At 42.7% G+C, this 51920-nt stretch carries 44 protein-coding genes; 18 read left to right on the top strand and 26 right to left on the bottom strand.

The window, feature by feature from the left end; translation table 11 throughout:
* Window positions 1-296: 296 nt before the first annotated feature.
* Complete coding sequence (gene yciH / locus L4B77_RS07980) at window positions 297-608, bottom strand: stress response translation initiation inhibitor YciH (protein WP_429749641.1); 312 nt, start codon at window positions 606-608, stop codon at window positions 297-299.
* A gap of 4 nt (window positions 609-612) precedes the next feature.
* On the bottom strand, window positions 613-978 hold the full coding sequence (locus L4B77_RS07975) for a DUF3319 domain-containing protein (RefSeq protein ID WP_429749639.1): 366 nt from the start codon (window positions 976-978) through the stop codon (window positions 613-615).
* A gap of 100 nt (window positions 979-1078) precedes the next feature.
* Here L4B77_RS07975 and L4B77_RS07970 point away from each other — a divergent pair, with 100 nt between their 5' ends.
* Window positions 1079-2047, top strand: coding sequence for a tyrosine-type recombinase/integrase (locus tag L4B77_RS07970; RefSeq protein ID WP_429749637.1), 969 nt, complete (start codon window positions 1079-1081; stop codon window positions 2045-2047).
* Between the two features lie 47 nt (window positions 2048-2094).
* On the opposite strand, the gene L4B77_RS07965 is transcribed toward L4B77_RS07970, so the two are convergent.
* Complete coding sequence (locus tag L4B77_RS07965) at window positions 2095-3090, bottom strand: D-alanine--D-alanine ligase (protein ID WP_429749635.1); 996 nt, start codon at window positions 3088-3090, stop codon at window positions 2095-2097.
* Window positions 3091-3270: 180 nt separating this feature from the next.
* Window positions 3271-3837 (bottom strand): SPOR domain-containing protein, encoded by a 567-nt coding sequence (locus L4B77_RS07960; RefSeq protein ID WP_429749633.1) that lies wholly within the window; start codon window positions 3835-3837, stop codon window positions 3271-3273.
* Between the two features lie 216 nt (window positions 3838-4053).
* Here L4B77_RS07960 and L4B77_RS07955 point away from each other — a divergent pair, with 216 nt between their 5' ends.
* The gene (locus L4B77_RS07955) at window positions 4054-6738 is read left to right on the top strand and encodes a bifunctional acetate--CoA ligase family protein/GNAT family N-acetyltransferase (protein ID WP_429749631.1); all 2685 of its coding nucleotides are present in this window, start codon (window positions 4054-4056) and stop codon (window positions 6736-6738) included.
* Here the strand turns inward: L4B77_RS07955 and L4B77_RS07950 are convergent.
* Window positions 6727-7614: a LysR family transcriptional regulator gene (locus tag L4B77_RS07950; RefSeq protein ID WP_429749629.1), complete on the bottom strand. Its 888-nt coding sequence runs from the start codon at window positions 7612-7614 to the stop codon at window positions 6727-6729. The two genes, L4B77_RS07955 and L4B77_RS07950, sit on opposite strands and share 12 nt — an antisense overlap.
* A 225-nt stretch (window positions 7615-7839) precedes the next feature.
* Here L4B77_RS07950 and L4B77_RS07945 point away from each other — a divergent pair, with 225 nt between their 5' ends.
* Window positions 7840-9987 carry a TonB-dependent hemoglobin/transferrin/lactoferrin family receptor gene (locus L4B77_RS07945; RefSeq protein WP_429749627.1) on the top strand — a complete coding sequence of 716 codons (2148 nt, stop codon included), beginning with the start codon at window positions 7840-7842 and terminating at the stop codon, window positions 9985-9987.
* A 321-nt stretch (window positions 9988-10308) separates the two neighbouring features.
* On the opposite strand, the gene galE is transcribed toward L4B77_RS07945, so the two are convergent.
* Entirely contained in the window at window positions 10309-11322 is a 1014-nt protein-coding gene (galE, locus tag L4B77_RS07940) for a UDP-glucose 4-epimerase GalE (protein ID WP_429749625.1), read from the bottom strand.
* Window positions 11323-11611: 289 nt separating this feature from the next.
* On the opposite strand from galE, the gene L4B77_RS07935 reads away from it, so the two are divergent.
* The 3 genes from L4B77_RS07935 to L4B77_RS07925 all read left to right on the top strand — a co-directional run bounded on the left by L4B77_RS07935 (window position 11612) and on the right by L4B77_RS07925 (window position 14141).
* A complete protein-coding gene (locus L4B77_RS07935) occupies window positions 11612-12355 on the top strand; it encodes a 5-oxoprolinase subunit PxpA (protein WP_429749623.1) in 744 nt (247 codons plus the stop codon).
* A gap of 90 nt (window positions 12356-12445) precedes the next feature.
* A complete protein-coding gene (locus L4B77_RS07930; RefSeq protein ID WP_429749621.1) occupies window positions 12446-13198 on the top strand; it encodes a 5-oxoprolinase subunit B family protein in 753 nt (250 codons plus the stop codon).
* Complete coding sequence (locus L4B77_RS07925; protein WP_429749619.1) at window positions 13191-14141, top strand: 5-oxoprolinase subunit C family protein; 951 nt, start codon at window positions 13191-13193, stop codon at window positions 14139-14141. The genes L4B77_RS07930 and L4B77_RS07925 overlap by 8 nt, the downstream gene beginning before the upstream one ends.
* Before the next feature lie 132 nt (window positions 14142-14273).
* Here L4B77_RS07925 and L4B77_RS07920 read toward each other — a convergent pair whose 3' ends face one another.
* From L4B77_RS07920 to L4B77_RS07910, 3 genes are all read right to left on the bottom strand, one after another.
* On the bottom strand, window positions 14274-15728 hold the full coding sequence (locus L4B77_RS07920) for an FAD-dependent oxidoreductase (protein ID WP_429749617.1): 1455 nt from the start codon (window positions 15726-15728) through the stop codon (window positions 14274-14276).
* Window positions 15729-16247: 519 nt separating this feature from the next.
* Entirely contained in the window at window positions 16248-18686 is a 2439-nt protein-coding gene (locus L4B77_RS07915; protein WP_429749615.1) for an ABC transporter permease, read from the bottom strand.
* Window position 18687: 1 nt separating this feature from the next.
* Complete coding sequence (locus L4B77_RS07910) at window positions 18688-19362, bottom strand: ABC transporter ATP-binding protein (RefSeq protein WP_372092044.1); 675 nt, start codon at window positions 19360-19362, stop codon at window positions 18688-18690.
* On the opposite strand from L4B77_RS07910, the gene L4B77_RS07905 reads away from it, so the two are divergent.
* From L4B77_RS07905 to mrdA, 5 genes are all read left to right on the top strand, one after another.
* Window positions 19361-19984 carry an arylesterase gene (locus L4B77_RS07905; protein ID WP_429749613.1) on the top strand — a complete coding sequence of 208 codons (624 nt, stop codon included), beginning with the start codon at window positions 19361-19363 and terminating at the stop codon, window positions 19982-19984. The two genes, L4B77_RS07910 and L4B77_RS07905, sit on opposite strands and share 2 nt — an antisense overlap.
* An 81-nt stretch (window positions 19985-20065) precedes the next feature.
* Window positions 20066-21265, top strand: coding sequence for an enoyl-ACP reductase FabV (gene fabV, locus L4B77_RS07900; RefSeq protein WP_429749611.1), 1200 nt, complete (start codon window positions 20066-20068; stop codon window positions 21263-21265).
* A 173-nt stretch (window positions 21266-21438) separates the two neighbouring features.
* A complete protein-coding gene (locus L4B77_RS07895; protein ID WP_261839991.1) occupies window positions 21439-23346 on the top strand; it encodes a sensor domain-containing phosphodiesterase in 1908 nt (635 codons plus the stop codon).
* A gap of 119 nt (window positions 23347-23465) precedes the next feature.
* Entirely contained in the window at window positions 23466-25121 is a 1656-nt protein-coding gene (locus tag L4B77_RS07890; RefSeq protein ID WP_429749608.1) for a P-loop domain-containing protein, read from the top strand.
* Between the two features lie 314 nt (window positions 25122-25435).
* The gene (mrdA, locus tag L4B77_RS07885) at window positions 25436-27331 is read left to right on the top strand and encodes a penicillin-binding protein 2 (RefSeq protein WP_429749606.1); all 1896 of its coding nucleotides are present in this window, start codon (window positions 25436-25438) and stop codon (window positions 27329-27331) included.
* A gap of 115 nt (window positions 27332-27446) precedes the next feature.
* Here mrdA and L4B77_RS07880 read toward each other — a convergent pair whose 3' ends face one another.
* The 7 genes from L4B77_RS07880 to L4B77_RS07850 all read right to left on the bottom strand — a co-directional run bounded on the left by L4B77_RS07880 (window position 27447) and on the right by L4B77_RS07850 (window position 33351).
* Complete coding sequence (locus L4B77_RS07880; RefSeq protein ID WP_429749604.1) at window positions 27447-28082, bottom strand: DNA-J related domain-containing protein; 636 nt, start codon at window positions 28080-28082, stop codon at window positions 27447-27449.
* A 169-nt stretch (window positions 28083-28251) separates the two neighbouring features.
* The gene (locus L4B77_RS07875; protein ID WP_261839987.1) at window positions 28252-28503 is read right to left on the bottom strand and encodes a hypothetical protein; all 252 of its coding nucleotides are present in this window, start codon (window positions 28501-28503) and stop codon (window positions 28252-28254) included.
* Window positions 28504-28524: 21 nt separating this feature from the next.
* Window positions 28525-29433: a DMT family transporter gene (locus L4B77_RS07870; protein ID WP_429749602.1), complete on the bottom strand. Its 909-nt coding sequence runs from the start codon at window positions 29431-29433 to the stop codon at window positions 28525-28527.
* 30 nt (window positions 29434-29463) lie between these two features.
* Window positions 29464-31161, bottom strand: a complete 1698-nt coding sequence (locus L4B77_RS07865; protein WP_429749600.1) for an SgrR family transcriptional regulator — start codon at window positions 31159-31161, stop codon at window positions 29464-29466.
* Between the two features lie 91 nt (window positions 31162-31252).
* Complete coding sequence (locus L4B77_RS07860; protein ID WP_261839984.1) at window positions 31253-31486, bottom strand: DUF3389 domain-containing protein; 234 nt, start codon at window positions 31484-31486, stop codon at window positions 31253-31255.
* A gap of 88 nt (window positions 31487-31574) precedes the next feature.
* Window positions 31575-32000 (bottom strand): hotdog fold thioesterase, encoded by a 426-nt coding sequence (locus L4B77_RS07855; protein ID WP_429749597.1) that lies wholly within the window; start codon window positions 31998-32000, stop codon window positions 31575-31577.
* A gap of 268 nt (window positions 32001-32268) precedes the next feature.
* On the bottom strand, window positions 32269-33351 hold the full coding sequence (locus L4B77_RS07850) for a site-2 protease family protein (RefSeq protein WP_429749595.1): 1083 nt from the start codon (window positions 33349-33351) through the stop codon (window positions 32269-32271).
* A gap of 325 nt (window positions 33352-33676) precedes the next feature.
* Here L4B77_RS07850 and L4B77_RS07845 point away from each other — a divergent pair, with 325 nt between their 5' ends.
* Window positions 33677-34234 carry a PhnA domain-containing protein gene (locus tag L4B77_RS07845; protein WP_429749593.1) on the top strand — a complete coding sequence of 186 codons (558 nt, stop codon included), beginning with the start codon at window positions 33677-33679 and terminating at the stop codon, window positions 34232-34234.
* A gap of 72 nt (window positions 34235-34306) precedes the next feature.
* On the opposite strand, the gene L4B77_RS07840 is transcribed toward L4B77_RS07845, so the two are convergent.
* Window positions 34307-35221, bottom strand: a complete 915-nt coding sequence (locus L4B77_RS07840; protein WP_429749591.1) for a LysR family transcriptional regulator — start codon at window positions 35219-35221, stop codon at window positions 34307-34309.
* Between the two features lie 176 nt (window positions 35222-35397).
* On the opposite strand from L4B77_RS07840, the gene L4B77_RS07835 reads away from it, so the two are divergent.
* From L4B77_RS07835 to L4B77_RS07825, 3 genes are read left to right on the top strand one after another with little or no spacing between them, the layout of a single operon-like run.
* Window positions 35398-35610: a DUF1656 domain-containing protein gene (locus L4B77_RS07835; RefSeq protein ID WP_261839979.1), complete on the top strand. Its 213-nt coding sequence runs from the start codon at window positions 35398-35400 to the stop codon at window positions 35608-35610.
* Window positions 35611-35620: 10 nt separating this feature from the next.
* Window positions 35621-36481, top strand: a complete 861-nt coding sequence (locus L4B77_RS07830; protein ID WP_429749589.1) for an HlyD family secretion protein — start codon at window positions 35621-35623, stop codon at window positions 36479-36481.
* Between the two features lie 13 nt (window positions 36482-36494).
* Entirely contained in the window at window positions 36495-37838 is a 1344-nt protein-coding gene (locus tag L4B77_RS07825) for an FUSC family protein (protein ID WP_429749587.1), read from the top strand.
* Between the two features lie 92 nt (window positions 37839-37930).
* Here the strand turns inward: L4B77_RS07825 and L4B77_RS07820 are convergent, their stop codons facing one another.
* The 4 genes from L4B77_RS07820 to L4B77_RS07805 all read right to left on the bottom strand — a co-directional run bounded on the left by L4B77_RS07820 (window position 37931) and on the right by L4B77_RS07805 (window position 43300).
* Window positions 37931-39217 (bottom strand): DEAD/DEAH box helicase, encoded by a 1287-nt coding sequence (locus L4B77_RS07820; RefSeq protein ID WP_429749585.1) that lies wholly within the window; start codon window positions 39215-39217, stop codon window positions 37931-37933.
* 318 nt (window positions 39218-39535) lie between these two features.
* Window positions 39536-39724, bottom strand: a complete 189-nt coding sequence (locus L4B77_RS07815) for a hypothetical protein (RefSeq protein WP_261839975.1) — start codon at window positions 39722-39724, stop codon at window positions 39536-39538.
* Window positions 39725-40025: 301 nt separating this feature from the next.
* Window positions 40026-41039, bottom strand: a complete 1014-nt coding sequence (locus L4B77_RS07810; RefSeq protein WP_429749583.1) for a TerC/Alx family metal homeostasis membrane protein — start codon at window positions 41037-41039, stop codon at window positions 40026-40028.
* A gap of 521 nt (window positions 41040-41560) precedes the next feature.
* Complete coding sequence (locus L4B77_RS07805) at window positions 41561-43300, bottom strand: bifunctional metallophosphatase/5'-nucleotidase (RefSeq protein WP_429749581.1); 1740 nt, start codon at window positions 43298-43300, stop codon at window positions 41561-41563.
* A 238-nt stretch (window positions 43301-43538) separates the two neighbouring features.
* Here L4B77_RS07805 and L4B77_RS07800 point away from each other — a divergent pair, with 238 nt between their 5' ends.
* Window positions 43539-45218, top strand: coding sequence for an ATP-dependent endonuclease (locus L4B77_RS07800; RefSeq protein WP_372041287.1), 1680 nt, complete (start codon window positions 43539-43541; stop codon window positions 45216-45218).
* 211 nt (window positions 45219-45429) lie between these two features.
* Here L4B77_RS07800 and L4B77_RS07795 read toward each other — a convergent pair whose 3' ends face one another.
* On the bottom strand, window positions 45430-45930 hold the full coding sequence (locus L4B77_RS07795) for a DUF1097 domain-containing protein (RefSeq protein WP_261839971.1): 501 nt from the start codon (window positions 45928-45930) through the stop codon (window positions 45430-45432).
* A gap of 204 nt (window positions 45931-46134) precedes the next feature.
* Window positions 46135-47040: a LysR substrate-binding domain-containing protein gene (locus L4B77_RS07790; protein WP_261839970.1), complete on the bottom strand. Its 906-nt coding sequence runs from the start codon at window positions 47038-47040 to the stop codon at window positions 46135-46137.
* Window positions 47041-47298: 258 nt separating this feature from the next.
* On the opposite strand from L4B77_RS07790, the gene focA reads away from it, so the two are divergent.
* Window positions 47299-48750, top strand: coding sequence for a formate transporter FocA (focA, locus tag L4B77_RS07785; RefSeq protein WP_372065780.1), 1452 nt, complete (start codon window positions 47299-47301; stop codon window positions 48748-48750).
* Between the two features lie 375 nt (window positions 48751-49125).
* Here focA and L4B77_RS07780 read toward each other — a convergent pair whose 3' ends face one another.
* From L4B77_RS07780 to L4B77_RS07770, 3 genes are all read right to left on the bottom strand, one after another.
* On the bottom strand, window positions 49126-49695 hold the full coding sequence (locus L4B77_RS07780; protein WP_261839968.1) for a YceI family protein: 570 nt from the start codon (window positions 49693-49695) through the stop codon (window positions 49126-49128).
* On the bottom strand, window positions 49692-50231 hold the full coding sequence (locus L4B77_RS07775) for a cytochrome b (RefSeq protein WP_429749577.1): 540 nt from the start codon (window positions 50229-50231) through the stop codon (window positions 49692-49694). Before L4B77_RS07775 ends, L4B77_RS07780 begins: the two co-directional genes overlap by 4 nt.
* A gap of 168 nt (window positions 50232-50399) precedes the next feature.
* A complete protein-coding gene (locus tag L4B77_RS07770) occupies window positions 50400-50645 on the bottom strand; it encodes a DUF2164 domain-containing protein (RefSeq protein ID WP_261839966.1) in 246 nt (81 codons plus the stop codon).
* Between the two features lie 237 nt (window positions 50646-50882).
* Between L4B77_RS07770 and L4B77_RS07765 the strand changes: the two genes are divergently transcribed.
* Window positions 50883-51515 (top strand): hypothetical protein, encoded by a 633-nt coding sequence (locus tag L4B77_RS07765; protein ID WP_261839965.1) that lies wholly within the window; start codon window positions 50883-50885, stop codon window positions 51513-51515.
* Window positions 51516-51920 lie beyond the last annotated feature (405 nt).

Genomic DNA, 51920 nt, shown 5'->3' with positions numbered 1-51920 from the left:
GAAGAAATTGAGACGTTACAGAGCATGCTTAGCTTTATTCGAATCTACCCACAGATTCAGGCTCAAGAGCAGCTAGACAGCCCTCAGAAAGAACTTACGCCTTAGTGCGTATTATGTACGTTATGTTAAATTGATTTCAATGGTAAATAGGCAGTTCTTTTTTGCATATATGCCCTGCCTTTGAAGTATCGGTATTCTGATACTGTCTATTTAACCATATTAGGTATTTACCATAAAATACCTAATATCCAGTGATCATAATCTTCGATTGTCTCACTGGAATTAGTGAAAGATAATTAACCGCCGGCGAATTTAACTTTGTAGCCTTTCTTTTCAAGATGCGCTTTAATTTTATCGCGAGCATCACCTTGAATTTCAATATGACCATCTTTAACTGAACCGCCACAGCCGCAAACTTTTTTAAGTTCTGCCGCCATTAGTTTCAACGGAGCATCATCTAGGTCTAAGCCCGTAACGACTGAAACCCCTTTGCCTTTACGACCTTTTGTTTCTTTTTGGATTCGAACAATGCCATCACCCTTAGGGCGTTGGGTTTTTTCTTCTTTAGGTGTGATACGACCTGTTTCTGTTGAATATACAAGGCTCATAATATTATTTCTTTTGTTGCTCTGCTTTTTGTTTAGCAAGTAAGTAAGCTTCTATATGACGCTGAATTGCCATTTTTCCACCTTTAATTAGGCGCCCATTAAACATGCAATACCACGCATTCGGCTCACCGGTGTCATTCTTAATTTGATAGCCGTTGAAGATCTCAGTTCCACCCGTTCCTCTAGGCTTACTCAACGCTGTAAACTCTTTAGGATCGATAATAGATGCAGTATCAATCCACCAATCGATGCTTTTTTTTACGGCCGCGAGATTGCCTTGAATGACATTCTTCTTTAACTTAGCTTGCCAGATTGTGTTATTGGCATCTATCGATTGCAAATGGATGTTGCGATAAATTGAATTAGCCATATCTATTAATCATCTTTTTGTTTTCACTACACTAATCATAAGTATACTTTTCATCATATCAAGAATAATATGGTTAAAATAGCTGCTGAGGTACAGTAATTTGAGAAAAAAAGTCCCTATTTTAACCGAAACCGTAATAATTAATGCTTTTGTTGACAAACTGAACAGCCAAGCGAGCGTTGAAATTATTGATGAATTAACAGGGTGCCTGTATTCTCGCAACTCATTGTTAGCTATTTATAATGACTGGAACCGCTATCATGCCTTTTGTGTTAAACATAGTATCAATACGCTTCCAGCCTCTATTACTGCCGTTCGTCGTTTTCTCGAAACTGAATCCCAAATTAGAAAATTTGCATCTATTAAACGTTACACTGCAACACTGAGCTTATTACATACGGTGCTAAACTTTGCCAACCCAATAAAGCATAAGCAAGTCCGCTTTACTCTGCTCCACTTACAGGCTCGAATGGCTGGTGACGCTAAGCAAACCCATGCCATGACATCAGCACACCTTACTCAATTAAATTCGCTGCTTAAACATAAAAACGCAAACTTAAAAGAAATTCGTGACATTGCTATTTACAATGTGATGTTTGAGTGTGCTTTAAAGCGTTCAGAGCTTAAAGCGCTATCGATGCGAGATATTAAAAGTCGCGATCAAGGTTATCAAATCACCATCAAACATGCGGCTTATAAGCTGTCAAAAAGGGCCAATGATTCACTGCTTCAGTGGCTTTCGTTTGCCGGTAATGACGATGACCTCCCATTGTTTCGCGCAATAGACAAGCATGAAAATATTGGACTTCAACCTTTAGATGATTCGTCTATCTATAGGATATTGAGAAATGCGAGTGATCTGCTTAGTCTGCCAGGGAATTATCATTTTTCAGGAAATTCAATTCGTGTCGGTGCTGCGCAAGAGTTATCGAAACAAGGCCTTAAGGTAAGAGAAATTCAGAGTTTTGGACGCTGGCTTAGCGTAGCAATGCCAGCGCAATATGTTGGGCACGTCGCTACAGCCGAAAAAGAAAAAATGAAATTTAAAGCGATAGTGCCTTGGCAATAAACTCAAAAAGGCACTATGTAATCTTAGATACGTTAAGTTTAGACGAACTAAATGAGGCTGGTTCTAACGCAATTTTCTAGGAACTCGCTAAATTTATAACCGTCGTTTTCAACCATTTTCGGGAACATTGAAATTGGTGTCATACCTGGGAAGGTATTGACTTCATTGAGGTAAATCTTATTGTCTTGCGTTAAGAAAAAATCAATACGCGACAAGTGACGAAGCTTCATTTGAGTAAAGACTTTACGCGCGCTATCTGCAATCAACATTCGTTGCTCGTCGGTTAGGTTGCTCGCTTCCACTTCGGTGATAGAGTGACTGTTGGCGCTGTATTTTTCTTCGTAAGAATAGAATGCACCATTTGGGGCAATCACTTCACCCGGCTTACTGATGTGAAGTTCTCCATCCATTTCATAAGCTGCAACTTCTAGCTCTCTCGGTATCACTGATTGTTCAATAAGTACTTGATCCGAGAAGGTAAACGCCTTGTTTATCGCTTCGCTTAAGTCTTCAACTTGATTGACTTGATAACAACCAACAGAAGAACCTTGTCGAGCTGCCTTTACGAAAACTTTTCCCCAAGTATCAAACGCTTGAGTGGCTTGTAAGTGCGTTTGTTCTGTGTTGTCAGATAAGAACAAGTATGGCGTATTTGGAATACCAAGTGCGTCATACCATAGTTTAGATGTGATCTTATTAAAGCTGTTGTTACTTGCTTCAGGTCCACAACCTAGATACGGGATTTTGGCCATTTCAAACAGAGATTGAATGTCACCCGTTTCCCCTGGGAAACCGTGAATGCAAGGCACGATGAAATCGACTTTAGATTTGAGATTGTTACCACATAAAGTTTGGTTATTAATATCAAGATAGACTAACTCTCCCGAATCAAGACACCAACCTTCACTCTTAATCTCAACTCTTAAAACATTAAAATCTGCAACGCTATTGAGTTCAGCATAAAGATAATTGGCTGAAACTACGGACACTTCATGCTCAGAAGATCCACCGCCGCAAAGTAAAAGGATGTTTGTGGTGTTCATGGGTAAATTCGGTCCTTGAAACTAGGAATACTGACTGCAATGATAAACAAAAGTCGAAATAGGTACAGTGTTTTGAACACGAAAATCGCGTTCTTATGATCGAGCGATTAACTATTAAACAGAACTGTTTGTCTTAAAAATAAAAGAAGGAGCATGTGCTCCCTCTATATCGATTTAAACTTAGTTCAACTTGTTAAGCGTCGGGTATTCAGAGTTTTTGATATCATCAATGCTCTTAACGAACGGCTTCAAGTTTTGGAAAGTGGCCGGCAAGGTCGCAATGGCTTTCTTAGCATCTAAGCGTGTAGCGTAGTCACCGTAAAGAACGGTAAACCATTTCGTGCCATTAACCATTTTGTAGTTTTCCCAAACAGGTTGCTGTGTCATCGGGAGCATTTTTACGAAAGAGTCGACTTTATTTTGGGTGCCTACCGCTACCACTTGAACGGTGTAACCGAAGCGCTGGTTCATCTCTTGTTGTTTCTTGGTTGGGCCTACAACAGTGGCAACTGGCTTAACTGCCGTTGTTTGAGTCACTTTTTGTTCAACCGGCGCGGTCTTGACAACAGGTTGTTCAACATTCTCTTCAACAACACTCGTTTGTTCAGATTGAGATACAACGGGTGCTTCAACTTTGGCTGTTTTGTACTCTTCTTGATAACTATCTGAAGTTACATTTGTAACGTAATCGCCAGACACACATGCAGCCAAGAACAGTGGCAAAGTCACAATTGCAAATTTTTTCATAGGAAACTCTATATCCTTAATAATAATTACTATAAATCATGCCGATACGTCGGTTCAGAATCAAGTTAACTTTGAGATTATACATCATTAGTGGGTGACCTATTTCACAAACTTTATGCCATATTTGCTTATTATTCTAAAATCGGTGTATTTGACATCAACCTGCAACTGAAAAGTGGGTTACGATGAACTAACGCGCATTGCCAGGATATGTCTATGAATCATCTTGATCCCCTACTCAAACCCCGCTCAATCGCTGTGGTTGGTGCTTCTCAACAAGAAACGCGAGCGGGATATATCGTTATGAATAATCTGCTGCACGGGGATTTTAAAGGTGCGGTAATGCCAGTTACGCCTAAATATGACTCTGTTGCAGGCGTACTTTCTTACAAGAACATTTTATCACTGCCTATCGTGCCCGATCTTGCTATTTTATGTACCAATGCAACGAGAAATATCGCGATTTTTGATGAGTTAGCGGAGAAAGGTATCGCGTCTGTCATTGTTATGTCATCTGACATGCACCGTATCAGTGACAATGGTGAGACCTTTGAATCCCGATGCCTAGCGATCGCAAAAAAGCGAAACATTCGTGTGCTTGGTCCAAATAGCCTTGGCATTATTATTCCATGGTTAAAGCTCAATGCCTCTTTCTCTCCTGTCACGGCTCTACCTGGTAAAATTGCGTTTGTTTCACAATCTGCAGCCGTGTGTACTACGATTCTCGATTGGGCAAATGATAAAGAGATCGGTTTCTCGGCGTTTATCTCGATAGGTAATGGCGGCGATATCGAATTCTCGGAATTGTTGGATTATCTGAGCACCGACTCCCACACTGAAGCAATCTTGCTTTATCTTGATAGTATTAAAGATGCAAGAAGCTTTATCTCTGCAGCACGTGCCGCCTCGCGTAATCGAAGAATTCTGGTGCTTAAAGGTGGACGAACTGTTAAAGGGCGAGCGGCTGCAATCGCCCATACCGGCGGTGTCGACACATTAGATATTATCTATGATTCAGCCATTCGACGCAGCGGCATGTTGCGAGTTAAAAACTTACATGAACTGTTCGCTGCGGTAGAAACTCTGACTCATTCAGTGCCCTTGAGAGGCGAGCGCTTGGCGATTGTTACCAATGGCGGCGGTCCTGCTATTATGGCGGTCGACACCTTATTTGACCGTGGTGGAAAGCTTGCTGAGCTATCAGAAGAGACAGTCGAAAAATTGAACGAGGTTTTGCCAGAAAGTTGGTCTCATAGCAATCCTATTGACATTGTTGGCGATGCTGGTGATCAACGCTATATCGACACCATAAACATCTTACTCGACGGCGATGAAACGGATGCGATTTTGATCATGCACAGCCCTTCAGCCATTGCACATTCAACTAAAACCGCAGAGCGAATCATTGAAGCCATTAAAAAGCACCCTCGCCATAAGCGATTTAACATCCTGACCAATTGGTCTGGAGAGCTAACAGCAAGGCCAGCACGAAAGCGGTTTACCGAAGCGGGTTTCCCTACCTATCGAACACCTGAAAGCTCAGTGGTCGCATTCATGCACTTAGTCGAGTACCGACGTAACCAACGTCAACTGAAGGAAACGCCGACCACGGCAGAAAAAGTACACATTGAAGACTTAGCGGATGCGAAAAATTGGATAAAACGACAGCTACTGGATAAAAATACAGTTAGTCTTGATACTCATCAAAATAGCCAGTTCTTCAAGAGCTTCAATCTCGATGTATTACCGACTTGGATCGCATCTGATCCGAGTGAAGCGGTACACATTGCCGAAACCATTGGTTATCCCGTTGCAGTGAAATTGCGTTCACCGGATATTGCGCACAAGTCGGACGTACAAGGTGTGATGCTGAATCTACGAAACAGCAATGAAGTCGCAAATGCAGCTCAGGCAATTCTCGATCGCTCTCAATTATCGTTCCCTACTGCCCATATCCACGGTCTGTTAATTCAAGGTATGGCGAAGCTTGCAGGAGGCCAAGAGTTGCGTGTTAAAGTCATTACAGACCAAACTTTTGGCCCCATAATTTTACTCGGCCAAGGCGGTTCAGAGTGGGATGAGTCTATTGATGCCGCCGCTGCGTTCCCACCGCTAAACATGACACTGGCACGCTACTTGATAATTCGGGCGATAAAAAGTGGCAAGATCCGCCTACAAAAACTCCCTAATCCAATCGATATTGCGGGACTTTCTGAATTATTGGTGCGTATATCGCAAATGGTGGTTGATTGTCCGGAGATACATGATTTGGATATCCATCCAGTACTGGCTAATGGAGATAAGTTTACCATTTTAGACGCCGATATTATCTTGAAAGCTTACGAAGGAGACCCTCAAGAGCGACTTGCTATCCGTCCTTACCCGGTTGAGCTTGAAGAACAAATCCAGTTAAAAGATGGGACACAAGTGTTGCTACGCCCTATTTTACCGGAAGATGAACCGCTTCATGCTGACTTCATTAGCCGTGTGTCTAAAGAAGATCTCTATAAACGTTTCTTTAGTGATGTTGGTGAGTTTAATCATGAGGCATTGGCCAATTTCACTCAAATCGATTTCGATCGAGAGATAGCATTTGTGGTTGTTCGTAAGGAACAAGGCGTTCCTGCTATTATCGGGGTATCGAGAGCCTTGATTAATCCAGAAAATACCGACGCAGAGTTTGCGATATTAATACGTTCTGATCTCAAAGGTATCGGTTTAGGTCGAATTCTTCTCACTAAGGTAATCGACTACTGCCGAGCCAAACAGACCAAGCAGATGTCAGGTATGACAATGCCGACAAACAGAGGGATGCTAACACTCGCTCAAAAACTCGGTTTTAAGTTAGAGATCAGTTTTGAAGACGGTACGGCGGACATGGTATTGCCATTACTTAAGTGACCATGTCTTTTTAAGGTGTTGAATACACGATGATTTAGCGTCGCCCATTTTGTTGCGTCGCCAAGCCATAACGATATCGATCGGCTGTGGTTCTGTTCCCGAAATCTGCTGTAGAACGCCCGATTCAATTAAAGGTGTAGCAACGCTAGTCGGTAAAGTACCAATCCCTAATCCACTTATCAGAGCCTCTACTTTTGCAGGGAAGCTTGTCACAGTTAGCCGTGGCTGTTTTTCTAAAATATTAATACTTAATGCTGGTTGATCACGAGCGGTATCCGCAATGGCAATAACCCTGTAACTTTCCCTTGCTTTTTGATTAAATTCACCAGAGCGTTTGTGTACATAATGGTTTGACGCTGCAACCCAAACCATTTCCATTTTACCGATAACGTCACTTTTAAGACCGTTAGGAATGGTGTCAACCTTTGGGCATACGAGTAAGTCGGCACGATCGTCGATAAGCGCCTCCCAACAGCCCGCTAATATTTCTTCTTGTAAACGAACGCGTGTCTTACTGATTTTTCCAAGCTCATCGACCATTGGAAAAAAGTGAGTAATCGGAATAATACCATCAAAGGCAATGGTTAAATCCAACTCCCAACCATTGGCGAGAATGCTCGCCTCATTAACGAGCCGTTCTGTTGCTCCAAGAATTACTCTGCCTTGCTCAAGTATCAATTGGCCTGCTTCTGTAAAATTCGCTCGATGTCCAGAACGGTCAAAAATCATAATATCTAAGTCTTGCTCTAATTTCTGAATTTGGTAACTCAGCGATGATGGTGCTCTATCCATTTCATTTGCCGCAGCGGCGAAACTTCCCCGACGATCGATGGCATCGAGTATGTGTAGTGCTTCAAGTGTTATTGGACTATGCATAGCTTTCCTATTATTAAAATGAGATTTAGTTCACAAAAATACAAGCCTTTAGAAAATCAATACCGTTGTAAAAAGTCATTGGATACAGTTACTTAAGCTCACTCATTATCCATGGATTGATTCAATTCAAAAAACAAGCAAATACAAATAATAGTAATTATCATTTAGATCCAATATTATAAATCACAGACCACGATAATACTATGAAACTAAGGTAACTATTCGATGTATAAGCAATCCCTACTCTCAGCTTCAATCATTTTGGCGCTTTCATCAACATCAGCTTTCGCTGAAGATTATGCCCTATTTGACGAGGTTGTTGTATCGTCAACTCGCACGAATCAAACTCTTATCAATACCGCGGCCTCTGTGACGGTTATCTCTGATAAGCAAATTGAGGAGAACATGGCAAAAGATGTGAACGAAATCTTCGAATACACACCAGGTATCACGATGAACTCGAGTCCTCGCCAAGGGGCGCAGACTATCAATATTCGTGGCATAGAAGGCAAACGCGTTAAGATTTTGGTCGATGGGTCCTCTCAACCAGGCTCATTTGACGGTGGTCCTTACGCATTTATTAACTCTAGCGGTATTTCAATCGATCCTGACATGATCAAAAGTGTCGAAATTATCAAAGGTGCGGCTTCAAGTTTACACGGAAGTGACGCTATTGGTGGTGTGGTTGCCTTTGAAACGAAAGACCCTGCTGATTTCTTGAAAGCGGGCGGAGACTTCGGTGGCCACGCGAAACTGTCTTACTCTTCAGAAGATAACGCTTTCAGTGAGCATGTTGCCTTAGCGAATCGATTTGGTGATTTAGAAACATTGGTTGCCTACACTCGCCGTGACGGTAAAGAGCTGCAAAACTTCCGTGACTCTAATAACTTAGAGAATTACGCAGTAGAAAATCAAGACACATCAGCGGATAACCTATTGGTAAAACTGCAATATCAATTGAATGAAAGCCATCGTATTGAGTTTCTCGCTGAGCTCATCAAAGATGCTTCAGACTCTGATATTTATCACTCAAGCTACGATAGCTACACGGGTGCAGATGATACAGAGCAAAATCGATTTGCGATTAAACACATTTGGTTCGCTGATGGTGCTATCGCTGACACCGTAACAAGTAAGGTGTCATACATATCTAAAGAAGAAAATGGTGTGACGAAGCGTTTTAAACCAGCGGGGCCAGGTATGCCACCTTGGGTGCCAGCGAACAACGATAACTTGCAAACGAAAGACTATGAATACACCGAAGATAAGCTTGAGGTCGAAACGCAGTTAGATAAAGAGATTAACAACCATTACCTCGTTTACGGTGCAACATATACTCATAGTGATATCAGCAATACCAACATGGAGTATAATTCTGATCCTGCGACCCCTGATCAGCTTTATGTGTACACTCCTGATGCGAAAGAGCAAAAATTTGGCCTGTTTGTTCAAGACGAAATTAGCTTAATGAACGACAAACTGGTTGTTACTCCAGGTGTTCGTTTTGACTACTTCTCAACGGACCCTGGTAATAATACCGCAGAATCATTAACTGATTTCTCAGATTCTGCGGTAACTGGACGTTTAGGCTCAACATACAAAATTACTGATACAGGCACACTTTTTGGCCAAATTAGCCAAGGCTTTAGAGCCCCTTCTTTCGATGAACTGTACTACACGTATGACAACCCAGGACATGGTTACGTAAATGACCCCAACCCGGATCTTAAGTCTGAAACCAGTATCTCTTATGAACTAGGTTACCGTCATAATACACAGGCTTCGTCGTCTGAAATTGCTGCTTATTACAGTGATTACGATGACTTCATCGAAAATGTGGTCACGAAAAAAGTGGGCGGAACAACACACTACTCTAACGTTAACTTAGATTCGGCAACAATTAAGGGGGTTGAATTCTCCAACACGTTACTGTGGGATGTTTTGGTCGGTGCACCAAAGGGAATTTCAACTCACTTCGCTGCTTCATATACAGAAGGTGAAGATGGAAACGGTCATGCACTAAATAGTGTAAACCCTTGGAATGCTGTATTAGGTCTTAACTACGATGCGCCAAACCAAAACTGGGGGACTAGCCTTAAGTTAAACTACACGGCTAACAAGTCTGGTTCAGACATTAACTTCGATGACGAAAGCGGTGGCAACGCGGGTCAAACTGGACTCCCGAGTGCTACGGTTGTTGACCTAACGGCTTACTACAAGCCAATGAAGGACCTGACTATTCGTGGTGGTGTATTCAACTTGACTAACGAAGAGTACTATCGTTGGAACGATATTCGTGGCGACGTTCAGCTCTACAAAGAGAACTCGCAAGCAGAAAGAAACTACGGCATTTCAGCTAAATACGAATTCTAATTTATTCAATAAACTACATCGCAGAGACTAAAAAGCCAGCTAAATGCTGGCTTTTATCTATTTCACTAAAAGTGGTATAAAAAAGGTGATAAGTGAAATTATTTCGCTGTCATTTCTTTTTTTACCATTACTGCGGCTGCAATAATGAAAGTGATGATTAGACCGAGTTCCATGATTAACTCCAAAGAAAATTAACATTAAATACACAACTTGAGAGAATGATAGCATACCGAATACAGAATGACACTTTTTACACTGTCATTGACACTTTAAACGATTTAGATCARAAAAGGATGCTTTTAAACATCCTTTAAAATTAAATCAACTTGGAAAACCATTAGGGTTTGTTGATTGCCAACGCCAGGTATCTTCGGTCATTTCACTCAGGGTTCGCGTTGCATTCCACCCCAGCTCTTTTTGAGCTTTTGCTGGATCGGCCCAACATTCCGCGATATCACCAGGGCGACGTTCAACCAGTTTGTAAGGGATTTGTTTACCGCTTGCTTTTTCGAATGCTTTTACCATGTCTAAAACACTTGAACCATTGCCGGTGCCAAGGTTGTAGATATGAAGACCATCTTTACGCCCTACTTTCTCAAGTGCAGCAATATGGCCATCAGATAGATCCAAAACGTGAATGTAATCACGAACGCCAGTACCGTCTTCCGTTGGGTAGTCATTACCAAATACAGATAAGTACTCGCGTCGCCCCACCGCAACTTGAGAGACAAATGGCATCAAGTTATTGGGAATACCTTGTGGGTCTTCTCCCAACTCTCCGCTTGGATGTGAACCGACTGGGTTAAAATAACGCAGCAGTGTAATGCTCCAGTCTGGATTGGCTTTTTGGAAATCAGTTAAACACTCTTCTACCATCAACTTACTACGCCCATAAGGGTTAGTTGCACTTGTTGGGAAGTCTTCTGTAATCGGAACGCTAGCGGGATCGCCGTAAACAGTAGCAGACGAACTAAACACCAACGTTTTCACATCGGCTTCGCGCATTGCATCAACCAGTACTAGCGAACCATTAACATTATTGTCGTAGTACTCAAGTGGTTTTTCGACAGATTCACCGACCGCTTTCAGGCCAGCAAAATGAATTACCGCTTCGATGCTATGTTCTTTCATGGTTTTAATCAAAAGCGCTTTATCACGAACGTCACCTTCAATAAAATTAGGGCGAACGCCAGACACTTTTTCAATACGCTCAAGAACACTTGGTTTGCTGTTGTACAAGTTATCAAACAGTACTGGCGTCATGCCTGCGTTAATCATCTGGATACTTGTATGGCTACCAATGTAACCCATGCCACCTGTAACTAGAACATTCATGTTTGATAACCTTATTTATCTAAATAGATGAATCTATTGCCATGATACCTTAAGTCAAGGCCCAGTCACAAACACCAAATACCAATAATTCTTTTCGACGAACATTGATTGACACTGAAATAGGGTCTGCCAAAGGGCGTTAACAAGTGGCACCTTTGAGGCAAAAACCCTACTTTTACTAATGGTACGTTTGTAGATAACAATATCAAAAACTTGAATTACATCACTGTTAAATTTTTTATTTTGTATCAACGTCTTTAAATACCTCTAACATAAAAGGTCAACCCAAGTGACAACCAAGATAATGCTTAATTGCGACATGGGAGAGAGTTACGGAAAATGGAAAATGGGTGACGATGAGTCAGTCATGGAGTGGGTTGATATGGCAAACATTGCTTGCGGTTTTCACGCGTCGGATCCACATGTGATGTCAAAGACCATCAAACTGGCACAGCATTACCGTACTCAAATTGGTGCTCATCCCGGCTACCAAGATTTGGTTGGGTTTGGACGTCGCTCAATCCCACATACCATAGATCAAATAAGTGAATTAGTGTGTTATCAAGTCGGCGCATTACAAGCCCTTTGCCGCTATCACCATGCCTCTGTTGGGTATGTGAAACCTCATGGTGCCCTTTATAACGATATGATGGCGAACATCGATATTTTTAACGCTGTTGCTCAAGCGGTGGCTGAATTTAATATCCCTCTCATGATTCTTTCTTCATCTGATAACCAACAATATTTAGATATAGCAGACGATCACGACTTACCTCTACTGTTTGAAGCATTCGCTGATCGAGCTTACTTAAATAACGGTCAATTGGCGCCACGCACGCAAAAAGGGGCGGTATACGTAAATCAAGATGATATCTATAACCAAGTCATGCAAATCGTTAATTATGGATCTGTAACGACGATTGAGGGTGAGCGACTGTCTATTGAAGCGGATACCATCTGTGTACATGGTGACAACCCCCAATCTACCGCACTGATTAGAAAAATCAGACAAGATCTAAATGTATTGAATTAGTTGGATCCACTAAATCCTATGTACAACTTAGGACATAGCCGTTAGACCGCTAAATTTGGAAACGAAAATATCATAACGAATGGAAAAAAAATGTCGACGAATCCTATTGAATTCAATATAGCGCCTGTTGCTGAGTGCAGCGTGTTAGTGACTTTAACGATACCCCTCTCAGCCCATCGTCGTCCCACCATTTATGCGCAGTATATTGCGCGCGCTTGTGATGCAATTCGTCAAAACCTAGCCACCGTTTTAATGAATGTAACCCCAGCTTACCACTCGATATTGGTTGACTATTTACCTTATCGAATTTCAGAACAGCAATGTATAACACAACTAAATTTGCTGTTAACCCAGACCCTATCTTCATCCATAAAGACCAATGACACGGGCAATATTATTGAATTACCCGCGTATTATTCACTAGAAACAGCGCTCGATTTACATAGATATCAAGAAAAAGGCTTATCACTTAACGATATCATTCAATACCACACCTCACAGACTTACTGCGTCAGTGCCATTGGGTTTATGCCGGGCTTTGCATTCATGTCAGATGTGGTTAGTGAGCTTATTTTACCGCGCCATTCAACGCCTCGCTTAGCTGTGCCAAAAGGCAGTATCGCAATCGCAGGGTCAAAAACAGCGGTTTACCCATCAGAATCACCTGGTGGTTGGAACATTATTGGTCATTGCCCGTTGCCGTTGTTTGATCACCACCAATTAAAGAGTGCACAGGGTACACAACCGTCACTATCACTGCTAAATGTCGGTGATACGGTCCATTTTACATCAATCTCGAAAAGAGAGTTTATCGAGTTAAGTCGAGGTGTCACCAATGGTTAACTCAGCCGTGACACCCACAATTACGGTGATCAAGCCCGGCCCACTTTCTCTTATCCAAGATTTTGGCCGGTTTGGGGTTGCTCATCTTGGCTTAACACAGGGAGGGCCTGTTGATGACTACTCCTATAGTTGGGCAAACCATCTGCTCGGCAATCCTGTTAACCGAGCTGCGTTGGAGGTGACTCTTGGGCAATGTGTTTTAAGAATCGATTATGACTGTGAGATGGCTTTATGTGGCGGTGATTTACAGGCTAAGCTCGATGGTAAACCTCTTGATAACTGGAGCACCTTCCAAGCTTTTAAAGGACAAATTCTCTCATTTGGTAAAGCGATGAACGGGTTGCGGTCATATATCGCAATTAAAGGGGGCTTCCACGTTCCCATGACGATGCACAGTTGTGCGACCGTGACACGAGAAAAGATCGGTGGACTAAACCAAGATGGGCAAGCCTGCCAGAAGGGACAGACTATCAATTTTATCCAACACGATTTATGCCGACCATTTAAAGCCGTGAGCGTCACCTTCCGATATCAACCTGATTACAATTTACCGGTTAACTTAAGAGTGATTGAAAGCTATCAAAGTGCCCTATTTTCAGAATCAGCAAAGAAGACGTTGTATAACGCGCGTTACCTCGTTGACCAACATTCAAATCGAATGGGTTATCGCCTCAGTGGTGACCCCATCACTTCCCCTGACATAACCTTACTATCGGAAGGGATTGCACTTGGTGCTATTCAAGTCCCACCAGATGGACAACCTATCGTGTTGCTTAATGATAGACAAACCATTGGTGGCTACCCGAAAGTAGGATGTGTTGCAAGAATCGACCTACCGCGCTTAGCACAAGCAAAAACTGGACATGCGATAACATTTAGCAAAGGCGACCGTTTGGGCTTGCAAGAGGTTTGGTGTCAATGGGCGCAATTTTTCGGTTATTAGTGGTTTTATTTTTATGTATTTCAATAAGCAAAATAACGAAAGAAACGTCTCAATTAAAAATCCAGCTGACGGTTAACCATAAGCTGGATTTTTTGCGACTGAATTTAAGCGGTTTGAGGTTTGCTACACTTTTTAAACGCGATTTTGCCCAAAAACTTTGGCGAGAGCATCTGGATAACCCCGCTCTTTTGTCAAACCTATGGCTCTGTTTTCTATATCATTCGAATTTAGTGACATTGTCACTTGGTGGGTATCTTCAATCGATACCGCCTCCGCAATATCAAACCAATGCTCAGCCACTTTTTGGGCTGCCTCTAACGTTGAGGATGCTTTTACGACTTCAAGCCGCGCATAACGGTCACCGCAGAATGAAACGTCTGACGCTCTTAAACTCGGATCGGCTCCAGGGATCTGCTGCGCACCAAACAGAGGCTTACCTCCAACCCGTGCGGAACGAAAGCTGGGTATGAACTGAGACATATGTCTAATAGCGGCTCGAGTTCTGAGCTCTAACTCCTCTTCACTCCAACCAGAAACGATTTTCTTAAGAAGCTTCGATGGCAGTTGAGGCTGTGAAGAGTCGGTAGACGATGAAACCAACCCGCCTTCAAACAGAGTGATCCCTTCAGTCATTCCGTGAAGCTGAAACACTCCGTCTGCGTACGGCGTTAATTGAGCCATACCTTGCGGTGTCCCTCTTGGACCATGAAAGATAACCTCTGGCCACTCTTCCTGACACTTTTGGCCATATGGCCACTCAGTCACGTAGGCGGCTTTAAATTCAACCAGTCGTTGTTGCTTAGAACCCACAAAGTCATCCACAATGCCGGTTTCGAAGCCACTGGCGTTAATTAAATAGTCGGTAGTGAGTTTGCAGCGTTGGTTATCAATATCGGTATAGGTCAAAGACCAACCTTGCCCCGTAGATTCAACCGATTGTAAGCGGCTGTTGGTCAACACAGTACAATTGGGCTGTTGTTCTAAAGAAAGCTGAGCCGTCGCAGAGAGTCGGAACACACTCCAACCGTACTCTTGAACCATAACAACAGGATACTTAAGCGTCTCTAAATCGGTATGTTTTGCAAAAGGAATACACCAATCATCGAGTGATGTCGGTTGCTGAGGTTGCGTTCTCTCTGCTATCGCTAACAAGTCCTCTTTGCTATACAGCTTGTAATAGTCTTGTGGGCGACCAAGCACTTGGTGGTTTTGATCTTGGTTTACAAGCTCTGTATAAGCATGCTTGATTGTTTTCAAGCGAGGAAGTAGATCCAACGGTTCCCCACCATCACTATGTGGGACAGCGATAATGGTCGGACGAATGTTTATCGTATGAGGAAATAAACGCACGGTATCAATGGACTGCCTAAGCAACTGAAGACACTGTTCTACCGAAATATCGCGATATAAATTGCCCCCCGCATGCAGGTGGCAAATGGGTGGCCCATTCACCAAACTCGGTCCTTTTTCCAAGAGAGTGACCTCAAAGCCCAACTCGCTAAAGTGAATCGCACTTGTCGTTCCGGCTATGCCACCACCAACAATAGCAATAGAAGGTTGAATTATATCCATTTTGTTGTGGCTCATTGTGTTCTGTTGGATAGGATTAACTGACGTCATTCTACTTTTGTTCTGCTCTGAATTAAAACACATTTTTATCAAGGTCTTAGCTTAACCGTTATTATTAACGGCACAAAAAACATAAATAACCTCTTGACTTAATAACTCAGGATCGCGTGTTAAAGGTTATTCTAACGGCCATATTTGTCTTAAGTGACGCCACATAAAGGCTGCCTCATTACTCGTAAAACCGTGCGGTCAACTTATCCCTAAAGTTATCCACTGTTTTTGTGGATAACTGTTGATAACGTTCTTGCACAAATGCGCAACCCCTTTGTTTACAGGGACTAACCGTTGTTCATTAAATCTGCGTTATTGAACAATTAGTTTTTAAAAATGCTGAAAGATGCCGATTTTAAAGTGCAAATCTATCACTTTTGCATTGAATTAAGCCAATAAAAAACGGTCTAGATTGAGAACGAAATAATTGGCCCATAACTCAGTACCAATTATTTCGTTTAACACCGTTTCTGACTCATCGAAAAATCAACTGAAATCCTTGCTGACGGGTGCCAATAGACGCTGAATTAAACTGCTTACTACACCTGCAAGTGTTATAAAGGTAACAACGGGTAAAGCAATCCATAGCATAGGGTGAAGTGAAGGTTCCAATTCAAAACCGAAACTCATTACTCCAGCCACACTAAGCTCTGCTGCTAATGAAGCAATGGAGCCAGCAACGAATGCCATCAACCCATATTCACACCAAATGGTGTTTAGGATACGTTTCTTGCTTGCTCCTAATGTGCGGTATAAGCGTATCTCTTGCTGTCTTTGAGACAAACTCAACCTCAGCAGAGTAAAAATGAGCAAGAGTCCAGCGACAACACCTAATGCAGCCAACACCGTGATTGACCAAACAATTTGCTTGAGTAACTCTTGAATCTTGCTGCCCATCTTACGAATATCCATCAAACTTACGGTTGGATGATTTCGGGAGAGTTCGTTTAGCATTTGACTGTGTTGGTCTTCGAGCCTGAAGCTCACCAACCAAGTCGAAGGAATCGATCTCAAAACATCCGGTGTAAAAATGAAATAAAAGTTAGGTTTCATTTCACGCCACTCTACCTTTCGGATGCTGTTGACGTTTGCAGAAACACTTTGGCTATTAATCGTAAACGAGAGTTCGTCACCTATTTTCAACCCAAGCTGTTCTGCGACATCAGATTCAACCGAGACGCCCTGCTCTCTTGTCCAATGCCCTTTTAATACTTCATTATACTCAGGTATTGAATCGCCCCACGTGAAGTTAATTTCACGTCGAAGCGCATCCGTTTCATTTGCGGTATCACTGTATTCGGACGCCTCGACCCCATTGATGGTGGTCAGTCTTCCTCGAATAATTGGAAACGCCTGAGTGCGTTCGACGTCGTTCGCATCAAGGGCCATAAGGTAACTGTCTTTCTCATAGCTCGCAATGTTGAGAGCAAAGGCATTCGGCGCGTTCTCAGGAAGGGTTTGTTGCCAATCTGACAATAAATCACTTCTTACTAACCAAATGATCGATAACAACATTAAAGATAACGCCAAACAACCAATTTGGATGCCCGTTGCTAATGGTGTACGGTTGATTCTGCTTAGCGCTAAGCGCATTGATGTTGACGTTGGCAGTTTGCCTAAAAGACGCAAGACAACGGTACTGACTATCGCAAGAACTAAGAACAAACTCACGATACCTACTAAGACTATCCACACCAGCATGTTATCGCCGTACATCAGTATCATCGGAATCATTGGCACGAGTAACAGGAGATATTTCTTATCGCTTTCATTTGATCGATGACTCGATTGGATGACACTAATTGCAGAGGTGTTGACTAACCCGAGCAACGGAATACCCAGTGCAGGAACCCCAATTAAAATGCTCGACACAATGGCTAACATCGCGGGTTCAATGCCATAGCTAGGAAGTGGTGACGGTAATAACTCTCCTAAAGGTATACGCAGTAAAAATTCTAAACCTATCCCTATCGTGATCCCTAAGGCTGCACCGATAAGCACCAATAACGATACCTGTATCGATAACCATTTGATGATCCAAGGTTTATTCGCCCCGAGGCTTTTTAACATGGCGATGGTTTTTCGACGGCTTGCCACGTAATGTTGGCAAGTTAACACCAAAGTCGTTGCAGCCATGATGACCACGATAGCCACCGTGAGTGATAAATATTGTTTGGTACGTTCAAACATATCGTTGGTGCGACTGGCTGAATCTTTCGTGCGCCAGCGATCGCTCGGAGTGAGTTCAATACTGTTTTGGGCTGCTTTTAATTGTGTTTCATCACCGTTCAAAAACAGCCTATAACTCACACGACTGCCCGGTTGAATCGCGCCAGTGGCTGCGACATCGTGTTTGTGAATCAACACGGCAGGCATCTGTTGGAAAGGATTAAAACTCAAACCAGGCTCTTGCACGATACGCCCTGTTATCGTTAAATTGGCATCGCCTACAGTGACAGCGTCACCTATTTCGACATCCAACTGAGCAAATATACGTTCATCGAGCCAAAGTTCACCCGGCTCAACATGGTGGCGAATAACTTTACCCGCCCCTTCCAATATCATCTCGCCGCGCAGTGGATAATTGCTTTCTAACGCTTTAACAGTAACTAGCTGCATCGAACTATCACTGAATGCCATGGTTGAAAAGCGAGTTAACTGAGCGCTGTCTAACTGTTCAACACGAGTAAGATCCAGTAATGCTTGAGGAATGGGGTTGGCAGAGACAAACACGCTATCGGCCGTTAACGCGTCCTTTCCCTGCTTAACAATCACCTGCTCCATACGCTCGGCCAGCGCTGACAACGCGAACACGCAAGCAATAATCAACGTTAAAGCCATTGATACTGGCCATAGTTGCCCATGACGAATTTCTTCGACGCTCCATGACAGCAAGCGTTTGTTGAGTCCCTTAGATGAGTTCAATTTAAACTTCCTCGATATGACCCACATGCATTTTCAACGTGCGTTGACAACGCTGTGCGAGTTTAGGATCGTGTGTCACCAGAACAAGCGTCGTGCCATGCAATGAATTCAGTTCAAACAGCAGTTCAACGATGGTTGCTGCCGTTTGTTGGTCGAGGTTGCCGGTTGGTTCATCAGCAAACAACACTTTTGGCTTGATCATGAAAGCACGGGCTAAAGCGACCCTTTGCTGCTCACCACCAGAAAGCTGTGATGGCAAATGCCCGAGCCTATCTTGTAAACCAACAGACTCTAATAAAGCCGTTGCGCGCTCAATATCTTCATCCTCACCTTTCAACAAACAAGGTAACGTGACATTTTGCAGTGCAGAAAGGCTTGGAATCAACAGAAAACTTTGGAAAACAAAACCGACAGATTCGCTGCGAATGTTAGCTCTTGCTTCATCATCAAGCTGTGACAAAGGCTGTCCCAATAAACTGATTTCGCCCTTCGTAGGAACATCAAGGCCAGCAAGTAACGTCATTAGAGTCGATTTTCCGGCACCGGAGGTCCCGACAATTGCCACGCTTTCACCTTCACGGATATCAATATTGACGTGTTCTAATATTGTTAAATGTTCTTGATTAGTAGACACTGTCTTGGAAACAGCTTCAGCTTTTATGATGGATGTATGCATGACTCGACTCATTTCCTTTTTATTTATTTTTTTATTTTCAACGGCTTCTTTGGCTCAAAGCTCTGCGTTAGAGAAAAGCGCCACGCTACTGGTACTTGGCGATAGCTTGAGTGCGGGTTACAACATGGATATCAAGCAAAGTTGGCCAAGTTTATTACCGGACGTGTTAGCGAACTATGACAAAGCGGTCACGGTCGTTAACGGGAGCATTTCTGGTGATACAACGGGTAATGGATTAGCACGTTTACCGCAGCTCCTTGAATCACATACGCCCGACATCGTACTCATTGAACTTGGAGCTAATGATGGGCTTCGTGGCTTTCCACCCAAACTAATGTCAGCAAATTTGGAAAAAATCATTGATCAGGTCGTCTCTGCCGGTGCCAAACCGATTATGATGCAAATTAAAATTCCGCCGAATTACGGTAAGCGTTATAACCAGCAATTTGAATACGTTTATACGTCTCTTTCTGATCATAAAAACATACCGATTTTGCCTTTTTTTCTAGAGCATATCATTCTAAAACCCGAATGGATGATGAACGATGGGCTGCATCCAAAACCAGAGGCTCAACCTTGGATCGCTGAATTTGTCGCCAAAGAATTATATCAGTATCTTTAGGTTTTAATGGTCTAGCTCAATAAAGTTTACACAGCTTTACGTTAAACTGAATGCATATCACTGTTAACTGTAAGGTTATTTATGCTGATCGAACCAATTATAAAGGGTGTGGTTGCCAAAAGTGCTCACCCTCTTGGCTGTCAAGAAGCTGTAAAGCAACAAATCAAGTTTGTTAAGAGCGCGCCGCAAATCAAAGATGGCCCTAAACGAGTACTGATTATCGGCGCTTCCTCAGGCTTTGGCCTTGCCGCTCGTATTGCGCTTACCTTTGGCGGCGCCAAAGCTGACACGATCGGTGTCTCATTCGAGCGTGGGCCTAATGAAAAATCATTAGGCAGTGCTGGTTGGTACAACAATATCTACTTCAAAAAAAAAGCCGAACTTGAACAACGTACCGCGATTAACATTGTTGGCGATGCCTTTTCTACCGAGACTCGAGAGCAGGTAATTGAAGCTATAGAAACCTACTTTGAAGGTGAAGTCGACCTGGTGATTTATAGCTTAGCCGCAGGAGTAAGGCCTAAGCCAAACTCTGAAGAATTCTGGCGGTCTGCGATCAAACCGATTGGTGAAAGCGTTACTGGCGCCACCATTTCTCTGGAACACGACAACTGGGTGACCAATACCCTTGATTCCGCGACGGAAGAAGAAGCCGAAAGCACACTTAAGGTGATGGGTGGCGAAGATTGGGAACAATGGATAGATGAGCTCATCAACGCTGAATCTATTGCTCCGGGTTGTAAGACAATCGCGTTTTCTTATGTGGGTCCAGAAGTGACACACCCTATCTATCTCGATGGTACTTTAGGGCGCGCTAAGATCGATCTTCATCAAACAAGCCACGCATTGAACCTTAAACTCGCAAACTTCGGCGGTAATGCTTATGCCACTGTGTGTAAGGCGCTGGTCACTAAAGCGAGCGTATTCATTCCAGGTTTAAGTCCTTATCTGCTTGCGTTATATAAAGTGATGAAAGAGAAAGAGACGCACGAAGGCTGCATTCAGCAAATGCAGCGTCTGTTCAGCAGCAAATTATATGGGCAAGAAAAGGTGCCGCTTGATGGCGAACGACTGATACGAATCGATGAGTGGGAACTCGATCCAGAAACACAAGCTCATGTGAGTAAACTACTGGAAGCCATGAATGAAAACAACTTCCAATCAATCGGCGATTATAAAGGATTTAAAGAAGAGTTTTTACAGCTAAACGGGTTTGCTCAACCATTGGTAGATTATAATGAGCAGCTTAACCCCCAAGAATTTGTAAAGTTGATCCCCTAATCGAAACGGCTCTCATAACTGAGACCTCGATTCATTTTTAAAAGCCTCCGCATAATTGCGGAGGTTTTTTCTAACAACCTTTCTTATACTTCCTATACAAAGATTCTCATTTTTGTTCACCCAGATAAGCACAGGATGTGTAGATGCTTTTAGCATAGTCGACTCGGAGTCATATGAAGAAAATTAAAACTCTAGATTTAGATATCCCAAAAGATATGGAGTGCGGTTGGCAAAATATTGTGGACCTGTTAGCTCAGATTGTTCAAGTGCCATCGGCACTGATTATGCGCGTTCATACTAATTATATTGAAGTTTTCTCGACGAGCCACAATAAGGAAAACCCTTACAACAAAGGTAATTCTGAAACATTAGGCAGCGGGCTTTACTGTGAAAGCGTGATGGAGTCTCAACAACAGCTCATGGTTCCTAACGCTTTGGCTGACCCTAAATGGCAAAATAACCCAGATATAAAGCTAGGTTTAGTCTCGTATTGTGGTATTCCCTTACTTTGGCCAAACGGTGAGATCTTTGGCACCATATGCATTTTAGATTCAAAAGAAAACCACTACACACCGACTTACATCAAATTATTACAAAGTTTCCGTACTTCCATAGAGTCTCAGCTGACAACTCTGTTCCAACACGCGAAGTTGACTCAGGTGAATCGCGAATTAATCCATCGAGTTCATACTCGAACCAAGGATCTCGCAAGTCTCAATTATTCATTAAACCAAGAGATCGATAAACGCCGTTCCGCGGAAAAAAAGATTAATTTCCAAAAGAATTACGATCAAGGTACCGGTTTTTTGAACCGCAGTGCATTTGAGTGTGTCTTAAATCAAAAGTTATTATCTAAAGCAAAACTGACGGGGTGTTCATGTGCGGTCATTCATATCGGATTCACGAACGGTAGGCGCATACAAGCTCGTTATGGTTATAACGCTTTAGACCAAGTGCTTATCGAATATCGACGACGGATCAACAGCATTGCTGATCTTGAAGTATTCACTGGACGCCCTACTTCGATCGATCTGGTACTTGCGTTCAATGTAAAAGATTTACGGCAACGCCTCGAACAACTCTGTCAGACTTTGGTCACTGTAGGTCATTCCGAATTCACGGTCGATGATGACAAAATTCATTTACATGCCTTTATTGGGATTGCGATTGCTGAACAGGAAGATGATGCGGAAATTGTGATGAAAAAATCCTCTGAAGCGATGCTTGCCTGTAAAGACTCTGGACAAAAATTCGCTTACTATTCTAAATCTCATACTGAAATGCAGAGTCATATCAATAAGATTGAGAGCTATTTGTTGCACGCCGTTCGTAACGATGATCTTATGCTCAATTTCCAACCCAAAGTGTGTCCTTTAACTCATCGTTGGGTCGGTGCTGAAGCTCTACTACGTTGGCGTCACCCTATTTTAGGGGATATCTCTAACGAAACCCTGATACACATGGCCGAGCAAAATGGTCTTATTTTTGAAGTAGGGAGTTTTGTTCTACGTAATGCGATTGAAAAAGCCAAAGAGTGGTCAGAACACGTCAAAAACTTCAAAATGGCCGTCAATGTGTCAGCGGTACAACTTAAGAATGCGCACTTCGCTGAGCAAGTCACTCATCTATTAGACACTTATCACCTTGATCCTCATTTCTTAGAGCTTGAAGTCACCGAGAGTGGATTGATTGCCGATGAAGTGGTGGCAAAGAACACACTCGAATCGCTGCACGACATTGGCGTGACGCTGTCACTCGATGACTTTGGTACAGGTTACGCCTCTTTTAGCTATCTGAAAAAATTCCCTTTCGATATCATAAAAATTGATAAGAGCTTTATTGACCAAATGCTACTCTCCAATGAAGACTCTGAAATTGTCAGGTCCATCGTTCAAATTGCTAAAAAGCTCGACTTAAAAGTCGCAATGGAAGGCATAGAGTCCGAAGCTCAAGAGAAATTTATTCTCAATGAAGGTTGTGATATCGGGCAAGGCTTCTTTTACGGTAAACCGATGTCGAGCCAAGAATTTGAACACAGCTTAATCAATCAAAACTATTTAGGGACGACCCGTTACGCTTAAAACGAAAAAGATCAGTTAGTTTTGGATTTAGGCCGAGTTTCTCTTTACTCTATAGGTGGTGATTTTTATAATCGCCGCCTTTCTGTTTTATCTTTCCCCTTATATAGGCATTCCTCGTTATGGATCAGTTGACTGCAAAGCTTAAAAAGCTCGAAAAACAAAACTACCGTGCATATCAACAAATTAAAGGTCAATACGACTTTGCTGATTTTGAATTACACATCGACCACATCCAAGGTGACCCTTACGCGTCAGCTTCTCGTTTTCGTGCAACGCGCGCGTGGTCTTTGACCGGGTTAGATTGGCTGAAAGAAAAATCTTACGAATACCAAGTCGCCGCTCGTGACTTTATCGCACGTAGCTTCTCTGAGTTCGCGAAACAAGAATCGACCGTGTCTATCGCCTTGACGGGTCAAACGGTATTAGACCACACTGCCGTTGTTTTCACAGAGCACGGTATCGAAATTCGTTTTCGTATTAACCTGCCGGCAGATGGTCGCAGTATCCTTGCAAAGAAAGCCATTAACATTATTACCTTCTATTTGCCTAAGTTTATTCGTCGTGCGACGCTGGAGCGTGAACTCAACATCGATGTGATGATCAAGCATTGTGAAACCATTGAAGACCAAGAAGCGCTGCGCGCTCAATTAAATGAACATAACCTAGCGGCATTCATAGCGAACGGGAGTATCTTGCCACGTATTGCCGGCAACTGTGACCTTCCGATGAAAGACGCGGTACCTTTCGCAGCGCCAGACTCGTTGAGTGTTACTTTAACTACTCCAAACCAAGGTGACGTGACCGGTCTAGGCATTCCAAAAGGCATTACGCTGATCGTTGGCGGTGGTTTTCATGGTAAATCGACACTTTTGAACGCTATTGAACGTTCTATCTATAACCACATCCCTGGTGATGGACGTGAAGGTATCGTAACGGCAATGGATACGATGAAAATTCGTGCGGAAGATGGTCGATGTGTGCATAACTTAAATCTGTCAAACTACATCAACCATTTACCGATGCAGAAAGACACGTCTGATTTCAGCACTCAAGACGCTTCTGGTTCTACGTCACAAGCCGCTTGGTTGCAAGAATCGATTGAAGCCGGAGTTCAAACTCTACTTATCGATGAAGATACGTCAGCGACTAACTTTATGATTCGTGACGAGCGCATGCAGGCTCTTGTCTCTAAAGGTGATGAGCCTATCACCCCTCTTGTTGACCGTATTGGCCAACTGCGCGACGAGATGAACGTATCTACCGTCGTCGTCATGGGAGGATCCGGTGATTACCTAGACGTAGCAAATACCGTTATACAAATGCATGACTACCAAGCCGTCGATGTGACAGAAAAAGCACAAGCCGTGATTGCTCAGCATCCAACTCAGCGTAATAATGAATGCGAAACGGCTTTAGAGATGTTTGTTCCGCGACCATTGAACCGTGCTTCCCTAATGAAGATTCTTACCGATGGTAAGTTCCGCGTAAACGCTAAAGGCAAAGAGTCACTCAGATTTGGTAAAGAGTTCGCGGATCTCTCTGCGCTTGAGCAATTAGAGTCCACTTCAGAGGTTAATGCGATTGGGTGGGCTTGGTTCCAGTTCGCTCAACAACCCGGTTGGTCAGACAATCCAGCAAAAGAGTTTAACGCAATTTTAAGTGATGAATGGTACGCAAACATGCCTAAGTATGGCGACTTAGCAAAACCAAGAACATTGGATATTATGGCGGCTCTGAATCGTATGCGTAAATCTCAGTTTAAACCTTCACACTAGGTATAATCTACAACTGCATTAATGATTATCATTACCTGTGGCTTTCATGAATGAGAGCCACTTTTGTATTGCTCCCTTCTTGAATTTTTATTGGTGCGTAAGCTCAACAAAAAAATCAAAAAGACGATACCAAAAAGCAAAGATTCTAACGCTAACTCGTCATAAATACATCATATGATCAACAACACACTTATTTATCCCTGTTATCTTGGACAATCTTACAAATCATGACATAGCTTTTACAAAACTATAGTGATATTCGGATAAAGTTCTGATTCTACAAATGTAACTAAACGTAAAAACCTGAGGCTTTAATGAACCACAAACGCGTAAAAATGCGTGATCATAATAGCGAAGTCAAACTATTTAGAAACCGAGTAATCGTCGCATTTGCTGGGATATTAGTCTTCACACTCGTTTTAATTGGAAACCTATACCGACTCCAAGTAGAAGAGTTCAAAAGTTATCAAACGCGAGCGAATGGTAACAGAATTAAAGTGCTCCCTATCGCTCCTACGCGTGGTTTGATCTATGACCGAAATGGCGTTTTATTAGCTGAAAACAGGCTCGTTTATGATTTGAGCATGATTCCAGAGAAAATTGATAATGTTGAGGATATGCTCGAAAAACTCAACAACTATATTCCACTCAACGATGAACAAATTGCCAGTTTCAATAAGCGCTATCACAATACGCGCCGATTTAAGCCTGTCACCATATTAGACAATCTCACTGAAGAAAATATCGCTAAGTTCTCTGCCCACCAATATCAATTTCCTGGCTTGTCGATTAATACAAGTCTAAGACGTTTTTACCCTAACGGTGAGGTGCTCACTCATATGTTGGGCTATGTTGCACATATCAATGACAGTGACTTAAGAAAACTGCAAGAGCAAGGTAAGGATGCGAATTATCAAGCGACTACCACCATTGGTAAGTTGGGCATAGAAAGGTACTACGAAGATTTGCTACACGGACAAAAAGGCTATCAAGAAGTAGAAGTTAATAGCCGTGGCCGTGTCGTAAGAACCATCGAGTATGTGCCACCAATCGCAGGGAAAGATATTGTTCTTAATATAGACATTAAGTTACAAAAATACGTATTCGAACAACTTAAGAATCGCCCAGGCAGCGCCGTGATTTTGGATCCTAAAGACAATAGCGTATTGGCGATGGCATCCAGCCCTAGCTATGACCCAAATCTATTTGTTGATGGTATTTCGACTAAGGAATATCAAGCTTTATTGAATGACCCAGCTCATCCGTTAATCAATAGAACAACTTTAGGTGTCTATCCACCCGCCTCGACCGTAAAACCATTTATGGCTGTTGCGGGGTTACAAGAGCATGTTATTTCGCCAAATACCATCCGTAACGATCATGGTGTTTGGCGAATACCAGGCTCTAAATCCAATTCTAAAGCATGGCGAGATTGGAAACGTTGGGGGCACGGACCGGTCAATGTAACGAGAGCGATTGAAGAGTCCGTTGATTCATTCTTCTATCAAACTGCGTTTGATTTGGGTATCGATCGTATTTCGACTTGGATGAATCGCTTTGGCTTTGGTAAGCCGACAGGGATTGACATCTATGAAGAGAGCAATGCCAACATGCCAACCCGTGAATGGAAAATGATGCGCTACCACACACCTTGGTACCAAGGTGATACCGTTCCAATCGGTATTGGTCAAGGTTATTGGACGTCGACACCTCTTCAATTGGCCAAAGCTACCTCTATTTTGATCAATCACGGTAAAGTAATGCCTCCCCATATTCTAAGAGCGACCTTGGATCATGGAGACCCCTTTGATACTCAAACCCTTGTTGTACCAAAGCCGATGAAATCGATTGAAGAAGTACCAGACGCAATTTGGGATATTCCAATCAATGCAATGAGACTGGTGAATAATGGCAGTCGAGGAAGCGGTAGAAGAGCCTTTAAAGGGGCTGACTATGTAAGTGGTGGAAAATCAGGAACCGCGCAAGTATTTGATTTGGCTAAAAATCAGATATACAACTCGAAAACACTCGCAAAGCACTTACTCGATCATGCGCTCTACACCGCGTTTGCACCGTATAAACATCCTCAATACGTCGCAACAGTGGTCATTGAACATGGTAACGGTGGCTCAAAGATCGGCGCTCCATATATTCGCAAAGTACTGGATTACGCCTTTAAACATCAGAAAGACAAACCTCAAGAACATTGATTGCGTGTAAGCTAACGCTTAACGGATGGATTCTATTGACTAAAAATCCCCTTTATACGGGAATTTTTATGTATGTTCAGTGCAATTAAAGTCGTCATAATTAAAGTGCAACCACCTAGCGCCTCAAGACATGCCATGCTTCACATAATGTCTGAAACTTAGCCGTATTGCCCTCATCCCTATCTGGATGCCAGCGTAGTGCAAGACGTCTCCAGCGCTTTCGTATGTCTTGATGAGTTGCATCCAATGGCAATTCAAACAAACGGAGTGCATGGCTTCTGTCCATATCGGTTTCACTGCCACCGACAAACCTCTTGTAACGAGTCCAAAACTCATTCAACAACCTTTTTACTTCACCCTCATCCGCTTCATAGTTGATCCAGTTGATGTAGTAATCACGCAGTGGGTCGTTGAGATCAATTGTATGAGTGTTGCCATGATAACGTCCACTCATCAATACAATGTCCATGGCTTGAACCTGCAACCAACTGTCTGGATACAAGGTCTCTTGCAACTGGTAGAGTGCATTCATGATCAAAAAGTTTTTCTTAAACAGCTCTTTTTCTGGCGTAGGATCGAGTGCAGGCATTAAACCAAGATCATTGAGGTGCGTCGCCAGCGTATGAACTTTCCAACCGCCCGACTGATGTTTCAGCACTTCCATAATCGGCCAAAGCAAAGGGTTTTCCATATGAAATTGGTTAATTATGCTGCTATCTTGATGGCTTGCTGTATTGGGCTTATCTACCATAGTTAAGTGAACTCATTACCAGATGCATTAATGAACTTCTATTCAAGATGATTTATATGTATTTTTCGAGTCACAAATCATCACATACTGCTCCTTGCTTTGACCTCGGCTCACAAAGTAAAACAACGAGCCCGCTCTAATGTCATAGCCAATAGGAGCTGTGGTTGGATTATTTCATCGTTACCTTACCGCCAATAAACTTGTAAGCTGGTGTACCTCGAACCAAGGTGTCTCGCGCAAATTCAATCCCACATTGAGGGCACATACACGACTCGGTCGTGAAATCTTCAACGATGCGTTCCTTAAAGCACTTCACGAGTGCGCCTTTGCCACCTTTCCGATACTTAAAAAGTTGCGTTTTGCATTTGGCACAGAAAATCTGAACCGTCTTGGTCGGTTGTTTCTTGTTTGGTTTAGCCATAGACGTTAATGATTGTACTCTTTATTTCTTACGTTTAGGGGCAACAAGAACCAAGCTGATCCCAAGCAAAATAACGGTAGAAGAAATTATAAATTGTATTGTGACAGGTTCAGAGAGTATCAAAACACCGCCGAGTGTCGCGATGACAGGCACGGACAGCTGCACAATGGATGCAACCACGGTATTCAGTTTTTTCACCACGTGATACCACAAGCTATACCCTACACCCGAAGCCACCGAGCCCGAGATAACCGCGTAAATCAAACCTTGCTCACTGATAGAGACTTGAGGCATTGCATTTGGTATTAGAACCAGAAGGCTTAAACCGACAAAGATAATGAGCGAGCTAAATCCGAAGTTAGCGGTCGTCGATTGCAGTGCGTTTAAAGATTTCTTTCCTGCCAATGTGTAAATGCCCCACCCAACTCCGGCCAGAGACATCAAGATGATAGAAACTGAGTCTGGAGTCTGTGTCGATTCCGTTGGCATTAACAAGTAAACAAGCCCTGCCACAGATAACAAACACCCGGCCCACTCAAGTAATGACATTTTGTTTCCAGAGAACCAGTGCGCGGCGATCATCGTAAATTGAACGGCGACAAACAACACCAGAGCACCAAGACCTGCGCCAAGCTCTAAGTAAGCAAATGAGAAACCAAACATATACACGAGCAGTGATAATATTGATGTGAATTGAAACTGTAACTTCAGCTTTGTATATACCGATGTGCTGTTGTTTGCTAACTTTTGTTTAGACTTAGATTGGCAAGATAAAGTGCATAAAATCAGAAGTGTAAGCGCACCAGACAAGATGCGCACGATCGAAAAACTCAAAGGATCAATCGCTTGATCCATTAAAGCCCAACGGCACAAGACTGAATTTGCCGCAAATGCCACCAGCGTAATCAATGTGAGAATCACAGTTTGCATTGTATTGCCTTGATAGCGTTTATTCACGTTTTAGTCAACGTCAGGCTTTACCCAAACTTGGCTAAAATCGAACCAACCTAACGCATTACATTTAGCGTTTTGTAATGTACCGCACTGATCTTTGTTTACACCTAACCAACAATGAAACATCGGAATCAGTTGATTGCTTTGCACAAGTTGCTTACCTAACTGCCTTGCCGGGAATTGCTCAAATTCACCCGATCGCCAACGATCAATCATGTGGCACCATTGTTCGAAGTCTTCTGCTGGGCTAGATTCATCTAAAAAACTGTAATCCATCAACCACCCCGCCAACGCATCATCTCTATTGTTCGCGATACCCATTGGGTTAATCCAAATATCAACATTATCGGCGTGTGGCGGAACGATTTCGTAACCCAAAAGCTCAACATCAACATTGTATTGCTTCAACACCGTAACGATGGCCTTAGCCAGTGTTGGGAACATTGTGTGCTGGCATTGATATGCCAATTTTATACTCGGTTTCCCATTGGCGGGTGGACAAGGACAAACCGGTGTCTTGAGTTTGATGTCATACCAACCAGGTTTAATTCCATAAGCATGTAGCACACCCAAATCAATAACCGTTTCTTTCGGGATATGTACAAACAAATCAGCTGCGTTCAAAGCGTTGGATAAGAACTCCGCCCACTGTGGATCTTGTGCAATACCCTGCTTTCTATTCAGCAATAAATAGGTACAGCCCGGATCGAGTTCGACCTCATCGCTGTCTCCGCGATCAGCCATTACCGGTTTAGAAAGGCTTGGATAAACCATTGAAGAATAAGCTTCATCGACCACCCAAACCTCTACGCGATCAATCAATGGTCTGAAACCAAAGTAACCATTGAAAGCGGTTAGCACGAGTTGCTTCTCGTCGTTCTTATCAATGCGATACGGACCGGTACCAATCGGTCGAATATCATAGTCTTCACCGCGTAAAGTCATCGGTAAAGTGACTTTAGCGATCGATTCCGTTAAGGCAAGGGGAAAATATTTATCAGGGCGAGTTAAGAAGACATCGACAACGCAGTTTGCCGGTGAGGAGACATCTTTAATATGAGAGAACATATTGAGCGGTTCGAGTGCAAGAAGTGTATCCACCACATGACTCGTTAGTAGAGGCTCCCCATTGTGAAAACGAACCCCCGGACGCAGGAAAAATCGCCATTGATGATCACTGATTTTTTGCCATGAATGAGCAAGATCGGGTTGTAGCTCGTCGTTTTCGTCTAGGCGAGTTAAACCACTGAATACCTGACAAGCGATGTGCTGTTCAGAACGGCGCATTGATTTAGTGGGGTTAAGCATGGAGAGCGGTCGATAGTAAGGCAAACGAATAACTTGTTCACCTTCTTGATATTGCACTCCTAAGTAATTTTGAATCACTTGAGTCAGCTTGGCAGCGTTATGGTCGAGTACTGAGAGAGCTTGTCCGATTTTTCCTTCTTGCAAGTAGCGACGTGCCAAGTTTTCACTAACGTCACAACGATTCTGTTTAAAGATCAGTTGAGATAACTTCCCTCGACCAGCCGCAGGTAACCATTCTACCCACCCTTCTTCTTCAAGCTTGTTCAATACCATTCGGGCATTACGACGAGTACAACAGAGAACGTCCGTTATGTCGTCGAGCTGAACATCAGAATCTTTACCGTCAAAGTATTCAAATAGGGTTTCAAATTGAACACGAAGTCTTGGGCTACTCATAAAGAGGAAAACTTATTCAAAGGATATTAAATTCAGTTTCCCTATTTTATGAGCCAAAATCAATCGAAATAAACGCATTTATTGCCCGTCATTACATCACATCACAGCCGATTTCATTGGCGATATCGCGAAGCTGTTGCTCGTTGTCTAATTTTATCGACCATTTGCACTCAGACCCGTTGGCAGAAATAACGTTTGCCCCTTTTCCGATCAGTTGAATCGCGTCAACCTGTGCGTGCAGTGTTACTCTATGCTCACCATCCAGACGAACAACCAACTCATGTGCGGTCGCAATCACTTTTCCGCTTTTAAATGTAATGACCATGGGTTTCTCTAACTAAAATGCACCGTTTATAGATGACGTTAATAAGCTTAAGGTTGGGTCGCATACTGTTCCCAACCTATGTGTCGAGTTAGCGTTTGTACTTCTTCACGGCAATGGTTAAGCGGCTAGTACAAACCAAGCGTTGACGCTCATCTGTGATATTTATCTGCCACACTTGAGTAGATACACCAAGGTGAATCGGCTTAGCCGTGCCTATAACATACCCTTCACGCATCGATCGAACGTGATTTGCATTGATATCGAGCCCAACGCAATAGTAGCCATCTGGCACGCAAAAGTTTGCTGCTAGTGAACCCAGTGTTTCCGCTAACACCACCGATGCGCCGCCATGAAGCATACCCAGAGGTTGGTGCGTAAAATGGCAAACCGGCATGGTTGCAACCAAAGCGTTGTCGTTGACCTCGGTGTAAACAATGTTGAGATGTTCAATTAAGGTATTTTTTGAGGTCGCGTTGAAGGTATCTAAGTCAACGGGCTTTTTCCAAATACTCATGTGGGTTCCTTAATGATTAACTTTTTGTCACACGTCGCTTTATTACCGATCATGGTTATTAACAGCGATAACATAAGTTAATGTTAACATGCATAAAAAACGAAGACACAAAGGATATTGTATGACGTCATGGATGAAGTATGCCTCGCTTCATTACTGACGTCGCATTAGACGCCTCGGAATACCAACAATACCGAGGCATAGTGAAGTTATCGAGGTTTTTAACAAGCTAGGATGACCCGTTATTGACTTCGATTGGTATCACTGGTTAAGTCCCCAGAATGTGTAATGGTAGGCTTAATAGCTGATCACCGGTCGATGCAAAATACCAGATAACACCGATCAAGCTGCTCACTAAACCCACGTACCAGAGGAATGCTACGACTTGACCGTATTTGTCTAACGGCAACAAGTGACTGTGATGACGCCCTTTCCATTCGAAGAGTATTTCAACACTGCCCATGATCAATAAGAAACCAAATAGAGTTAAATTCAACTGATAACTCAATACCACGCCAGCCACAGCAGCCGCGACACACAGTACGATACCAAGCATACTGTTCATCGAGAAACTGATACTTTTGAGAACATGCCCGCCATCAAGAGGCAAAATAGGTAGCAGGTTGAATAGGTTTAATAAAGCGTTAAATACCGCAAGGCCGGCAAAAAACATTTCGCCAGTTACCCAATACAACACCATAAAGAGTAAAGACAATATCAGGCCGAACAATGGCCCCATGATTGAGATAACCACATCTTGCCAGCGCGTATTAATCTTTTCATCGGACAGCGCCAAACCACCAAGGAATGGGATTAAGTAGATCCCTTTGGTTTTCATGCCAAAGTATTTCATCGCTCTGATATGACCGTACTCATGGAACATTAAACAAGCGATTAAGGCCAAAGCAAACTGAATTGAAAACAACCATGAATAGGCCGCTAAACTCGCAGAAGCAAGTACGACCTTGATTAGCTTGGCGCTTTTTAGCGCCTTCATACCAAGCGACACCAATCCAATCAAGCTAAAACGCTTTTCCGGCTTAGGCGCGACAACCGGGGTTTGTTGCTCGATATCTTTAGTGTTTCGATTGCCTTCGGTAATAGTTTGGCCATTGACCGATGCTTTATACGTCATCTCAAACGGTTGCCATTGAACGGTTGATTCAACGTGACACTGCAACGTTCCTTCGCCCGACCGTAATGTAAATGCATGTGTTCGTGCGTCTTCTTGGTCAGTAGTCGCATCTAACTGAGACACCAAAGTATTATCCCAATATAACTGTTGCCAGCCTGCCATTGACCCTTCTAATCGAAGCGGTTTCCCAAGAAACTCTATCGCGAGTAATTCCAAACTAAAATTCCAAATTAAAGACTTCTAACAAGAGTCGATATTATGCCGATTTAGCGATTAACGGTAAACATAAACAAAGTTGTTACATATTGACCAGTTGAATACTTACTGTCTATCTACACCAAATGCTAGGCTAACCGCAGCCATTTTTACCTCATCAACGACAGTAACTGCGCTAGCTCATCGTTTTTATTAAAACTTAAAACACCAATGGTTGATCTCAGCTAAAATTAATCAAGACAGAATACCGTACGACCTCTTTCTTTATTGCTAATAAAGTGGATAATAGCCCGGTAATTTAATACCTAATATATGTGAGTCCATTATGTCTTCTGAAGCTACTATGCTAGAACGCTGCCAATCTAAATGTGAACTATGTGGTTCTGATTCTTCTCTTACTGCATACGCAGTGCCGCCACACAGCCACGTAACAGTGGATCACGGCATCATGGTATGTGACAAATGTCTTGGTGAGATTGACGATCCTAAAGATATCAACCACTGGCGTTGCCTGACTGACAGTATGTGGAGCCAAGAATCGCCAGTTCAAGTAATGGCATGGCGTCAACTTACTCGTCTGAACTCTGAAAGCTGGGCTCAAGACGCACTAGACATGATGTACCTTGAAGAAGAAACATCAGTTTGGGCACAAATCGGCATGTCTGCTGATGACAAGCCTCTTGACGTGAATGGCGTAGAGCTTAAAAAAGGTGACGACGTAACAGTAATCAAAGACTTGCCAGTCAAAGGGACTAACCAAGTGATTAAGCAAGGTACTGTTATCCGTGGTATCAGTGTTGGTGACGATCCTAAGCTTGTTTCTGGTAAAACAAACGGCGGTCAATCAATGTACGTCATCGCTGAGTTCTGCCGTAAAAAGTAATTCTTCTTTTCGCTGAACAAAATCTAAAAAGGCGCTAATCAATAATTAGCGCCTTTTTAATATCTCAAATTTTCACGACTTAAAACGATCAATAAGTTGCTCGCGGTACTCTTTAATGACCGACACCAAAGAGCCTTTGATACCACTGACTTGTTTCGAATGCGGACACCACAACGCGAATCCAAATTTGAATCCTTCCACCATTTGCGCAGAGTGAATGGGCTCTATTGAATGTTTTGAAAATTCAGAGTCGGTAAAAAAAGCTTTAGGAAGAAGCGCCCACCCGAAACCCTCTTCAAGCATTTTTATCACTAACGAAAGCTGATCAATCTCTTCATAGTCAGAGCTCACGATAATCTTTTCAGACATCCCTTCATCAATCAGAGACTTCAATACGAACTGTTTAGAGTTCTTTAGTGCCACCAACACTTCGTCTTTATCCATATTTGAGAGTTCTCCCCCTTTCTGTCCGAATGGGTAGAACTCAAAGTGACCAAGGAAAGTAGAATCAAAACTGTGCATTGCTCGGCTATTATGAGCATTCACAAGTCCAAAGTGATACTCCCCGCTTTGTATCCCTTGTTTGATTTCGTTCTTATTCCTAACCAGGAAGTTCACTCGCATCATGGGATAGTCGTGCTTAAGTCGTTTGCGTATATCGACCAAAACACGTTGTGGAACGAAACTCGAATACGCAATTGTAATTTTCTCTAGCCCACCATAAGAGAGGCTCAACGCCACCTTGTCAAAAGTACGAGCTTGTTCAATCGTCTGTTTTGCGTAGTGATAAAGGAGGTGTCCGTCCTCAGTCGGTTCAACCGATCGCCCGACCCTATTAAAAAGACTCACCGCAAGATGATCTTCCAAGTTTGTAATCACCTGACCTACGGTCGTTCTGTGCTTGTTGAGCTTTACCGCCGCCTTGCTAAATGACCGTTGTTCATAGACGGTCACAAACGCGAGAAGTTGTTCAATACTAAAGTTCATTTTGATGTGCTTACTTTCTTAGTTATAGATGACGGAATCGCCCGACCTCTCCGCTTTATCCTTGCCTAGTATATACCTAAAAACCGTATTTTGATGGATCTGATCCTCTATATGCGATTATCTGAATGGTAAAAACTCATTTATCGTTAACTGATTCAAACAACAGAGAAAAGAACATGAACACAATGCCACATGAGCTTGCGTGGGGTGAGATCTACTTCCCTCCTTTGCTATTGGTTATCGCGTTAGCTTATGTATTGACGATATTGACTGGCTCAATCGTGACAAAACTTGGGTTACATAAATATGTCGCTTTTCCTGCAATTGCCGAATTAAGCTTGATCGTAATTTTCGTCGGCGTTATCGGTCAATTCATCACCATCTTCTGAGGCATTCACCTTGATTAAACGTTATCTCATCACGCTACTACTGGTCATTGCCGCAAGCTTTGTGGTTTATCGCTATTACCAATCTTATTCAAGTAATCCTTGGACTAGAGATGGTCAGGTCAGCGCATATATCATTTCAATTACTCCCCGAGTGACAGGGCAAGTGACTAAAGTCCATATTGAGGACAATACACAGGTGGCGAAAGGCGACTTGCTGTTTGAGATCGACCCAAGCATTTATCAAGCGGCCTACAATAAAGCGTTAGCGACCCAAAAACAGGCTCGTGCGCTATTAGCGAAAGCGAAAAACGAAGAGCAACGTGCGTTGAACTTAGAAAAGAGAACGCCTGGCGCTATGCCTGTGCTGACATTGAATAACCTGAATAATGCGGTTGAGACAAATGCAGCAAACGTTGCACTAGCAAAAGCCAATGTTGAAGAAGCGCATTTAAATCTTGAATACACTAAGGTGTACGCGCCAACAAACGGTTACATCACCAACTTAAACCTACGAGAAGGCTCTCAAGTCGTCGCGAATACACCAGTAGTGGCGCTGATCGATGAAGACAGTTTCTGGATCGAAGGCTATTTCAAAGAAACTGATCTGGTTAATGTTAGCCCTAACGACAAAGCGCTTGTCACTCTTATGATGCACAATAATATTCAACTGGAAGGCCATATCAAAAGCATTGGGTTTGGTATTGCAACACAAGACGGCAGCACTGGTCATGACCTTCTTCCTAACGTAAACCCAAACTTTCAATGGATCCGTCTTGCTCAACGCATACCCATCAAAGTCGCACTCGATAACGTGCCTAAAGACTTACAACTTCGCGTCGGCATGACCGCTTCAATCAAAATAATCAAATAGTTGGATGACTTTTATGTTCAGTGCATCAACCAAAGAAGCGATTAAAGCGGCTCTCGCGATTGTTATTTCTATCTGTATGGCATTGTGGTTTCAATGGGAGAAACCCTATTGGGCGGCTATTGCGGTAGCAGTCATGGCACTGAACGAGAGCTTTGCTCATTCAATAAACAAAGGCCACAACCGATTAATGGGCACCTTGTTAGGAACGGGCTATGCCTTTTTCTTGATTGCGATGTTTTCTCAAGACCGTTTTCTATTCCTGATGTTTTTCACCTTATTTCTCGCTCTCTGCATCTTCATGTCGAGTGATGATAAATACGGTTATGTCTTTTCTATAGGCTTTGCTGTCTGCTCGATCATCGCTTTCATGGGTGGCTTCGATAACCAAATTACTTTCTACTTTGCCGTACTGCGAATACAAGAAACTCTGCTAGGCGTTATCACCTTCTCGGTGGTTTATCGTCTAATCTGGCCGGTAAGCACTGAACAGAATTTTGTCCAACGATTTGAAACAAGCCGACAAACACTGATAACAGCAATGCGCGATACCAACAACCTTGATATAGAAGCCTTAGAGTCCAATACCGCTAATATTGAAAAGCTCTATCAACTGTTGGATTTGCCGCTTGCTGGCAGTTATCACCTAAAAGAAAATAGTCGCGCATGGCGTTTACGAATCAACGAAATGGCGCATATTCAAGATCGTCTGCTTGAACTCGCCGCAGATGAACTGACTCAACCGATTGATTGGCTAGCACTCACTGAAAAAATGGAAAAACTAGAGTTAATGACACCAAACTCGTCATTGATTGATGAAGTGCCATTTGTAATGAGTAAGAAGAAAAACGCTTCTTGGTACCCTGAGCACCGTACGTTTGTTCAACACCTGAATGAAGATGGAAGAAAAGTCTTACAAGGTGTCTTGATGTTTATCACGTCGTTATTGGTTTGGATATACCTGCCTGTACCGGGTGGTTTTATTGCTGGCGTATTTTCTTCAATGCTTCCAACTATGCCGCCAAGCGTTATTAAGGATGCGTTTTTTGGGGTTATTGGAACAGGTACGGTTATCTTACTTCAATACATCTTTATGATGCCGATGATGACTGAATTGTGGCAATTGGCGCTGTTCTATTTCATCAATAGCATCGTGATATGGAAAGTGTTTGCGACACCAAAACTGATGGTACATCGAATACTTGGCATCAACCTGTTGGTCGTACTGACATCTGGCGCGCTTAATCTAACACCGGTTTATCAGATTCAAACACCATTGCTGATGTTAACCACACTGCTCATTATTTTAATGATAGGCAAATTATTTACAGACCTATTTAGAGTCAAAAGTGTTGCTTAATCTCAACGCTCGTATGGTTTAAGTTGGGATAAGAAAAACAAAAAAGGCGCAACTACGCGCCTTTAAAAACTCTATTTTTTACTGACTCAATATCAGTTATTTCTCAACCAAACATCGTGGTTTTTAGGGGTTTTCTTCTTTTTCTTCTTGCCTGTACCCGCCGGTGGCGCAACAGGTTTTAGTGCTGCGATCAGTTGAGCTGTCGCTTCTTCATCCACTTCAAAGCCTTCAATTTGCTCACGCTCAAGACGGATCTTGTTCTTCTTCTCGATGATTGTGAAGTGATGGTAATCTTCGTGGTCGATCAAAGATAGCGCTAAACCCACTTCCCCCGCACGACCACTTCGGCCAATACGGTGCATGTAGTCTGATGGGCTACGCGGTAAGTCAAAGTTGATGACGACTGGTAGCTTTTCGATATCCAGACCACGTGCTGCGATGTCTGTCGCGATAAGAACGTCAATCTCGCCAGATTTGAAATCTTCTAGGATACGTGTGCGTGAACCCTGCCCTTTGTCACCGTGGAATACTTCAGCGATGATGCCGCGCTTATAAAGCTTGTCTGCTAGATGCTCACAGCTGTTCTTCGCATTAACGAAGATCAGAGCTTGTCGCCATTGGTGTTGCTGAATTAGATGTGCGAGTAACGCGGTCTTACGGCCTTTCTCTACTTCAAATACACGTTGAACCAGTGTGCTTGCATTGGCACTTTGAAGTTGAACTTCAATAGGATCGTTCAGTAGTTCATGAGTCAGCGTTTGAACTTGCTCTGGAAACGTCGCAGAGAACAATAAGGTTTGTTTCTTGCTTGGCAATAACTTTAAGATCGCATCAAGTTCTTCGGTAAAACCTAGGCTTAGCATTCGGTCAGCTTCATCAAGTACTAACGTTTTTACTCTGTCTAGCTTGATTGCGTTACTAGAAATGAGATCAAGCAGACGACCCGGTGTTGCCACCAAAATATCAGTGCCACCACGTAGCGACTGCATCTGAGTATTAACCGACACACCACCAAACACACAAACGGTCTTAATCGCACCATTGAAATGCACAGCGTAAGATTTAACGCTGTCAGCCACTTGCTTAGCAAGCTCACGAGTAGGAACCAAAATAAGGCCTGAGACAAAGTTACCTTTGCCTGAACGGCGGTCTAGAGGCGCATCTTCATGGACCTGTTGTAATAGCGGTAATGCGAATGCTGCGGTTTTACCAGAACCGGTATTGGCGCCTGCAATTAAATCGCGTCCTGCTAACACACTTGGAATAACTTGCGCTTGGATAGGCGTTGGCTGTTGGTATTCAAGCTCAGATAAACGAGCCATCAAAAGAGAGATTAAGCCAAGATCAGAGAAGTTGGTTGGTGTTGTGGTGTTAGTCATTAATTGCAGGAACTCAAAGCTAAAATAATAGCGCGCTATACTAACGTATTTCCGCGCTATTACGTAACTAAATCGCCCTTTTGCTTATCAAAAACATATTTGAATCGGCCCCTCAGTAAGCAGCAGTGAACAATGGTTTATGCCATCCGTTCATCACAGTTAAGAGAGGTTTCATTCGGTTGTCTAAGTGGCCGCTGACCTTGCGCAATCGAAAGCCTATCATGCAGCGATTTTCTTTCAGATACAAAAACGCCAACTTCAAAAGCTGGCGTTTTTTTTAAATTCTATATTTCTTTATTCTTATGCATCGCGCTGAAATTAAAGGTTGATACCGATATCTCGTTGCATGTGACCTGATAGATCGCTTGCGTAATTACTGCGTGGAGCATTGTCTACGAATAGAATATCGAAAATGTGTGCAATCAGTCCTTTGAAGTTAACCGAGTAGGTCTTCTTATCCATAGAGTTAGGAACAGCGATAGTATTCATTTGCATTGCTTGAGCCATGATTGCCTCTCTATAAACTTGTTGATGTAATTCGTTTTGATGACAAGAATAATAGACGATCTTTTGCTGGTTAAAAAATGACTAAAATTGGATTGTCAGATTAGTTTTTCTTATGATACAGACCGTTAACAATATTGCCAAATATATATTCACAATCAATGATTACAAATTCACACTTGTGCTTAGTTCATGCATTTAGTACAAATAAACTTCAAATAACAATGGTTGATGTTACAAAATATTTACACAAATAAATTCCTCACTTCATCAACCACGTATTCACTATCGACTTTTAGATAAGTTATATTTGTTTTTGATTGACGGGTTTAGCGACTGGTTTTTCAGCATAAATCGACGCTATAACCGCCACCGTCATTGTGGAAATCAGCACAGCCAATGACCAATAAGTTGGGATAGCCCATTCACTGTCAACCAATAGCATTTTCACACCGATGAACACCATAATAAATGCCAGTGCAGGTTTCAAATAGATGAACTTATCCATCATACCTTGCAGCACAAAATACAACGAACGAAGGCCAAGTAGCGCAAACACGTTTGCAGCGAGGACCAAAAACGGTTCTTGTGTTACCGCAAAGATCGCAGGAATAGAGTCCAATGCAAACATCACGTCCATCACTGCTATCGCACCGATTACCAACATCATTGGAGTGAATGCCCATTTAGCCCCCTGTTTAACCAATAACGCAGGACCATGGAAATCCTCGGTTACCGGCATCACTTTACGAAGTAGCTTTTCAGGCAGTGCATTCACACTCTCCTCTTCACCCTTATCTAACGCCAGTTTAATACCAGTACCAATCAAGAACGCCGCAAACACGTAAAGTACCCAGTGGTATTCCGCTAATAGTTGCGCACCAAGTGCGATCATGATGGCACGAAGCACTAATGCGCCAATGACGCCCCAAAGAAGTGCGCGAGGTCTCAAATGCTCAGGCACTTGGTATTGAGCAAAAATCATCGCAAAAACAAACAAGTTGTCCACACTAAGGGATTTTTCCAGTAAGTAACCAGTAATAAATGACACCGTTGCTTTTTGCGCGGTGTAGTCACTGTTCGGCGCGTAAATATCCCAAAATAGGTAAATAGAGCCAGCAAACATAAACGCGAGTACAAACCAGAAAACACTCCAGATCGTCGCTTTCTTGATCGTGACGTTACCGCCACGTGTCTGATAGATGTCAATTGAGACGAGAACAATCGTCAGCAGGAAAAAACCTACATAAGTCGCCATGATTGGCGATGAAAAAAAGGATTCACTATTGGTGGTTAATAGAGATTGAGTTGAGTTCATTATTCCTCCGGGCGGAAGAACTGTACAAAGACCTTCCGCAAACAGAACATATCAAGTTCCACTGCGGATCTTGACTGCGATTGCGTTGGTCTCGTTGAAGTGAAATATGGGATTTCACCTTTACACACCGGATAGGTTTTTGGCCTAACGAGATGACGATATGTAAACTTGCGCTAACTACTCCCCAAACGCGTGGATAGTATTCCCGAATTTGGATTTCGTCTACATAAATCTGAACAAAAAAACAAAAAAGGAGCAAACTGCTCCTTTTTTCTTTATCGCGATGTCACACGCATTAATCAACAGAACACGAGCGACTCTACCATCCTTCGACAGCGTCTATAATCCGGCCGCAGGTACCCAGTATACCAACGCAGACCAAACCGACACCCAACCAACAACAGCGGCAGCGTCCAACCAATCTTTCTTATCCATGCTTTTCCTCCACAGGACGTTACCCACAGAACAAAGCATAAACAGTGCCAATTTCACAAACCTAAAATAGTAATATTCAGATGAATTTACTTAAAACACTCCATGCAATTCAACGGTTCATTGTGCTGCAGTGACTCAGGGTGATCTTGTAAAAATTCAATAAAGCAGTCCGCCATTGAGTCTGTAGTCACAGTTCCATCACCAATCATATCCAGAACGGCGTTATAGCCTTCCTTGCCCTTCATTGTATAGGCTGATGATGCCCCTCGATAAATTTTATCACGAGACACTGCTTGCCAACCTGATGCTTCCGAGCGTATTTCTAGATGGTGAATACGGTGTCCTAAAGGGGCTTCTTTGTGATAGCAAAATCTCAAATTGTAGGTATAAGGAAAACTGCCAGAACCCGTGCCAACGACACCATTATCTAACGCATTATTAATTGCACCTTCAAGCATATCTGCAATCGTTTCACCTTTAACCTCATAAACACCAATGGGTACGGCAAACGGTAGTAATTTTCCGGCAATATCGGCAACTGAGACATCTCCACTGTTGAGAGAGTTCCTTACGCCTCCAGAGTTATGAATGGCAAATTCTACGTTGTGACCTTTCTTATTCATTCGATAATGAAAGGACTGAGCGACCAAAGGCGCGAGTTGGCTTGGTCCTTGTTCATCCGGAATACGCACATGTCGGAGTTTCGTTTCTGCGTGGGCAATCACTTGTTGTTGAAGTTTCCTAACTCTAGGCTGATATTTATCGGTAAGAATACTTTGTAGTTCTGGATCTTTCTTACACACTGCAATATTTTGATGATTGTTTAAGAACTCACACGCCAAATCGTGGGCACCATCTTGACCGACTTCACTCAATTTGGCGTCTATAAACAGGCGGCGTCCCAGCAGCAGTTCATTTTTACCATTAAAGTGAATAACCTTACCTGCAGAGTCAAATTCAATTTCACAGTGCCCCAAGCTCATTGCATGAAAACCCGCTTGGACGACGTATGTGTCGCCGACTTTAACACCATAGTCATCGTCTTTTACTAAGCCAATATCAGAGAAGTCACCTTGCAATCGATGACTATGCCCGCCAACAATCACACCGATGCCTGCTACGTTCGCTGCGAGGTCTAAATCGGCTTCGTAACCAAGGTGACTCAGCAGTACAACCTTATTGATGCCAGCGCGGTGAATTTGATCAATGGTCACTTTTGCCGTTTCAAGTGCGTTTTCAAATGGTGTATCAATATCAGGATTTGCTATGCCCGCCATTTGGTCAATGCTTAAGCCAAATATTGCCACTTTTTCTCCGTCAAAATCTTTGGTGATGAACGAAGCGCTACGAGTTTCGGTCTGGTAAGACTTAACAAGGTGGTTATTCGATAAGGTATGAGCTTTATTGATATCCTCATTCGATAAATTCCAGTTACCCGCCAACAATGGAAATTGGATTCTCTTCGCGAAAATAGCAACCGGTTCATTGCCCATATCAAGCTCGTGATTTCCGAGCGTCATAGCATCAATATTCAGTGCATTTAACAGGTCAGCATTGGCTCTTCCTTTAAATAGAGAAAAATACAAAGTCCCTTGGAAGCAGTCTCCTGCGTGCAGGAACAAGGTTCCGATCTTTTGACGTTGGGCATCTTGTTCTATTTGTTTAAAACGTGTTGAAATTCGAGCAAAACCACCAGCACTGACATAAGGCTCTATGATATGGCCGTTCATTTTAATTGATAGCTGTAAAGAGGTAGGTTCAAAGTATGAATGAGTGTCATTGATGTGTGCCAACACTATTTTTGCTGGCTTATTCTTTTTAGTCATATTCTTTTCTCTCATTGTCCCTTCATACTAGGTTGAGAATCATGACAGAATCGTGAATTTTATGAAACTACACTGCAAAAAAATACTCAAGATAGATCAAAACTGTCTTTGTGCACCGTATAACTAAACAACGTGTTTTGTGACAAGAGCGCATACTGGAAGTTAATTTTTCGATTATGATTAAAGATATCTGTTAGCTTTCAAATAATTAGCTGCGTCTTCCGTTAGGAGTAAGCTTATGCAACTAGAAAGAATCGAGATTTCTGGCTTTCGAGGTATTAAGCGTATGTCGCTCGCGTTTGATGAGCTAACCACGCTGATAGGTGAAAATACGTGGGGTAAGTCTTCATTATTGGACGCCCTTTCCGTCGTTCTGCCTTCAGACGGCGTGCCATATCACTTTGAAATGACCGATTTTCATGTCGATTACTCTGTTTCTCACACACAGTCTCAACATCTGCAAATTGTTCTCGCGTTAAAAGCCAACGATAAGAGTGAACTTAATGCGGGTCGTTATCGCAAACTCAAACCTATTTGGGTTCAAGATGAATTCGGAGTCTTCCGCATCTACTATCGAATCAGTGCGACATTAGAGCAGTACGAAACCACCACTCATTATGCATTTTTAGACATAGAGGGTAACCCGTTAAAACTGCATCATTCGCAAAAGCTTGCTCAAGAATTAATGACATTGCACCCAGTGATTCGCTTACGAGATGCTAGGCACTTCGAGCGTCCTTTTCACAATAAAACACCCAATAACGGAAACGGAAATAATACGAGCAATGGCGCAAATGGTAATGGGCGTCAGGCTCGAATAGAAAAGCGTATTGATAATACCTGTCGTCGTTTAATGGCCATTCCTGGCCATGTTAACAAAGGTGAAATGCGCAGCAGTCTTGAGTCAATGCAAAGCCTTATTGAACATTACTTTTCTTTCAAAAGCACTTCTCGTCGTAACCCAAGAAAACAGAGAGATGGCTTACTTTATTCGGCTGGTGCAAATGATAAAAGCATTCATCAATTAGTCGAAGAGACCAAAAACAAACAAACTCGACTATTATTCATGGGGTTACTGAATGCCTATCTACAAGCCAAAGGGCCGAACGAATTAAGACGATGCGCGCGCCCTCTTTTGATCCTCGAAGATCCGGAAGGCCGATTACATCCAACCCACTTAGCCAGAGCATGGAGTTTGATGCAGAAATTACCGATGCAAAAAATTCTCACCACAAACAGTGGCGATCTTCTCGCGGCGGTACCGCTACAATCAATACGTCGATTAGTTCGTCACTCAGACAAAACCATCGCTAACCAGCTCAATATGAACCATTTCAGTAAAGATGAGCTAAGACGAATCGGCTTTCATATTCGCTTCCATCGCTCTGGTGCTCTGTTTGCTCGCTGCTGGCTATTAGTGGAGGGAGAAACGGAAGTTTGGCTGTTTAATGAATTAGCGAACCAATGCGGTTATAACCTTGCAGCCGAAGGTGTTCAAATCATCGAGTTCGCGCAATCTGGGCTCAAAGCACTGATCAAGGTCGCACAAGAGTTTGGTATCGACTGGCATGTGGTCACCGATGGCGATGCCGCCGGTAAAAAGTACGCGGCAACCGTGTTGTCAAAGCTTGGCCATGATCAAGAACGTCATCGCTTGACCGAACTGCCTGAAAAAGACATCGAGCATTATCTATATATGAATGGGTTTGAGAGCTTTTTCCGAGACATGGTTAAGATCCCATACGATCACCCTATCCCGCCAAAGAAAGTCGTCGCCAAAGTATTGAAGAAACATGCAAAACCCGACCTTGCGCTCGCTATTGTTTCTCATTGTGAGGATCAAGGACAAGCCTGTATTCCGCTGTTGTTGAGATGGACACTAAAACGCGTAATTACCATGGCAAATGGCAATACCTAAACAGAATTTGTTTGATAGGGACTATCAGTTGGTCTGCTGATGAAATCTCTAACTTATTAGCGTCACTCAAACAAAAAGGCACACCGAGTGGTGTGCCTGGACCAATTCATTGGGGTTATCTGACAAGATTACACCGTAGCCTTACCCTACAATCATCGCTTTCTAACGCCATTATCGAGCGTTTTAACTCACGAAGATGACCCATTATTGACTACGAACGGCATTTTACCTGTTTAGCATGTTGTGCAACCACTTCTGAAGATTGAGTCGATTTCTCGTGAAGCCATAGCCCCGTTGCTTTCATCAAGTATCCAAATACACCACCAAGCAGTAAAGATGGCACCACAAGTTGCCAATCACCACCTGCCGCAAACGTCGCACAACAACCAATGAAGGTTCCCGGGATATAACCTAACCACGCTTGTTTTGCTTGGATGCACATAAAAAAAGCCACAATAGCGGTAATCATATAGCCTAAAATCTCTAACCCCGCGAAGGTTGAGCTTTCGATAATCACCATCGCCCAGAATACGCCTGTCATATTCGTTAATAAGCTACCCGCTAACCCTTTCACACCGCCTGTTGGGGATGCGAAATAACTGGTGCAACCTAAGAAACCTGCCCATGACAATAGGCCAAAAGAGATAGCAATCCACCCCCATAGACCAGACAATATACCCGTTGTTAATGAAATCGCGACTAATGTACTCATACTATTTCTAAAGCCGAATTATAGGAGTTTCTACAACCGGATTTAGCCTCACTTAAAATCAAGTAGGTATACTATGAGAAGCTCCCCTTTTTGATGAGGACCTGTATCACATTAATAATGTATGAGAATGCACATTTATCACAAAAAAGAGACTTAAATCACCAATTCAACAATAATCGTTATAATTACTTTGTCTATTTGGCGCTAAATAATAGAAGACTTACCTTTCATCATTCGCTTTCCCTCTCGCTTAAGACACTCAGCAAGTGGATTCTCTGCCATATCAGCACGCCAAATAAAGGTTAACGTTCTTTCCATTTCAAGATCAGGCACGTTCAACGTCACCAGTTGTCCTGACTCAACAAACGGTTCAACATCGAGATAAGGTAGGCACGTTAAATATGGGCCGTTTGCAACCAAACTTCTTAGAACAGGGATGTGTTCATACTCTCGCCATACATCAAGATCGGCAATAAAATGATGAATAGAGCTATCAAAAACTTTGCGAGTCCCTGAACCATGTTCGCGCAATACCCATTTCGCTTGCTCTAATTGTGCCAAACTCACCCGTTCTCGCTTCGAAAACGGGTGATGTGCTGATGCCACGACCGTCAAATGGTCAGTACACCATACTTCTTGGTGAACACGATTGTCATCGCAGCGACCTTCGATAACACCTAAGTCATATTGATAATCTAATACGCCATCAATAACCGCTTGGGTACTTTGCACGCCAAGCGAGATCCGCATCTCTGGAAAGTCATTATCAATAATACTGATAAGGTCAGGAACGAGGTGTTCCGCAGGAGTTTGACTCGCCCCTAATTTAAGCTCACCACTCAATAAATGTTGCTCGTAGAAACCCATTTCAATTTGCTTAGCATCTTGCAGTAAACGCTTCGCTTTAGGCCTAAGCCACATGCCCCAATGAGTCAATGCCATTTGCTTGCCTTGCCTTTCGAATAAAGGCCTACCGAGCATTTTTTCCAGCTGTGCAAGCGACATACTTGTCGCCGACTGAGTCAGTGCCAACTTGTCTGCGGCGTGACTCACACTGCCTGAATCCGCTACTGCATCAAATACCGCGAGTTGTTTCAATGAATAACGCAAAATTCATCCTTAATTTTTAAATACTTAATGTCCGAATACCGGTTTTTCTGTCACGACAAAGAGCGCTCAATTTCATTCTACTCTTAACAAAATCGATATCAATAAATCTGATGTAGTTTCTAAAAATTATCAATTTTACCTCTGTCTCATCACACCCTAATCTGAAATGGCAGGACACAACATACCCTGTCAAACATTAGGAATAACTCAATCATTAACACAAGGGATTAAACATGACCGATTGTTCAAGGGGCGGATATGACCATAAGTACTTCTAAAAATGATCAACTGTTCTCACCATCAGAAATGATGGCGCAAGCAGAGAAGTTCGCATTAAGCAAAGCACATAAAACCGACAGCATGATATTGAGCTTGGCAATCATGGCCGGTGCATTCATAGGACTCGCTTTTTTATTCTACATTACCGTTACCACGGGTAGTGCTAACACAGGATGGGGATTGAGCCGCTTAGCGGGCGGGCTTGCCTTTAGTATGGGTTTAATCTTGATTGTGATTTGCGGTGGAGAGTTATTCACCAGCTCAGTGCTATCAAGTATCTCATGGGCCAACAAGCAGATAACGTTCAACAAGATGATGTCTATCTGGGGCAAGGTCTATGTTGGTAACTTTATTGGTGCCATGTTCCTTTTGACTTTGGTCAGCGCTGCCGGCCTATATCAACTTGATGGCGGACAATGGGGGTTGAATGCTCTGAATATCGCTCAACACAAGCTTCACCATAGCCCTATTCAAGCTTTCGCTCTGGGTGTGCTTTGTAACTTATTGGTTTGTTTAGCGATCTGGCTAACCTTTAGTTCAGCAAATGCGATGACCAAAGCAATGATGACCGTATTGCCCGTAGCAATGTTTGTGAGTTCAGGATTTGAACACTGTGTGGCGAATATGTTCATGGTCCCACTAGGCATCACCATTCAAGCATTCGCGCCAGAAAGTTTTTGGATGCAAATTGGCGCGACACCAGCCCAGTACGCAGACCTAAATATCATGAAATTTGTTACCGCAAACTTAATACCGGTGACAATCGGTAACATCGTAGGCGGCTCAGTATTGGTTGGCTTAGCCAATTGGAGCATTTACCGACGCCCACAACTTAAAGCAGCAAAAATTAACGCGATTACACAAACAACAGAAATTACGTCAGTTAAGGAAATCACTATGAATACAGCAACTACTATTAAGCACATCATGAATACTCAACCAATGACACTGAGCGTAGAAATGCCAACATCCGTTGCGATCGATTCACTTTTAAACGCGCAACTTGTTAGCGCTCCTGTCTGTGATATAGAAGGTCGTCTAGTGGGTATATTTTCTGTTCACGATGTAATGGTTGACCTTTGGTGCCAAGACTATATCCCGACGCAAGGTCAAAAAGTCGTCGATCTAATGAGCCGTGATGTTGTGGCTATCGATGTTAACGATAAGCTCGTCGATGTTGCTGAGTTCCTATGTATCGATAAAGAGCAGCTTTACCCAACAACAAGCATGGGGTTTGCAACTCGCCTAACGTCCCTTTCTCTAGAAGAGCGTGCTAAAGCGATGAAAGTAAGCCAACCACATATGCTGCCAGTGTTAGAAAATGGTGTGATGGTCGGGGTGCTGACTCGCATAGAAGTAATGCTGGCACTCCGTCCAATCTACGGTGACCGACTCAACGTGGTTCCTCAAGCTCAACTAGAAACGGCTTAAATAGCGACTGTTTACAAGGCAAGCGCTTCACTAGAAACAAAGTAACGAATCCTAGGTTGAACTATTAGGGATTAGTAGTTCCATTAGATAACTCAGTCATGGCAACGTTGACTGGCTAGAGACAAATGGCGGCTTTTAACGTACTAAACGGTTTGACACAAAACAGACCTAAACGCGTTGCCATTGACCTCAATAAAAAAGGCGTAAAGTTTTCACTTTACGCCTTTCTCTCTTTCCAACTGTCGCTCTAGATATCGAATAAACGGTTTAATACATCAAAGCTTTCATATCTATTAATAATCGCGATAGCTGGGTTAGCCTGATGAGTAAGTTAAACAATAACTTCAGTAACCAACAACATTATCCCCTAATTGGTTACTTCTTTACGCCTTCAACGTGTAGATCCATATCGACATAGCTTGAAGCACCCATTACTGGAATGTTGAAGTCAGCAAGTTCTAAACGAGTTGTACCAACGAAACCTGCACGCTCACCGCCCCATGGGTCTTGACCGGCACCGATGAATTCAGCTTCAATAACGATAGGCTTAGTGACACCGTGAAGTTTAAGGTCACCCATAACTTCAAGTTTGCCGTCGCCTTTATCAACCACTTTTGTACTGTTGAATGTCGCCTCTGAGAACTTACCAGCATCAATAAAGTCAGAACTGCGGATATGCTTATCACGTTCTGCGTGGTTTGAATCAAGACTCGTAGTATCAATTGTCACGTTTACTTTAGATGCTTCAACATTACTTTCGTCAAATGAGAAGTCACCAGAGAACGTGTTAAAACGGCCTTGAATAAAACTGTAACCTAGATGGCTAACTTTAAAGTTAACTGAAGCATGCGCACCTTTTGTATCAATCACGTAATCGGCGGCGTTCGTAGTGAAAGGCATTGCCATTGCAAATGCTAATCCTGTCGCGATAATTGACTTTTTCATTTTGAAGCTCCTATCATTTTTCGTAGCGTATCGTCTTTGTCGACAACGTGGTGTTTTATCGCCGCTAAGGCGTGCACTGATGCCATGATGATCAGTACCCAGGCAGCATAGTAGTGAACCGTCCCTGCAAGATCAGATTGGTTAGCAAACAGTTCACCCATGCTTGGAACAGTAAACCAATTGAAAACGTCGATCCCGCGGCCATCTGATGTCGAAATCAAATAACCAGAAATAAATAAAACCGCTAAGTTAAGGTACATAAAACCATGAACGATCTTCGCGGCTAAAACTTCGTAGCTTTTACCTTCCACCCTAGGTGACACGGTAACAACTTTCCAAAGAAAGCGAATAACGGTAACAGTAGCTAAAAGGATACCAACTGAACGATGATAGTCTGGTGCTGTTTTGTACCACTCACTGTAGTACGAGAGATCAACCATCCACAGGCCTACACCAAATAAGCCAAAAATCGCGAGTGCTGATGCCCAATGCATTATTCTTGCTAGAGGGTTATAATTTTTAACGTTGTTTTCCATGCCTCTCTTCCAAATGTTAACGATGAGTATCGTTTTGAAAATCGTGCTCTACACCAAATCTGTGTAACATATTATTTACCACGTTTTAGATTAGTTACATCATTTCAAATCAAACGAGTTATTCAAATTTTTTGAACAAGTGATTTTTCAAACAAGTGTGCGTTGCCTCTAAATCTCAACAACCTGTTCGATCTCATAGAGCTCGTCTGAAATATCTAACATTTTACGTTCTATGACTGTTTGAGCATCTTCAATCCCTTTATTGTAGTAAACCGCACCAAATTTTTTACTTATGAAGTCAACCAAAAATTCTGTATCAAACTGACCAAGCTCAACATCGAGTTCATCTTGTAAGTACTTTTGAAGCGTATGTACAAGTTCAGACTTTTGTTTCGAATCCAATTGAATAGACATAAATGTTTCCTAATAATGATTAAGTAAATCAACTGTTAGCGATAAATGGGGATTATGTTAACTTATTATAATTTAAGATAATTACGAATAGAGAGCTATTGTTATCGTTAAAAATGCGCTGTATTGCCTAATTTTGATAGAGGGATCAAGAACTCGCACTTTGACCATAGGTAATAACACAGCAATTACCGTACTATGGACTATCAACAAGATAACAACTGTGTATGAGGGACTTCATTGTTATTAGATCTAGTGATTCAAAGCGTCAGTCAGTTTCAAGAGGATTGTCTAAAACTCTGTGAACATCATTACCCTACAGTACACAATCAAGGGATCAGTGAGCACCACATCGGCAAAGCCTTCGCTCGGCGAATGGAACATACTTTTGTTAATTTCAATCATGTAAGTAGTGTCAGCCCACTTGAAATGCTTTCCTCCGGAGAAAACCCTCGACACTTCCGAATTTCGTCTGAAATAGGCACAGTTTGGGTGATCAGTCACCACATGGTCAGCGCTGGAAAAACATGTCGTAAAAAGTTGATGTTGGATATTCATAACTGGCAGCAAGAGTATGGGTTTGCAATCCAACCCAACGACCTTTTAATTATTGTTTCTGACCACTGGATAAGCCGAAGCAAAAACAGCGGCGAACTGTTGCACTGGTGGATGGGAGAACTCCCTGATGAAATAACAGAATACAGCCAACAGGGTATCACGCTAAGAGAGAGTGATTCTCAATTCGCGATTGATTTGAATAACAACTTCAAAATTAGCCCATGTTTCATTAAGTTTGGGCACCCTTTAAAACGTTCAGGAAATCAACAATTAGTTCGTAAATATCTACAGCTTTATGCCGTACTTCAATGGTAATAAAAGTAGCGATCAAATTTAGACCCGCACTCAAGATTTGTTAAACTAAATCAATATTTAAGAAACGTTGCATGATCTCAGCTTTTAGTTTCATCATTGAATGTTGTTTACATATATACTCTTTAAAACCATAGTTTAATACCCGAGGTCAGATCAGAACCTTAACCATACCCCCTCAGTTGCATATTCATTCTAGCCTTATATTTACTCAAACGAATAAGATACAGGCCTCTCTCAGTACTCACAATTTGTTAACGTCGCAGTTGGCGACTTTACAATAAGTAATTAAAAATAGAACAAAATGTAAAAACACTGAGCACTTCGCATTGTGATTATGTGCCATTTGTTATGAATATATATTAAAAGAATTCACTCTATATTTTATTTTCACTCTATATTTTATTT

Origin of the sequence: Vibrio minamisatsumaniensis, from assembly GCF_050337445.1 — a bacterium.
GTDB lineage: Bacteria > Pseudomonadota > Gammaproteobacteria > Enterobacterales > Vibrionaceae > Vibrio > Vibrio artabrorum.
Note: the sequence above shows the minus strand (reverse complement) of the source record. Positions and strands in the feature narration are given on the sequence as shown.

What these genes read in the sequence shown, in the direction of transcription:
- L4B77_RS07965 (WP_429749635.1), bottom strand. Translation starts at nt 3,090, where the DNA reads ATGAACACCACAAACATCCTTTTACTTTGCGGCGGTGGATCTTCTGAG.
- L4B77_RS07770 (WP_261839966.1), bottom strand. Translation starts at nt 50,645, where the DNA reads ATGTCTATTCAATTGGATTCGAAACAAAAGTCTGAACTTGTACATACG.
- yciH (WP_429749641.1), bottom strand. Translation starts at nt 608, where the DNA reads ATGAGCCTTGTATATTCAACAGAAACAGGTCGTATCACACCTAAAGAA.
- L4B77_RS07880 (WP_429749604.1), bottom strand. Translation starts at nt 28,082, where the DNA reads ATGGTAGATAAGCCCAATACAGCAAGCCATCAAGATAGCAGCATAATT.
- L4B77_RS07825 (WP_429749587.1), top strand. Translation starts at nt 36,495, where the DNA reads ATGTTCAGTGCATCAACCAAAGAAGCGATTAAAGCGGCTCTCGCGATT.
- galE (WP_429749625.1), bottom strand. Translation starts at nt 11,322, where the DNA reads ATGAATGTTCTAGTTACAGGTGGCATGGGTTACATTGGTAGCCATACA.
- L4B77_RS07875 (WP_261839987.1), bottom strand. Translation starts at nt 28,503, where the DNA reads ATGGCTAAACCAAACAAGAAACAACCGACCAAGACGGTTCAGATTTTC.
- mrdA (WP_429749606.1), top strand. Translation starts at nt 25,436, where the DNA reads ATGAACCACAAACGCGTAAAAATGCGTGATCATAATAGCGAAGTCAAA.
- L4B77_RS07920 (WP_429749617.1), bottom strand. Translation starts at nt 15,728, where the DNA reads ATGAGCCACAACAAAATGGATATAATTCAACCTTCTATTGCTATTGTT.
- L4B77_RS07865 (WP_429749600.1), bottom strand. Translation starts at nt 31,161, where the DNA reads ATGAGTAGCCCAAGACTTCGTGTTCAATTTGAAACCCTATTTGAATAC.
- L4B77_RS07890 (WP_429749608.1), top strand. Translation starts at nt 23,466, where the DNA reads ATGGATCAGTTGACTGCAAAGCTTAAAAAGCTCGAAAAACAAAACTAC.
- fabV (WP_429749611.1), top strand. Translation starts at nt 20,066, where the DNA reads ATGCTGATCGAACCAATTATAAAGGGTGTGGTTGCCAAAAGTGCTCAC.
- L4B77_RS07775 (WP_429749577.1), bottom strand. Translation starts at nt 50,231, where the DNA reads ATGGAAAACAACGTTAAAAATTATAACCCTCTAGCAAGAATAATGCAT.
- L4B77_RS07855 (WP_429749597.1), bottom strand. Translation starts at nt 32,000, where the DNA reads ATGAGTATTTGGAAAAAGCCCGTTGACTTAGATACCTTCAACGCGACC.
- L4B77_RS07950 (WP_429749629.1), bottom strand. Translation starts at nt 7,614, where the DNA reads ATGCATAGTCCAATAACACTTGAAGCACTACACATACTCGATGCCATC.
- L4B77_RS07870 (WP_429749602.1), bottom strand. Translation starts at nt 29,433, where the DNA reads ATGCAAACTGTGATTCTCACATTGATTACGCTGGTGGCATTTGCGGCA.
- L4B77_RS07895 (WP_261839991.1), top strand. Translation starts at nt 21,439, where the DNA reads ATGAAGAAAATTAAAACTCTAGATTTAGATATCCCAAAAGATATGGAG.
- L4B77_RS07975 (WP_429749639.1), bottom strand. Translation starts at nt 978, where the DNA reads ATGGCTAATTCAATTTATCGCAACATCCATTTGCAATCGATAGATGCC.
- L4B77_RS07845 (WP_429749593.1), top strand. Translation starts at nt 33,677, where the DNA reads ATGTCTTCTGAAGCTACTATGCTAGAACGCTGCCAATCTAAATGTGAA.
- L4B77_RS07805 (WP_429749581.1), bottom strand. Translation starts at nt 43,300, where the DNA reads ATGACTAAAAAGAATAAGCCAGCAAAAATAGTGTTGGCACACATCAAT.
- L4B77_RS07795 (WP_261839971.1), bottom strand. Translation starts at nt 45,930, where the DNA reads ATGAGTACATTAGTCGCGATTTCATTAACAACGGGTATATTGTCTGGT.
- L4B77_RS07945 (WP_429749627.1), top strand. Translation starts at nt 7,840, where the DNA reads ATGTATAAGCAATCCCTACTCTCAGCTTCAATCATTTTGGCGCTTTCA.
- L4B77_RS07840 (WP_429749591.1), bottom strand. Translation starts at nt 35,221, where the DNA reads ATGAACTTTAGTATTGAACAACTTCTCGCGTTTGTGACCGTCTATGAA.
- L4B77_RS07810 (WP_429749583.1), bottom strand. Translation starts at nt 41,039, where the DNA reads ATGAACTCAACTCAATCTCTATTAACCACCAATAGTGAATCCTTTTTT.
- L4B77_RS07860 (WP_261839984.1), bottom strand. Translation starts at nt 31,486, where the DNA reads ATGGTCATTACATTTAAAAGCGGAAAAGTGATTGCGACCGCACATGAG.
- L4B77_RS07780 (WP_261839968.1), bottom strand. Translation starts at nt 49,695, where the DNA reads ATGAAAAAGTCAATTATCGCGACAGGATTAGCATTTGCAATGGCAATG.
- L4B77_RS07910 (WP_372092044.1), bottom strand. Translation starts at nt 19,362, where the DNA reads ATGCATACATCCATCATAAAAGCTGAAGCTGTTTCCAAGACAGTGTCT.
- L4B77_RS07800 (WP_372041287.1), top strand. Translation starts at nt 43,539, where the DNA reads ATGCAACTAGAAAGAATCGAGATTTCTGGCTTTCGAGGTATTAAGCGT.
- L4B77_RS07820 (WP_429749585.1), bottom strand. Translation starts at nt 39,217, where the DNA reads ATGACTAACACCACAACACCAACCAACTTCTCTGATCTTGGCTTAATC.
- L4B77_RS07815 (WP_261839975.1), bottom strand. Translation starts at nt 39,724, where the DNA reads ATGGCTCAAGCAATGCAAATGAATACTATCGCTGTTCCTAACTCTATG.
- focA (WP_372065780.1), top strand. Translation starts at nt 47,299, where the DNA reads ATGACCATAAGTACTTCTAAAAATGATCAACTGTTCTCACCATCAGAA.
- L4B77_RS07925 (WP_429749619.1), top strand. Translation starts at nt 13,191, where the DNA reads ATGGTTAACTCAGCCGTGACACCCACAATTACGGTGATCAAGCCCGGC.
- L4B77_RS07955 (WP_429749631.1), top strand. Translation starts at nt 4,054, where the DNA reads ATGAATCATCTTGATCCCCTACTCAAACCCCGCTCAATCGCTGTGGTT.
- L4B77_RS07930 (WP_429749621.1), top strand. Translation starts at nt 12,446, where the DNA reads ATGTCGACGAATCCTATTGAATTCAATATAGCGCCTGTTGCTGAGTGC.
- L4B77_RS07960 (WP_429749633.1), bottom strand. Translation starts at nt 3,837, where the DNA reads ATGAAAAAATTTGCAATTGTGACTTTGCCACTGTTCTTGGCTGCATGT.
- L4B77_RS07905 (WP_429749613.1), top strand. Translation starts at nt 19,361, where the DNA reads ATGACTCGACTCATTTCCTTTTTATTTATTTTTTTATTTTCAACGGCT.
- L4B77_RS07835 (WP_261839979.1), top strand. Translation starts at nt 35,398, where the DNA reads ATGAACACAATGCCACATGAGCTTGCGTGGGGTGAGATCTACTTCCCT.